The following is a 56,468-nucleotide window of genomic DNA, read 5'->3' on the forward strand; positions in this document are numbered from 1 at the left end:
GGGCTGTGAACAACCACAGCAACAAGACCGGCGGCGCCGACACCTCGAACACCGTCTCCGTGGCCAAGAAACCGGACCCGCAGCCGTCGATCGACCTCGCCAAGGGCGATCTCGAACCCGGATACGCGCACAGCTTCACCTACGACGTGACGCTCAATCACTTCAGCGGCAACACCACGTACACGATGAACTTCTACTGCAACGGCGGCAAGCTCACCAGCGAGTCGATCACGACCAACGGCAGCGGATACGCCCACTATCGCGGTGCACCGAACAGACTGCACGCATACTGCGGCTACCACGGCGCGTACGTGACCGCCGGCGGCGTGCAGAGCAGCGTGCAGGACTGGGCGCCGTGACGATGAGGACCCACGAGCGCACGCCGGGCACGGCAGCGACGAGCACGACGACGATCAGCACGACGACGATCAGCACAGAAATGGATGGAACACCGTGGCAGTAACCCAGGAACAGGCCGACTGGTTCTCCGGAGCCTTCTCGCAGCTGGTCGCGAACGTCGACAAGGCGATCCTCGGCAAGGAGCACAGCATCCGGCTGGTCATCACCGCGATGCTCTCCGGTGGCCACGTGCTGCTGGAGGACGTGCCCGGCACAGGGAAGACCGTGCTCGCGAAGGCGCTCGCCAACACGATCGAGGGCACGCAGTCGCGCATCCAGTTCACGCCGGACCTGCTGCCGTCCGACGTGACGGGCGTCACCATCTACGACCAGAGCAACGGGAGGTTCGAGTTCCATCCAGGACCGATCTTCGCCTCCGTCGTGCTCGCCGACGAGATCAACCGGGCGAGCCCGAAGACCCAGTCCGCTCTGCTGGAGGTGATGGAGGAGGGCGTGGTCACGGTCGACGGCGTCGGCCACCCCGTCGGGGCGCCGTTCGTGGTGATCGCCACGCAGAACCCGGTGGAGCAGGCAGGAACGTACTCGCTGCCGGAAGCGCAGCTCGACCGCTTCCTCATCAAGACCTCGCTCGGCTACCCCGACCACGAGACCACGGTGAACCTGCTGCTCGACTCCTCGAACCGTTCGCGCGCTGCAGGCGTGCGGCCGATCATTGCCTCCGACTCCGTGACGGCGCTCGCCCAGCTCGCCTCCGACGTGCACGCCGACGCGTCCGTCATGGGCTACCTCAGCGAGATCGTCTCCGCCACCCGTGCCGACAAGGACGCCGCTCTCGGCGTGAGTATCCGCGGCGCCCTGTCGCTGGCACGCGCGGCGAAGACCTGGGCCATCGCCTCCGGTCGCACCTTCGTGACGCCGGACGACATCCGTGAGCTCGCCATCCCCGTGCTCGCGCACCGCGTGATCGTGGACCCGGAGTCCGAGTTCGCCGGCGTGACGGCCGAGGAGATCGTCGCCCGCGCCATCGCGGAGGCGACCCCGCCCGCATACCGCGCAGCGTGACCTGGGACCGAACGGACGAACAGCCCCGCCGATGACCGCCGCTCCCGACACCGCCACCGCCTCCCAGCCCGGCGCCGCACCCACCGGACGCCGCCGTTCGGCGCGCCCGCGTACGTCCCAGGCACGTACTTCTCAGTCGCGCATCGCGTTCGGCCAACTGCTGGATGCACTGCGCGGGATGCTCGGAGCGCTCGGCCGCCGCATCCACCCGGCCTGGCGTGCCGTCACCGGGTGGCTGGCTCCCGTGCTCGGCGTGGTGAGCACGTTCGGCTGGATCGTGCTCGGGGGAGCTGCGGTGTCGTTCGCGCTGCTCGCCGTGTTCGGCTGGGCGGAGTTCGCCTTCCTCGGTGCGACGCTGTGCGCTGCGTTCCTGATCGCCGTCGGATTCGTGTTCGGCCGCTCGACATACGACGTGGCGATCGAGCTGAACCCGCGTCGGGTCGTCGCGGGCGACAGGGCGCTCGGCCGCATGGTGGTGCGGAACTCCGGCAGCCGCCCCGTGCTGCCCACCAGGATGGAGCTTCCGGTCGGCGCAGGGGTCGCGGAGTTCATGGTGCCCAGGCTCGCCGCAGGCGAGGAGAACGAGGAGCTGTTCGCCGTTCCGACCGCGCGGCGCGCCCTGATCCTCGCCGGGCCCGCGCTGTCCGTGCGCGGCGACCAGCTCGGGCTACTGCGCCGCACCACGGCCTGGACGGAGCAGGTCGAGCTGTTCGTGCACCCGAAGACCACCCGGCTGGCCGCGACCGCCCGCGGGCTGGTGCGCGACCTGGAGGGGCAGACCACCAAGGTCATCACCGACAGCGACCTCGCGTTTCACGCGCTGCGCACATACGAGCCTGGCGACGACATCCGCAACGTGCACTGGCGCACGTCTGCGCGCACGGGGCAGCTGATGGTGCGGCAGTACCAGGAGACCCGCCGCTCCCAGCTCCTGCTCGTCTTCGACGCCGAGCGGTCGCACTTCGCGGACGATGACGAGTTCGAGCTCGGCGTCTCCGTGCTCGCCTCTGTCGGCTGCCACGTGATCCGCGAGGAGACGGAGCTCGACGCGGTCTGGCAGCAGAAGACGATGCGCGTCGAGACGCCGACCGCGCTCCTCGACGACTCGTGCCGCATCCAGCCGGTGGACGGGATGCACCAGAGCCTGCGCGACTACGTGCGCAGGTCGACGGTGCGGCTGGCAGCGCCGAGTCTCGTGGTGATGATTGTCGGCTCGCAGCTCGACCCCGCAGAGATCCGGGCGGCGGCGAGCCTGTACGGCTCGGACACCGAGACCATCGGCGTGCGGGTGGATGTGCACGGCGAGCCCCGCCTGAGCAGGCTCGGCGGCATGATGCTCGCCACCGTGTCGACGCTGGGTGAGCTGCCGGCGCTCCTGAAGCGAGCGGCACGATGAGCGGCGCGACGACGGCACAGCAGTCCCGGCCGCGCCGCACTGCCGCAGCGCAGAAGCAGGGGAGCATCGACCGTCTGTCCGCAACGACCTGGATCGACGTGGCGGTGGTCGTCGTGCTCAGCGCCATCGCCGTGCTCGGCTTCCAGCCCGCGTTCGGGCACTTCTCCTTCTTCACTGCCGCCATCGGCGGTCTGGTGGTCGGGACGGGCTCCGCCGTCGTCTGCCGGCTGTTCCGGCTGTCCGTGCCGCTCACCGTCACGATCGCCGTCGCCGCATACTTCCTCTTCGGCACGCCGCTGGCGATGCCAGGCTCCGCCACGCTGGTCGTGCTCCCGTCGCTCGACAGCCTCGCCGGGCTCGTGATCGGCGCGGTGTTCGGCTGGAGCGACGCCGTCACGCTGCAAGCCCCGCTCGAAGCGCCGCCGTACGTCGCCGTCGTGCCGTACGTGGCCGGCTGGCTGGTGACCCTCGTCTCCGTCTCGCTCGCTGTGCGCTGGCTGCCGCGCGCGAAAGGCAGAGGAGCCGGCCGTGCCGCCGTGCTGGTGGCAGGTCCGCTTGCACTGTTCGTCGCGGGCATCCTGCTCGGCACCGTGGATGCGTACCTCGCCGCCGTCCGCGGCGTCGCGTTCGCCGCGATCGCGCTGCTCTGGCTCGCCTGGCGCCGCACGCGCTCTGCGTCCGTCGAGGTCGTCGCGGACCCCGGTCTGCTGCGTCGCAGGATCGTCGGCGTCGGCTCTGTCGTGCTCGGCGCGGTGGTGGTGGGCGCTCTCGCAGGCTCCGTGCTCGCGCCTCCGCCCGCATCCCGGTTCGTGCTGCGCCAGGAGGTGACTCCGCCGTTCGACCCGCTCGACTACCCGAGCCCGCTGGCCGGGTTCCGGCAATACACCAAGGATCTGGAGAAGACGGAGCTGTTCACGGTCGACGGGCTCAGCAGCGGCCAGGTCATCCGGCTGGCCACGATGGACAGCTACGACGGCGTGGTCTGGACGGTCACCGACCCGAAGGAGAGCAGCGACGCCTCCGGCAGCTTCGAGCTGCTCGGCAGCACCATCCCGTCGCCTCCGCTGTTCACGCCGGGTTCGACCACGAAGGCGCAGATCGACATCAAGGACTACTCGGACGTCTGGCTCCCGACCATCGGGTACCTGACGACGCTCGGCTTCGACGCGTACCAGGGAACGGACCCGTCGACCACCGTGCGCGTCAACACCGCCACCGGCACGACGGCGGTGACGAGCGGTGTGAAGGACGGTCTGCGATACACCGTGGATGCCACGGCCCAGAAGATCCCGAGCGACAAGGCCCTTGCGAAGGTCGCGCCGGCCAGGCTCGATCTGCCGCCCGTCACGAACGTCCCGGACATCGTGGCGGCGAAGGCCGAGGAGTACGCGGGCTCGGCGACCACCGCCATCCAGAAGCTCCGCAACCTCGAGCGCTCCCTCAAGACGCTCGGCTATCTGAGCCACGGCCGCGCGTCCGACCCCGTTCCGTCGCGGGCGGGAGAGGGCGCGGACAGGATGACCGACCTGTTCGCCAAGGCGCCGATGGTCGGAGACCAGGAGCAGTACGCGAGCGCGTTCGCGCTGATGGCCAGGCGCCTCGGCTACCCGACCAGGGTGGTGATGGGCTTCGCGCCCAAGGTGGTCAACGGCCAGGCCACGACGGTGACGGGCAATGACGTGACGGCGTGGGACGAGGTCGCGTTCGACGGGGTGGGCTGGGTGCCGTTCTTCCCGACGCCGACCAAGACCGATGCTCCGAAGAACCAGACGACCAAGCCCAAGCTCGAACCGCAGCCCCAGGTGCGGCAACCGCCGCCGGCCGACCCGAAGGCGCAGGACCTGCTCACGCCGGTCAAGACCAAGGACAACGAGCGCAAGGAGGCGAAGAGCGGCTTCGCCATCCCGGCGTGGGCGTGGGTGGTCGGCGGGATCGTCGTGATCCCGCTGCTGCTGTACTTCGTGCCGCTGCTGATCGTGGCCGCGCTCAAACGCCGCAGGCGCAAGCGCAGGCTCACGACCGGTCCGCCGGACAGACGTGCGGCCGGAGCGTGGGAGGAGCTGGCGGACGGCTACGACGAGCTCGGTCTGAGTGTTCCGCGCAACGCCACACGCCTGCAGGCCGCCGGTGCGCTGGAGAGGCAGAGCGCCGAGCAGAACCTGAGCGTGCCCACCGGAGGACTTGCCACGATCGCCAGGGACGTCGACGCCGCGGTGTTCGATGGCTCGGAGGTCGGATCCGACAGGGTGGATGCGGTCTGGCGTGCTTCGGACGCGGCCGTCGCGGACGCCCGCTCCTCCGCTGGGCGGCTGCGGGCCAGGCTGGCGGCGTTCCGCTACCGCCGCCGTGCCAAGCGGGCGGGGCGGTAGTCCCGCTCCCCGTATAGTGGCTGCGTGGAATCGCCCGACTTCATCGTGCCGCCGCCGCACCTCATCCCTCCCCGTCACGACACGGGGACGGAGACGGCGAAGGTTCCAGCGCGCGAGCGCTCGCTCCCGGTGTTCGCCCCGCCGAGCCCTCCGCCGGCAGCGGCATCCGCTGGTGCCGCTGCTCCGGCCCGCCAGTGGCGCATCGTCCTGCCGGGCGGAAGGGCCGTGCCGGTGACGGGCACCGTTCTGGTCGGCCGCAATCCCGTGACCTTCGGCGCCTGGACGGACGCCGAGCTGGTCGCCGTCGACGACCCGGCGGCGAGCGTGTCCAAGACGCACGCCGCTTTCGAGGCGGACGGCGGCGCGCTGTCCGTCACCGACGCGCACTCCACGAACGGCGTCGTCGTCGTCGTGGCAGAGGATGCGCGGGAACGGGAGCTCACGCCGGGGGAGCCGACGCCGCTCGCACACGGCGACGTCGTGCACCTCGGGCGCTTCTCCGTGCGCGTCGAGCTGAGCTGACAGGTTCACCCCCGAACCGGTGATAACCTGACAACGTGTTTCACGGTCTGCTCCTCCTTAGCTGCCGCGACGAGTCCTAGATCCTCCAGGCCTCCCTCGTCGCGGAGTTCGTCGTCGGCTGATCCGGAAGCAAGCTAAGGAGTTCTTGAGCATCATGAGTACCGATTCCCAGCACGAATCGTCGCAGCACGAATCGAGCGAGCGCGGCTTGACCCTCGCTGAGAAGGTGTGGCGCGACCACCTGGTCGTCAAGGGCGAAGACGGTTCGCCCGACCTGATCTACATCGACCTGCACCTCGTGCACGAGGTGACGAGCCCGCAGGCGTTCGACGGACTGCGCATGGCGGGCCGCCCCGTGCGCCGCCCAGACCTCACCATCGCCACCGAGGACCACAACACCCCGACCATCGGCATCGACAAGCCGATCGCCGACCTGACCAGCCGCACCCAGATCGAGACGCTGCGCAGGAACGCGGAGGAGTTCGGCGTCCGCCTGCACTCGCTCGGCGACGTCGAGCAGGGCATCGTTCACGTCGTCGGTCCCCAGCTCGGCCTGACGATGCCGGGCATAACGGTGGTCTGCGGAGACTCGCACACCTCGACGCACGGCGCGTTCGGCGCGATGGCGTTCGGCATCGGCACCAGCGAGGTCGAGCACGTCATGGCCACGCAGACGCTGCCGCTGAAGGCGTTCAAGACGATGGCGATCACGGTCGAGGGCGAGCTGCGTCCCGGCGTGACGGCGAAGGACATCATCCTGGCCGTCATCGCCAAGATCGGCACGGGCGGCGGGCAGGGCTACGTGCTCGAGTACCGCGGCAGCGCGATCCGCGCGCTCTCCATGGAGGGCCGCATGACGATCTGCAATATGTCGATCGAGGCGGGCGCCCGCGCAGGCATGGTCGCGCCGGACGAGACGACGTACGCATACCTCAAGGGCCGTCCGCACGCCCCGGAGGGGCAGGACTGGGACGACGCCGTGGCGTACTGGGACACGCTGGCGACCGACGACGACGCCGTGTTCGACGCCGAGGTCTACCTCGACGCCGCCGAGATCGAGCCGTTCGTCACCTGGGGCACGAACCCTGGCCAGGGTGTCTCGCTCAGCCAGGCCGTTCCAGACCCGGCCGCCATCGCAGACGCCAACCAGCGCGCGGCGGCAGAGCGGGCACTGGAGTACATGGACCTGGCAGCAGGCACGCCGATGAAGAGCATCCAGGTGGATGCGGTCTTCATGGGCTCGTGCACCAATAGCCGCATCGAAGACCTCCGTGCATTCGCCTCGGTGATCAAGGGGCGGAAGAAGGCGGACGGCGTCCGCGTCATGGTCGTGCCCGGCAGCGCCCGTGTGCGCATCGAGGCAGAAGCAGAGGGCATCGACAAGATCGTCGAGGAGTTCGGGGCGGAGTGGCGGTTCGCCGGCTGCTCGATGTGCCTCGGCATGAACCCGGACCAGCTCGCGCCTGGCGAGCGGTGCGCATCCACCTCGAACCGCAACTTCGAGGGCCGTCAGGGCAAGGGCGGACGCACCCACCTGGTGTCTCCGCTGGTGGCAGCGGCGACCGCGATCCGCGGCACGCTGTCCAGCCCGTGGGACCTGGAGCCGGACGGTGATGGCGACACGCCGGGCCATGACGGCTCGGATACCCGCGCAGGAGAGAAGGTGGGCGCCTGATGGAAAAGATCTCAACGATCGAGGGCGTCGCCGTCCCGTTCCGCCGCTCCAACGTCGACACCGACCAGATCATCCCCGCGGTGTTCCTCAAGCGCGTCACCAAGACGGGCTTCGACGACGCGCTCTTCCACGCGTGGCGTCAAGACCCTGACTTCATCCTCAACCAGCCGGAGTATCAGGGCGCCCGCGTGCTGATCGCCGGGGCGGACTTCGGAACGGGCTCGTCGCGCGAGCACGCCGTGTGGGCGCTGCGCGACTACGGCTTCGCCGCCGTGCTCAGCCCCCGTTTCGCCGACATCTTCCGTGGCAACGCAGGCAAGCAGGGACTGCTCGCCGGGCAGATCACGGAGGAGGACGCCGAGCGCCTCTGGCAGGCCATCGAGGCCCAGCCGGGAATAGCGGCGACGGTGGATCTGGTTGCCAAGACTGCGAGCGTCGGTGAGGTCCAGGTGTCTTTCGACATCGACGATTACACTAGGTGGCGTTTGCTCGAAGGGTTGGACGACATCGCTCTGACCCTGCGCGACGAGGCGCGCATCTCAGAATACGAAGCCCGCCGCGAGAGCTGGCGGCCCAAGACGTTACCGGTGAAACTTTGAACTCACTTCTTCAGGACGCCCAAGCAGCAGGAGCGCGTGTCGGCCTCAAAGGCGACCGCATCACGATCAACGGCGGGATCCCACTCCGCGGCCGGATCGAGCTGAAGGGCGCGAAGAACCTCGTCACCAAGGCGATGGTCGCCGCCCTGCTCGGCGAAGGCCCGAGCGTGCTGCGCGACGTCCCGGACATCAGCGATGTCCGGGTCGTCCGCGGCCTCCTCGAGATCCACGGCGTCAAGGTCACCGACGGCACGGACGAGGGAGAGCTGCTGCTCGACCCGAGCGCCGTCGAGTCGGCCCACATGGCCGACATCGATGCGCACGCCGGCTCCAGCCGCATCCCGATCCTGTTCTGCGGGCCGCTGCTTCACCGCCTCGGCGAGGCGTTCATCCCCGACCTCGGCGGCTGCCGCATCGGCGACCGCCCGATCGACTACCACCTCGAAGTGCTGCGCAAGTTCGGCGCCATCGTCGACAAGCTGCCCACCGGCATCCGGATGACGGCCCCGAACGGCCTGCACGGCGCCAAGCTCGACCTGCCGTACCCGAGCGTCGGTGCGACGGAGCAGGTGCTGCTCACCGCCGTCCGCGCGGAGGGCATCACCGAGCTCAAGGGTGCGGCCATCGAGCCGGAGATCATGGATCTCATCAACATCCTGCAGAAGATGGGCGCGATCATCACGGTCGACACCGACCGCGTCATCCGCATCGAGGGTGTCAAGAAGCTCGTCGGCTACAGCCACACCGCCCTGTTCGACCGCAACGAGGCCGCCAGCTGGGCCGCTGCCGCCCTCGCGACCGGCGGAGACATCTACGTCGGCGGAGCCCGCCAGCCGGAGATGCTCACCTTCCTCAACGTCTTCCGCAAGGTCGGCGGCGCGTTCGAGATCCACGACGACGGCATCCGCTTCTTCCACCCGGGCGGCGAGCTCAAGCCCGTCGTCATCGAGACGGATGTGCACCCCGGCTTCATGACCGACTGGCAGCAGCCGCTCGTGATCGCCCTCACCAAGGCGAAGGGCGTCTCGATCGTGCACGAGACCGTGTACGAGCAGCGTTTCGGCTTCGTCGACGCGCTGATCGACATGGGCGCCAAGATCCAGATCCACAAGGAGTGCCTCGGCGGACACCCGTGCCGTTTCGGTCAGCGCAACTTCAACCACTCGGCTGTCATCATGGGCCCGACCGATCTGAAGGGCGCCGACATCGAGGTTCCCGACCTGCGCGGCGGCTTCAGCCACCTGATCGCAGCGCTCACGGCGGAGGGACGTTCGACCGTCAGCAACGTCGGGATCATCAGCCGCGGCTACGAGAACTTCATCACCAAGCTGCAGCTTCTGGGAGCCGACTTCGTTCTCGAAGGATAATGGAGGGGTGTCCCGACCCTCTTCAGAGCAGAACCCGGTGTCCGATTCGAGCAAACCCGTGACAGGGCGCGCCGCAAAGCTTCCGCGCAAGGAGACGAGCACCCCGTCGATCTTCTGGGTGCTCGCCGGGATCGTGATCCCGATCATGAGCATCGCCGCGCGCTTCCGCATCGTGGACGGCGAAAAGCTGCCACGGCGCGGAGCGTATGTCGTCGCTCCCAACCACTACAGCGAGATCGACCCGGTGATGATCGGGATGGTGAGCTGGAAGCTCGGGAGGATGCCGCGGTTCCTCGCCAAGGGCAGCCTGTTCCGCATCCCGGTGGTCGGCTGGTTCCTGCGCAAGTCCGGTCAGGTGCCGGTCGAGCGCGCCGGCACGTCGCGCGGCTCAGCGCCGCTCACCGCGGCCAAGGAGATCGTGCGCGACGGGCGCATCGTCATCATCTACCCGGAGGGCTCGCTCACCCGGGACCCCGACATGTGGCCGATGCGCGGCAAGACCGGCGCCGCCCGCATGGCGCTGGAGAACGACCTGCCGGTGATCCCCGTCGCCCACTGGGGAACGCAGCAGGTCATGGCGCGCTACGGCAAGAAGATCAGCTTCTTCCCGCGCAAGACGATCGACGTGAAGATCGGCGATCCGGTCGACCTGTCCGCGTTCCGAGGCCGTAACCTCGACGCGGCGACGCTGAACGAAGCGACCGCCGTCATCATGGACGCCATCACCGCGCTGCTGGAAGACCTCCGCGGCGAGAAGGCGCCTGCCACCAGGTGGAACCCCGCCGAGCACGACCAGAAGGAGACCGGCCGTTTTGAAGGCTAGTTCTGCCAGACGCCCCGTCGTCGCCCCCCGCAAGATCGCCGTCCTCGGCGCAGGAAGCTGGGGAACGACGTTCGCGAAGATCCTCGCCGACGGCGGGGCGGACGTGACGCTGTGGGCGCGCAGGCCGGAACTGGCCCGCGAGATCAACGAGGTGAAGCGCAACAGCGACTACCTCGAGGGCATCAACCTCCCGCGCACCCTCAAGGCCACCTCCAAGCTGGCCGACGCGATGCGGGACGCAGAACTCGTCTTCGTCTCCATCCCGAGCCAGACCCTGCGCTCCAACCTGGAGGCCATCGCCCTGTACCTCGGCCCGTCCACGATCGTCGTCAGCCTGATGAAGGGCGTCGAGAAGGGCACGGGCCTCCGGATGAGCGAGGTGATCGCCCAGGGGCTGCCGATCGAGCTGGAGCGCATCGCCGTGGCGTCCGGCCCCAATCTGGCGCTGGAGATCGCCCGCGAGCAGCCGACGGCCGCCGTCGTCTCGTCGGTCAGCCTGGAGACCGCGCAGGCGGTGGCGATGGCCGCCACGAACCGGTACTTCCGCAGCTTCGTGAACACCGACGTGATCGGAACGGAGTTCGGCGGCGTGCTCAAGAACCTCATCGCCGTAGCCATCGGCATCGTCGACGGCGTCGGATACGGCGAGAACACCAAGGCGTCGATCATCACCCGCGGGCTGGTCGAGATGACCGACTTCGCCGTGGCATACGGCGCGGAGGCCGTAACGCTCTCCGGCCTCGCGGGGCTCGGCGACCTCATCGCCACCTGCGAATCGTCGCTCAGCCGCAACAACACGGCAGGACGGCTCCTCGGACAGGGCTACAGCTTCAACGACGTCGTGAAGCAGATGAACCAGACCGCAGAGGGCCTGGCGTCCGTCGCCCCCATCCTCACCCTCGCGGAGGCCCGCGGAGTGGACATGCCCATCGTGCGGCAGGTGAGCCAGGTGCTTGCCGGTACGCTCGATCCGAAAGACATCGCGCCGCATCTGACCACCGATTCGGACGAACCTCAGGGTGAAAGGACAACGGATGACGGACAGACTCGCGGTCGTGCTTCTCTTCGGGGGGCGTTCAAGCGAGCATTCGATCAGCTGCGCAACGGCGGCGGGGGTGCTGGGCGCAATTGACCGCGCCCGCTACGACGTCATCCCGGTCGGAATCACCCGCGACGGTGCCTTCACCCTGCAGCCGGACGACGCGGCGCTGTTCGCTCTGAACGCTGAGAAGCTGCCGGCCGTCGAGGACAACGGCACGCGCATCCACTGGCCGGAGTCGGCCGCGACGCGCGAGCTGACCGTCACCGAGAACGGCGAGACCCGCTCGCTCGGCGACGTCGACCTGGTGTTCCCGATCCTGCACGGACCGTGGGGAGAGGACGGCACCATCCAGGGGATGCTCGAACTCGTCGACCTGCCGTACGTCGGCAGCGGCGTGCTCGCCAGCTCGCTCGGGATGGACAAGCACTTCACCAAGACCGTGCTGCAGCAGGCGGGCATCCCCGTCGCCCCGTGGCGGACGGTCACGGCGTACGAGTGGCGCACCGACCAGGATGCGGTCCGCGCGACCGCGACGGAACTCGGCCTTCCGGCGTTCGTGAAGCCGGCACGCGCCGGCTCCAGCGTCGGCGTGAGCAAGGTGTCCGACTGGGCGCAGCTCGACGCGGCCATCGAGACGGCCTTCGCCGAGGACGACCGCGTGCTGATCGAGTCCGGGCTGGTCGGGCGCGAGGTGGAGATCGCGGTGCTCGGCGGCCGTCCAGGGCAGGCGACCCGCGCATCCGTCGCCGGGGAGATCGTGGTCACCGGCCGCGACTTCTACGACTTCGAGGCGAAATACCTGGATGCGCCAGGTATCGACCTGGTCTGCCCCGCCGACCTGACCGCGGAGGAGCTGGCCACGATGCAGGAGCTCGGCGCCCGGGCGTTCGACGCGATCGGGGGAGCGGGTCTCGCGCGCGTCGACTTCTTCCTCACGGCGGACGGTTTCGTCATCAATGAGATCAACACGATGCCCGGCTTCACGCCGATCTCGATGTTCCCGCGCTGCTGGCAGGAGTCAGGGCTCTCGTACCCTGCGCTCATCGACGAGCTCATCGACGTCGCCCTCACCCGCGCCGCCGCGTAACTGCGCTCCCGCCTGCTAGGGCGTGGGGGTGGGCGTGGGCGTCGGCGTGAGCGACGTGTCCAGAGTCGAGAGGCACTTGCTCGTCTGCGTGATGGTCTGGATGGCGCTGGCGAACTCGGGGAGGACCGCGGAGTCGGAGACGCCGGAGACGTGGTCGATGACGACCTCGGTCGCCGGCGTGCGGCCGAAGGTCTGGTAGACGATCGTCTTCGCATCCGGGTCGGTCATCAGCACCCAGTCGACGCCGTTCACCGAGACGCACGGCTTGGTGGTCGGGCCGATCGGCGGCACGCCGCAGCGGAGCAGCACGGACGTCGGGTCGCCCCACGCGCCCGTCGCCTGTGCGTCGGTCTGCCGCTCCGCCTTGCCGGCCACGCTGTCCGGCAGACGGACGCTGACCTCCGCGCATCCGGGGTCGTTGGCGTCGGCCGCCGGCTGGAGCGAGACGATCGGCGTGCACCCTGCGAGGGCGATGCCTGCGCCGAGGACGATCGTGAGGACGGCTGAGGTGCGACGCTGGGCGCGGTGACGGGTGGACATCGGTTTCAGGCTACCGTTTGATGCATGACGATGTCTGGGAGCGGAACCGCAGGAGCGACCATCGGGGAGGCGTCGGAGGTCGAAGCCCTGAAGCGGGTCTTCCCCCGGCTTCCCGCGTCCACTGCCACGATCGTCGGCCCTGGCGACGATGCCGCCGTGCTCGCTGCGCCGGACGGCCGCTACGTCGTCACCACGGACATGATGGTGCACGGCCCCGACTTCCGCCTCGCCTGGTCTGCGCCGTACGACCTCGGCTGGAAGGCGGCAGCGACCAACCTGTCTGATGTTGCGGCGATGGGCGCCGTGCCCACCGCCCTCGTCGTCGCCATCGCCGCCCCGGCGAGCACGCCGGTGGCCGACCTGGAGCGCATCGCGGACGGCCTCCGAGATGCCTGCGCCGCCCTCGCCCCCGGATGCGGCGTGGTCGGAGGTGACCTGTCTGCGTCGGACACGCTCACGATCGCGGTGACGGCGTTCGGCGACCTGGAAGGGCGCGCGCCCGTGCTGCGCAGCGGGGCGCGTGCCGGCGACACGGTGGCCGTGTCCGGTCCGCTCGGCCGGGCGGGAGCGGGGCTGCGCCTGCTGTTCGAGCGCGCGGTCGACGAGACGGGGGAGCCGGACCGCGCACGCTTCGTGGAGGTGCTGGCGGCGCATCCGGATGCGGTGACCGCCCAGCTGCGTCCCGAGCCGCCCATCCAGGACGGGCCGCTCGCCGCCATCGCGGGGGCGACGGCGATGCTGGACCTGAGCGACGGGCTCGCGCTCGACGCGCGCAGGGTCGCGCTGGCGAGTGGGGTGGCCATCGACATCGACCCCGCCGCGCTCGGCGATGACGCGCAGTCTGCGCTCACCGGGGGAGAAGACCACGGCCTGCTCGCCACGTTCCCTGCCGGGACGGTGCTGCCCGGCGGCTTCCGCGCGATCGGGACGGTGCGCGACGGAGACGGCGTGCTCGTCGCGGGGCGTGCGTTCGACGCGCGCGGAGGCTGGGACCCGTACGACGGGTGGGACGGCAACGCGGGCTGAGTGCGTCGCTGCACCCGTAGGCTCAGTCCGGTTCGACCCAGTAGAGCGCGGTGTCCCCGTAGTCCTTGCGCCGCTCGACGACGAGCCCGGCGGGCATCGTCGGCTCCGGGGTGCGGGTGCTGCGCTCCACGCACACCGTCGCGTGCGGAGCGAGCCGTGGCACGAGCGAGGTCAGCACCGCGAGCAGTTCGTCGTCGTCCACGTCGTACGGCGGGTCGATGAAGACCAGATCGTATGTGGAGCCTGTGCTGCCCAGATAGCTCTGCACGGCGGCGCCGCGCACCTCGATGACGGGCACGGCGTAGCGCGGAGCCGCCTTGGCGACCGCCTGCGCGTTGCGCCGGCAGACCTGGGCGGCGTCTGGGTTCTTCTCCACCAGGGTCACATGGGTCGCCCCGCGGCTCGCCGCCTCCAGCCCGAGCGCCCCTGACCCGGCGAACAGGTCGAGCACCCGCGCGCCGCGGATGGCGTCGCGCGCGTCGAGCGCGGAGAAGATCGCCTCGCGCACCCTGTCGCTCGTCGGGCGGGTCCCGGTCTTCGGAACCTGCAGGCTGAGCGAGCCGGCGAAACCGGCGACGATACGTGTCATGGCATTTCGAGCCTAGCGGCAGCGTGGCAGGGACGGCCAAGATGGTGGGATGGTAGATCGCCTGGAACAGGCCGAACTCGATGCCATCTGGAACTTCGACGACCCCGTCGCCTCCGCCGATCGCTTCGCGGCAGCTGCTGCGGAACCGCATCGACCGGAGCTGGTCAGAGCGGAGCTCGAGACGCAGCGGGCGCGGGCGCTCGGCCTGCAGCGACGCTACGACGAAGCCGACGCCCTGCTCGATCTCCTCGGTCCTGCGACGGACACCCTGGGCGTGCGCGTGCTGCTCGAACGCGGCCGGCTGCGCAACTCCGCCGGGCGCGCGGCAGAGGCGACGGCGCTGTTCGAGGACGCGCTCGACGCGGCCAGGCGCGAGGGGGAGACCTTCCTTGCCGTCGACGCGGCGCACATGCTGGCCATCTCCGACCCCGAGCGCTCCGAGCGGTGGACGGCCGAGGCGTTCGACCTCCTCTCCGGCGCGAGTGACCCTCGCACGCTGCGCTGGTCCGTCGCGCTGCACAACAATCGCGGCTGGCGGCTGTTCGAGGAGGGCACTCCGGTGTCGGCGCTCGCCGAGTTCGAGGCCGCCGTGGACGCCGCCCGCGCGTATGGAACGGACGAGCAGCGCTTCGCGTCCGAGTGGACCGTCGCGCGCTGTCTGCGCGAGCTCGGGCGCATCCACGAGGCCGAACGGATCGTGCGGGCGCTCGCCGACGAACGCCCGGAAGACGAGGCCGTCGCCGCCGAGCTCGCCGCACTGACGGATGCGACGCATACGATCGAACCATGAGTTCCGTTTCCGCACCGGCCGTCGATGGTGCGATCAGTCTCGACTCCCGGCTGAGCGGGGTCCTCGGCGGACGCACATCCTCGGCGTTCGAGAAGGCGTTCGGGATGCGCACGGTCGCCGATCTGCTCAGCCACTACCCGCGCCGGTACGCCAAGCGCGGCGAGCTGACCGCGCTGGCGAACCTGCCGCTCGACGAGAACGTGACCATCGTCGCCGAGGTCATCCGGGTGCAGGAGCGCCCGATGCGCGCTCGTCGCGGCTCCATCCTGGAGGTGAAGATCACGGACGGGGAGGGCATCCTGACCCTCACGTTCTTCAACCAGGCGTGGCGGTCCAAGGAGCTGGTTCCGGGCGTGCGCGGCATCTTCGCCGGCAAGGTGTCCGACTACCGGGGCGCACTCCAGCTCGCTCATCCCGACTACGAGCTGTTCGAGCCGGATGCGGAGAACGCCGTGGTGCCCGGCAGTGCGGCCGCCAAGAACTGGGCGCAGACCCCCATCCCGATCTACCCGGCCACCGGAACGGTGGCGAGCTGGCAGGTGCAGAAGGCTGTCGCCCTCGCCCTGGATGCGCTCACCGACGTCCCAGACCCCGTGCCGGCCAGGATCGTGGCAGAGCGCGGCCTGCTCGGGCTGCGCACGGCGTTCGAGTACATGCACCGCCCGGAGAAGGATTCGCAGTGGCAGCGGGCCCGCGACACGCTGCGCTTCCACGAGGCGTTCGTGCTGCAGGCGGCGCTGCTGCAGCAGCGGGCGGCGTCGAGGGCCGTCGCCGCGACCCCGCGCACGGCGAAGCAGGGCGGCTTCCTCGACCGGCTGGATGCGACCCTGCCGTTCGAGCTCACCGCCGACCAGGCGACGGTCGGCGCGGAGATCGCGCGCGACCTCGCGGACACCGCGCCCATGCACAGGCTGGTGCAGGGCGAGGTCGGATCGGGCAAGACCCTGGTGGCGCTGCGGGCGATGCTGGCCGTCGCGGACTCCGGTGGGCAGGCAGCCATGCTCGCACCCACAGAGGTGCTCGCTGCGCAGCACCTGCGCTCCATCGTGAAGATGCTGGGCCCCGACCTCGCCGCCCAGCTGATGCCCACCCTGCTCACCGGGCAGCTCTCGACCGCCGAGCGCAAGAAGGCCCTGCTGCGCACGGTGTCCGGTCAGTCCCGCATCGTGGTCGGCACGCACGCCCTGCTGGGCGACGCCGTGACGTTCTTCGACCTCGGGCTCGTCGTCGTGGACGAGCAGCACAGGTTCGGCGTCGAGCAGCGGGAGGCACTGCGAGCGAAGGGCGGAACGCCGCCGCACGTCCTCGTGCTCACGGCGACGCCCATCCCGCGCACGGTCGCGATGACTGTGTTCGGCGACCTGGACGTGTCGACCATCGCGCAATTGCCGGCCGGACGGCAGGGCATCGAGAGCTTCGTCGTGCCGCTGGCCGACCGCCCTGGCTGGGAGCGGCGGATCTGGGAACGCGCCGCCGAGGAGATCGGCAAGGGCAGGCAGGTCTTCGTGGTGTGCCCGGCGATCACCGCGAAGGACCGCGAGGACGACGGAGAGGACGCAGGGCAGGACGAGGACGGCGCACCGGCACGGCCCATCGCCAACGTCGAGTCGGTCACGGCCCAGGTGCGTGCTGACCCGCTGTTCAGGGATGCACGGATCGGGATGCTCCACGGCAAGCTCACGAGCGACGCCAAGGACGAGACGATGCGCGCGTTCGCCGCAGGCGACCTCGACCTGATCGTCGCCACCACCGTCATCGAAGTGGGGGTGGACGTGCCGAACGCGTCGGCGATGGTGATCCTCGACGCGGACCGGTTCGGCGTCTCCCAGCTGCATCAGCTCCGCGGCCGGGTCGGCCGAGGCGGCGTGCCAGGGCTCTGCCTGATGGTCACGTCGGCCGAGCAGGAGACGCTCGCCAGGGAGAGAGTGGAGGCGGTCGCGGCGACGCTCGACGGCTTCGAGCTCGCCAACATCGACCTGGAGCTGCGTCGCGAGGGCGACGTGCTCGGCAGCCGCCAGTCCGGCGGCAGGTCGTCGCTGCGCCTGCTGCGCGTCGTCTCCGACGGCGAGCTGATCCAGGAGGCGAGGACGGCGGCGCAGGAGACGCTCGACGACGACGGAGGGCTGGCCGCGCATCCCGCGCTGGCTGCTGCCCTGGCGAGGCGGCTGGACGAGAGCGAGCGCGCCTTCCTCGGCAAGTCCTGATCGCTGCCAGGCGCCCCGGCGTGACCCCCGGAAGGGGGCGACGACCACGCCGTACTTTGGTAACGGATTCACAACGAAATGCCGGGTACGGCGGGATAGTCTGAAGGTCTATGAACAGGATCGCCGTTGTCCCTGGATCGTTCGACCCGGTCACCCTCGGGCACCTCGACGTCATCGAACGCGCCGCGGGCCTGTTCGACGAGGTCCACGTGCTCGTCGTGCACAACCCGGACAAGAGCGCCCTCCTGCCCATCGCCCAGCGCGTCTCTCTCATCGAGCGCTCGATCGAGGACGCCGGGATCGTCGGGAACATCGTCGTCGCATCCTGGAGCGTCGGCCTGCTGGTCGACTACTGCACGGATGTGGGAGCCCACGTGCTCGTCAAGGGCATCCGTTCCCAGGTGGATGTGGCGTACGAGACGCCGATGGCGATCGTCAACAGGCACCTCGCGGCCGTCGAGACCGTCTTCATCCTGCCGAACCCCGCCAACGCCCACGTCTCCAGCTCTCTCGTGCGCCAGGTCTCCGCGCTCGGGGGTGACGTGAGTCCATACGTCCCCACCGCCGTCTACGAGTATTTGCAGGAGACATGAACAGTTACGCGACGCGCCAGCCGACCGAATCCTCTGTCGCCCCCGACGAGGCCGAGCAGACGACAGGGATGGACCTCGACGAGCTGAGGCGCGCCGCAGCGCAGATCACCGCCAATGTCGAATCCGTCATCGACGGGAAGCACGAAGCGGTGCAGACCGCACTGACCGTGCTGCTCGCCGAGGGACACCTGCTCATCGAGGACGTGCCTGGCGTGGGCAAGACGATGCTGGCGAAGTCGCTGGCCAAATCGGTCGACTGCACGGTCAGCCGCATCCAGTTCACGCCAGACCTGCTGCCGAGCGACGTCACAGGCGTCTCGGTGTACAACCAGGCAGAACGGCGCTTCGAGTTCAAGCCGGGCGCGGTGTTCGCGAACATCGTCATCGGCGACGAGATCAACCGGGCGAGCCCGAAGACGCAGTCGGCACTGCTGGAGTGCATGGAGGAGCGGCAGGTCACCGTCGACGGTTCGACATACCCGCTCAGCGCACCGTTCATCGTGGTCGCAACGCAGAACCCCGTCGAGATGGAGGGCACGTACGCGCTCCCGGAGGCGCAGCGCGACCGTTTCATGGCGCGGATCGCGATGGGCTACCCCGACGACGCCTCCGAGCTCGCGATGCTCACCACCAGGGACACCTCCAGCCCGCTGTCCAGGATCGGCCCCGTCGTCACTTCGGACGAGCTGAGGGCGATGATGGCGACGGCGCGCAGCGTGTTCGCCTCGACGCCGGTCAAGCAGTACGCGGTCGACATCGTGCGCGCGACCCGCGAGGACAGGGACCTGCGCCTCGGAGGGAGCCCGAGGGCCACCCTGCAGCTCGTGCGGGCGGCGAAGGCGATGGCGGCGCTCGACGGCCGCGACTTCGTGCTGCCGGACGACATCGACACCCTCGCCGTCCCCGTGCTCGGCCACCGGCTGCTGCCGACGAGCCGCGCGCTCGGCCACCACCACGAGAGCGCTCCTGTGATCGCCGACATCGTGCGCAGGATCGTCGCGGCGACCCCCGTGCCTGTGGGCTCCGGTGCGATCGGCGGGGCATCGGGCACCGCCGCCGGCGCGTCACGGCCCGCCAGGGCGGGACAGGCCGGCTGACCGATGCCGGGGCGCGTCCGATCCTCGTCGCCGGTCAGGAAGCCCAGACCGACCGCCAGAGGGTGGGCGCTGTTCTCGGTCGGCGTCGTCGCCCTCGTCGCGTCGGTGGCACTCGGCAGGACGGACGTGCTGTTCGTCGGGCTGTTCCTCACGGTGCTGCCCCTCGCGGCGATGATCTCGGTGACCATCGACAGGCCGCGACTGACGGTGACGCGCAGCTTCCACCCCGACATCGTGGCAGCAGGCGAGACCGCGACCGTCGTGACGACAGCACGCAACGAGTCGCCGCGGCCGAGCCCGGCGGCCGCCTGGCGCGAGTCGGCCCCCGCGGCGGTCGGCGTCCAGGGCCTCGCCCCGTTCCCGCGCCTCGGCGCCCACCAGGCGACGGTGAGCCACGGCAGGGACACGATCGTGTTGCGACAGGATGTGCGCGCCAGGCACAGGGGATCGCATCCCATCGGCCCGTTCATCGTCAGCAGGGCCGACCCGTTCGGGCTGGCGTACGCCGAGTACGCGCTCGGCCAGCCGAAGCAGTTCGTCGTCACCCCGCGCGTGACGGCGCTGCCAGGCGGCGACCTCGACGTCGCGCGCAGCGAGGGCACGGAGCACGAGCTGCTGCGCCACAGCATCCCGAGCGCCGACGAGCTGATCGCCAGGGAGTACCGGCCGGGCGATCCGCTCCGCCGCGTGCACTGGAGGGCGACGGCCAAGCACGACAAGCTCATGGTGCGCCAGGAGGAGAGGCGCAGCAATCCGGAGGCCTGGCTGATCGCAGACACCAGGGACACGGCCGCGCCGGATGCGGAGTTCGAGACGCTGGTGGAACTGGTCGCCTCCATCGGCGTGCACCTCCTCGACGAGGGATTCGTGGTGAGCGTCGTCGAGACAGGGCCTCGCCAGCTCTCCGGAAGGAGCGGAGCGGGCAGGACGGGCACCCTAGGTGCGGCGACGCCGACGTACGACGTCGGCAGCGCTGACAGGCTGCTGCTCTCGGACCTCGCCGCCGTCGAGCCGAGCGACGTGCCCCGCGACGACGCCGTCGCGGAGCTCGCCGCCGGGCTGCGGCGCTCCGGCCGAGCGGTGCCGGTCTTCGCGATCCTCATCGGAGGAGCGCTCAACGAGCTCGGCGCGCTCGCTGCCGTTCGGTCGATGTGCGACCCGGCCGTCGCGTTCATCGGTGCGTCTGCCCCTGCCGAGGTGGAGGAGGTCCTCACCGACGCGGGGTGGCTCTGCGTGCCATTCGCAGGGGGAGACGACCCTGCGGACAGCTGGCAGCGCGCCCTCGGACGCCGCAGAGCCGAGGTGAGCCGTGGCTAGCGAACAGGCCTTCGCGGGGTCGCTGCCCATCGCCAGAGCGCGTAAGCAGGGATACTGGCGCCTGACGGCCGCGCTGCTGCTGCAGGTGGTCGCCGTCAGCTTCGCGCTGGTCGGCCTGATCCAGGGTGCGGGCTGGTGGTTCGCGCTGGTGTCCTCCGCCGCGCTTCTGCTCGTCACCGGCGCCGGCCTCCGCAACCTCGGTGTCAGCAGACGCCTCGTCCCCGTGCTCCTGATCGTCGAGGGCGCGATGCTGATGACGGTCGCCTTCGGGCGCGGCACCGGATTGCTCGGCCTCATCCCGACACCGCGCACGTTCTCGGTGTGGGGCGATTACGCCAACCAGGCGATGCTCTCGATCTACCAGCAGGGCACTCCGGCCGACAGCCTCCCGGAGTTCATGTTCCTGGTGGTCGGCGGTGGATGCGTCCTCGCCGTCCTCCTCGACACCCTCGCCATCGCGCTGCGCGCCCCTGCGTTCACCGCGATCGGCGTCGGCATCGTGCTCGTCGTCCCCGGCGCGCTGCTCGGAGACGGCCTCGACCCGTTCGCGCTCGCCGCGTCCGCCGCCGCCTTCCTCTGGCTGCTGCGCTGCGATGTGCGGACCAGGCGGCCTGGCACGCCGCGGCCGACCGCATCCCTCGCCATCTCGGCGTCCGCGGTGATCGTCGCTCTCATCCTGGGCGGCACCGCTCCCGGCTTCGACAGGGGAGGGGCGACGTCGTTCACCGCAGGCGGCATCTCCATCGGCGGCACGGTCACCCCGCTGATCGACCTCGGCAAAGACCTGCGCAGACCGGCCGCGGTGCGTGCGCTCACCTACACGACAACCGCATCCACCGGGCAGTACCTCAAGCTCGCCTCGCTCGACCAGTTCACCGGGAGCGTCTGGAAGCACAGGGAGCGCGACACCAAGCGCCTGCCGAGCGGCAACACGATCGGCCCGGTGTTCGGGCTGTCCGACACCGTCGCGACGACGAAGATCACGACCAAGGTCGAGATCGACAACATGCAGAGCCGCTGGCTGCCCGTCCCGTACCCGGTGCAGGGCGTGAGCGGTCTCAACGGCACCTGGTCGTGGGACCCTGACGACCTCACGGTCGGCGCGATCAACACCACGACCCAGGGCCAGAAGTACACGGCGACCAGCCTCATCCTGCAGCCGACGGCGGACCAGCTCCAGGCCGCCGGCGGATTCGTGCCGGCCTCCGTCGAGCGCGACCTGTTCCTGCCGCCCGATCTGCCGGCGATCATCGCATCCACTGCTGTCACAGCGACGCAGGGGGCGGTCTCCGAGTACGACAAGGCCGTCGCGCTGCAGGACTATTTCCGCGACAACGGATTCACGTACTCGACGCAGACGCCGCTCAAGCAGGGGTACGACGGGGACGGCGGCCGGGTGATCGCCAAGTTCCTGCAGGTCAAGAGCGGGTACTGCGTGCACTTCGCGTCCGCGATGGCGCTGATGGCCCGCACGCTCGGCATCCCGTCCAGGGTCGCGGAGGGCTACCTGCCTGGCGCGACCAGCGGCGGAGCGGCGAACAACCCCGGCCAGTACACGGTGACGAGCGACGACCTGCACGCCTGGCCGGAGCTGTACTTCGCAGGCGTCGGCTGGGTGGCGTTCGAGCCGACGGTCGGCAGGGGGACCATCCCCAGCTACACCCGTCCGGACGCACCCCAGACCTCGGCAGCTCCCGGTTCGACCTCGACCTCGACCGCCGGCGTGAAGGCGCTCGTGCCCACCGACCCTGCGAACCTCGGCAGCCCGACCGGCGCCACGGCGCCGTCCACCCTGCAGCCGGTCATCTCCGGTGTCGGCGTCGCCCTCCTGATCGTCGCGCTCCTGCTCACCCCCGCCGTGCTGCGCAGGCTGAGACGCAGGAACAGGCTCAGAAAGCTGAGCGACGAGTGGGGTGGAGCATCCGTCGCCTGGGACGAACTGCGCGACACGGCCCGCGACCTGGGCTGGAGTGTGCCGACGACGGAGACGCCTCGCGTGTTCGCCTCGCGGGTCGCCGCCGCTGTGGCGGGAACGCCGGGGGAGGACGCCGTGCTGCGCCTGCTCACGGTGCGAGAACGGGATGCGTACGGGCCGCCGACCAGAGCGACCGCCGTCGGTCTCGGCGACGATCTGCAGCGCGTGCTGACCGCCCTCGAAGCGCAGGCGGGGGCCGCACTCAGGATCAAGGCGGCGCTCATTCCTGTGTCTCTCATCCCAGCCGGGTGGTCTCCGGCCCCGAACACAGGAAGACCCGCGTAAAATAGTCGCTCGTGACCAAGTTCAGAACGACGCCGTACACCGTCAATGTGTACGACATCATCCACCGCCCAGGGGAGATGCGCGAGCAGCGCATCCAGCTGCCGGTCGGCGAGAAGATGGGCGAAGGGCTGGTGAGCGTCCCTGCGGGCGCGACCATCGATCTCGACCTCAGGCTCGAGTCGATGCACGAGGGCATTCTGGTGACCGCTGAGGCCGAATCGACGGCCGTCGGCGTCTGCGGACGATGCCTCACCGACATCGAACAGCCTGTCAAAGTCGATATCCAGGAACTTTTCGCGTATTCTTCTGACGAAGCTTTTGATTTTGAGGTTCACGACGACCACGTGGATCTTGAACCTCTGATCAGGGACGCGGTAGTGCTGTCACTGCCGTTTCAGCCGGTGTGCCGGCCAGACTGCCCAGGACTCGACCCAGAGTCAGGGGAGCGGCTGGCGGATGTGCCGGACCGCGAAGCCACAGGGACCGTCGATCCTCGATGGTCTGCGCTCGCGGCCTTCCAGGCTTCCGACACCACTGAATCCACCAGCAGCAGTAACAGAGAAGAGAGATAACCATGGCTGTTCCGAAGCGGAAGAAGTCACGCGCCAACACGCACGCCCGTCGTTCGCAGTGGAAGGCCGAGGTCCCCACGCTCGTCAAGACCGTCGAGGGCGGCAAGGTCACGTACAGCCTGCCGCACCGCGCGAAGGTCGTCGAGGACTCCGCAGGCACCGCCCTGTTCATGGAGTACAAGGGCCGCAAGGTCGCCGACGTCTGATCGTCCGCGTGACGAACGGAGTCGTGCGATGACCGCAGAGTCGGTCGCGCGCACAGAACTCATCGAGAAGCTCGGAGTCGACATCGGCCCCGAGCTTCTCGAGCTTGCGCTGACCCATCGTTCGTACGCGTACGAGCACGGCGGCATCCCGAACAACGAGCGCCTGGAGTTCCTCGGCGACTCGATCCTCGGGCAGGCTGTGACCGTCAAGCTGTTCGTGGAGAACCCGCAGCTCGACGAGGGCGACCTCGCCAAGCGGCGCGCCAGCCTCGTCAGCTCCGTCGCTCTGGCGGAAGTCGCCCGCAGCATCGGACTCGGCGAGTACCTGCTGCTCGGCCGAGGCGAGAACCAGAGCGGTGGGCGCGAGAAGGCGTCCATCCTCGCCGACACGGTCGAGGCGATCATCGGCGCCGCGTACCTGCACGCGGGCGGCGAAGAGGCGACCGCCCTTGTGCTGCGTCTGATCGAGCCGCTGCTCGACGACCCTGAGAGGTTCGGCGCGGCGATGGATCCGAAGACCAGCCTCCAGGAGGCTGCGGCGCACAGGGGAGCGGGCGCGCCCGTCTACACGGTCACCAACAGCGGGCCAGACCACTCCAAGACGTTCCACGCCACCGTGTCGGTCGGAACGCTCGTCACGGCGAGCGGAGACGGCACGAGCAAGAAGCAGGCAGAGATGGCGGCGGCGCTCAGCGCCTGGACCACCCTGACGCAGCGACGTGCCAGAGCTTCCCGAGGTTGAGGTCGTCCGGGCGGGCCTCGCGCCTGCCGTCGCCGGTGCGACCATCCTCGGGGTCGAGGTCTTCGAACCGCGCTCTCTGAAACGCCACGACCCTGTCGCTGGAGCGTTCGATGTGCTCCTCTCCGGGCGGACGATGCAGACGCCCGCGCGGCGCGGAAAGTTCCTGTGGATTCCGCTCGCGCCAGAGGGCGCTGCTGGTGACGCTGGTGCTGCTGATGCTGCCGGTGCTGCCGCTGCCGGTGCGGGCTTCGAGCGGCGGTCAGCGATCGTCGCGCACCTGGGCATGAGCGGTCAGATCCTCCTCCGGGAGCCCGGCACCGTGGAGAACGGGCTGCTGCGCATCCGGTTGCACATCGAGCAGCCGGGCTACGGCGAGCTCTGGGTCAACTTCGTCGACCAGCGCATCTTCGGCTCGATGGCGGTGGATGCGCTCGTCCCGACCGCGGACGGCGCTCCGGGCGGCCTCGGAACGGACGAGCCGCTCGTGCCGTCGCAGGTCAGCCACATCGCCCGCGACCCGCTCGACCCCGCATTCGACGACGCCGCGTTCAGTGCGGCGCTGTCCCGCAAGAACACCGGCATCAAACGCGCACTCCTCGACCAGACCCTGATCAGCGGCATCGGCAACATCTACGCGGACGAGGCACTGTGGGCGGCCAAGCTGCACTACGCCCAGCCGGCGTCGTCCCTGTCGCGTCCGCGCATCCGGAGCCTGCTGGCCGAGGTGCGCCTGGTGCTGCAGAAGGCGCTGGCGGAGGGCGGTACGAGTTTCGACGCCCAGTACGTCAACGTGAACGGCGCCTCCGGGTACTTCTCGCACAGCCTCAACGCCTACGGTCAGCAGGGCAAGCCGTGCCCGCGCTGCGGCACCCCGATCGTGCGCGAGCAGTTCATGAACCGCTCCTCCCACTTCTGCCCGCGCTGCCAGCGCCTGCGCGCCTAGCACCCTCTGCTTACGCCGCCCACCCCACCCCCCCCGGAATCTCCTTCCGAACGGATAATCGGCCGCAGGTCACCCGATTCTCCTTCCGAACGGAGAGCCGGGCGGGCGTGTCGCGCGGAGACTCCTGTTGTACGCAACGCAGGACACCTCGCCCGACATGCCGTCCGAATCTCCTTCCGGACGGAGATGGTGGCCGAATGCGGCGCATTGTCCGTTCGGACGGAGAAGGCGGGCAGCAGCAGCAGCGCGCGTTCGTCAGGGGAGTGTCTTCTGCCAATTGCCGGTCAGGGCGTGCGGGCGGAAGCCGAAGGCGTCGTTGACCGCGAGCATCGGGGTGTTCTCGTCGGCGTTCCAGGTCAGCAGCCGGTGGATGCGCGGGGCCAGGCCGCCGAGGCGCCGCAGGTTCTCCAGCTTCACCAGCGTGCCGAGTCGCCTTCCGCGGTGGGCTGCGGCAACCAGCGTGTCGTACTGCTCCGCCTTGTCGCCGTCGTCCGGAACGGCGATCTCTGTGTACGCCGCCAGCTCGCCGCTCTGGATGTGCTGGGCGACCGTCACCAGCAGTGGCTCTCCCCGCCCCGACAGCTCGTCCTCGTGCTGCCGGACGCGCTCCGGCGTCCAGGCTTCGTCGTCGAGTGCGATGCCGGCCTGCGGCACGTCGGTCGTCATCCGCTCTTTGAGCGCGGCGAACGCCTCGGCGAACTCGTCGGGGGTGCGCCGCCACCAGCTGATGGTCCGGTAGCCCCCGGAGTGGGCGACCGCATCCGCGAGCAGCGCGTCGGCCGTAGCGGACGGCAGCGGCAGCGTGAGCTGGCTCGATCGCTCGATCTGGCCGAGCCGGTAGCCGTGGGAGAGCGCGAACCGTACCTCTGGCGCATCCGCAGGCAGTCCGCTCGGCCCTGCCGCCGCGCGCACGACGTCCCCACCGTCCGGTAGCGAACCCACGGGATGCTCGGTGTACGCCGACAGCGCCGTGCGCCCTCCGTCGGCCGCGAGCTCCTCGCCTTTCGCGAGCAGCGCCGCCCCGATGCCGCGTCCGCGGATCGCGGGAGCCACATCCACCAGCAGGGTCGCGGTGATCGCGTCCTCCTCCAGTGGGAAGTCGACGACGACACGCCCGACGATCGCACCGTCGAGCACCGCGGCGAAGATCAGCTTCTCGTGGAACTCCTGCGCGCGGAACGATGCCTGCTCCGCCTCCGCCGTGTAGACGAAGTCGTCGTTGCCCCAGAGCTCGTACGCGATCCCGTTCATCACGGAGACGAGCTCTTCGAAGGCGGCGGACTCCGGCGTTCCGAGGCGCTCCGGCAGCGGGACGCGCACGATCGAGACGTCCCCGTCGTCCACCATCCAGCCGCCTCCTCGTCGAGCGTGCTCGCGTCGTGCCCGCACTGTGCTCGCATCGTGATCGCATCGTGATCGCATCGCGTGCGCGCTGTCAGCGCGTCGTCGACGCCGACCGTTTTCGAGCCTAACCCGACAGCACCGGTGTGAACAGGGCGGGCCGATTTGGTTTCGATCGTGTAAATCTCCGTCAAAAAGAGCGTTGCGATTAGTTGCAATGCATGTACTCTCGACACACATATTCGTGGTGCGAAGAGGCAACCACGCCGCTTCGTTACGAATTTCACGTCGAGAGGCAAGAGATGCTACGAAAGAAAGTCATCATCGGTGCGGCTGTTGCAGCGTCAGCCGCGCTGTTCCTCGCGGGATGCGCCAACCAGGCGTCCACGGGTGGTTCCACGAACACGAGCGCGAAGGTCAACATTCCGGCCATCACCTCGATCGACACCCCGAAGGACGCCGTCCTCCCCGCGGGAGACGGGAAGGCGACCTGTCCCGCCGGCCTGACCATCGGCTACGTCGGAGCAGAGACCGGCCCGAACGCCCAGCTCGGAATCAACATCTACAACGGCATCCAGCTGGCCATCAACCAGCACAACGAGGCCAACAAGGGCTGCCAGGTCGGCTTCAAGAAGTTCGACACGGAAGGCGACCCGAACAAGGCGACCGGCCCGGTGACCCAGGCGGTCAACGAAGCCGACATCGTCGGTGTCGTCGGACTCCCGTTCTCCGGTGAGTCGAAGGCGACGGGCAACATCTTCGAGCAGCAGGGCCTGGTGCACATCACCCCGTCCGCGACCAACCCCGACCTGACGAAGAACGGCTGGACGACGTTCTTCCGCGGCCTCGGCAATGACGCCGTGCAGGGACCTGCAGCGGCGAAGTTCCTCACCGGCAAGCTCGAAGCCAAGAAGGTCTACCTGGTCCAGGACGACTCCGACTACGGAATCGGCCTCGCCACCACCACCTCCAAGGCTCTCGGCGATGCCCTCGTCGGCACCGACAAGGTGACCACCGGCCAGAAGGACTTCTCGGCGGTCGTCTCGAAGATCATCAACGCGAAGCCGGATGCGGTCTACTACTCGGGCTACTACGCCGAGGGTGCTCCGTTCGACCAGCAGCTCGTCGCGAAGGGCTTCGAGGGCACGTTCGTCGGGCCGGACGGTGTGAAGGACGACCAGTTCATCAAGCTGGCAGGCGACGCGTCCAGCAACGCGTACTTCACCTGCCCCTGCATCCCCGGTGAGCTGATCCCGGACTTCGAGAAGGCGTACAAGACGCTCGCCAGCGCGGAGCCAGGAACGTACTCCATCGAGGGTTACGACGCCGCGACCGTGCTCCTGTCCGGCATCGACCAGGGCAAGACCACCCGTGCCGACCTGAAGGACTTCGTCAAGTCCTACGACAAGGACGGCCTGAGCAAGCACTACAAGTGGGATTCCACCGGTGAGCTGCAGGCGCCGACCGTCTACGGGTACAAGGTCGAGGGCGGCAAGATCGTCCCGATCGGAACCATCGGATAGCGCGACACAGCACGTGGATGCGGCGGGCGGCCTTCCGCGCCGTCCGCCGCATCCCTCGTCCCACTTGTCCGCTTCCGACCGGATCACGTACGATCCCCTCCCGTTCGATCTGGATGCCTGAATGCTCGAATTGCTTGTCCTCCACCCGGTCATCGACAACTCCTGGATCAATTTCGATGTCCCTTCCCTCATACAGAACTTCTGGGGCGCGACCTTCGACGGCCTCACCTTCGGGGCCATCTACGGCCTGATCGCCGTCGGATACACGCTCGTCTACGGCGTGCTGAACCTGATCAACTTCGCCCACTCAGAGGTGTTCATCGTCGGCGCGTACGGCGTCGTCATCACCCTCACGTCGCTGGGCTTCGGCCCGTCCATCCCGAATCTGTCGCTGGCGGCGATCATCGGAGACATCCTCCTGGCGCTGCTCGTCGGCATGGTGGCCTCCGCCGTCACCGCGTTCCTGCTGGAACGCATCGCATACCGGCCGTTGCGAAGACGCAACGCGCCACGATTGGCGTTCCTCATCACCGCGATCGGCGCGTCGTTCGCCATCCAGTCGCTGATCTTCGTGATCCGCGGCGCGAACGCCGAGCCAGCGGTGACGATGTTCAAGCCGATCCCGGTGTTCGACGTGTTCGGCACCATCATCAACAGCCAGTCGATCATCATCGTCGTGGCCGCGGTCATCCTGATGATCGTGACCGACATGTTCATCAGGCGCACCCGCACCGGCCGCGGCATCCGTGCCGTCGCTCAGGACCCGGACACCGCGACCCTGATGGGCGTGAACAAGGAGCGGATCATCGTGATCACGTTCGTGCTCGGCGGCATCCTCGCCGGAGCGGCCGCCCTGTTCTACGTGATGCTCGTGCCGTCCGGCGTGATCTACACCGGAGGCTTCGTCCTCGGCATCAAGGCGTTCGCCGCCGCGGTGCTCGGCGGCATCGGCAACGTGCGCGGAGCGCTCCTGGGTGGACTTCTGCTCGGATTGATCGGAAACTACGGACAGATCCTGTTGGGCGACTCCCAGTGGACAGACGTCATCGCCTTCGTGGTGCTGGTGCTCGTCCTGCTGGTCAAGCCGACGGGCATCCTCGGTACCTCACTGGGGAGGAGCAGAGCATGAGCACGACAGACGGACCCAAGGTCCTCCCGGATGCGCGCAGCGAGCAGGCGGCGGATGCGGCGGAGGCCAGACGCAAGAGGAGCGGCCCACTGCAGGGCTTCCGCGACCGCTGGAACGGCCTGCCTCGCCAGGTGCAGTGGCTGTGGATGCTCATCGTGGTGGCGCTCGCCTTCGCCCTGCCGTACCTGAACTTCTTCCCGCTGACCACGGAACCAGGCAACGACTGGCCTCTGGCCTGCTTCGCGATGGCGGTGTACGCGCTGATCGCTGTCGGCCTGAACGTCGTGGTCGGCTACGCCGGGCTCCTCGACCTCGGCTACGTGGCGTTCTTCGCTGTCGGGTCGTACACGGCGGCCATGCTGACAAGCCCGGACTCGCCGTTCACCAAGATCCCGTACCTCTGGACGATTCCGGTGGCGATGGCGGTCGCGATGATCTTCGGCGTTGTGCTCGGCGTCCCGACGCTGCGCCTCCGCGGCGACTATCTGGCCATCGTGACGCTCGGCTTCGGCGAGATCGTGCGCATCCTGGCCACGATCATCCCGGCGCTGAAGGGTCAGGTCGGCTTCCAGAACGTCGGTCACCCTCCGGGGGAGACGGACAAGGGCATCCCGATCTTCTCGAACTCGAACGGCATCCCGTGGTACTGGCTGACGCTCACGATCATCATCATCGTGCTGCTGCTGGTCGGCAACATGGAGCGCAGCCGCGTCGGACGCGCCTGGATCGCCATCAGGGAGGACGAGGACGCCGCAGAGATCATGGGCGTCCCGACCTTCAAGTACAAGGTGTGGGCGTTCGCGATCGGCGCCGCCGTCGGCGGTCTCTCCGGGGCGCTGTTCGCCGGTCAGGTCGGCTTCGTGAACAACCAGAAGTTCGACGTGCAGACCTCCATCCTGTTCCTCGCGGCCGTGGTGCTGGGCGGCACGGGCAACAAGGTCGGTGCGCTGCTCGGTGGCGCGATCGTGGCGTACATCCCGCTGCGGTTCACCGCCATCGCCGACTACAAGTACCTGATCTTCGGCGTCGCCCTGGTGGTGCTGATGATCTTCCGCGCGAAGGGTCTGGTGCCGGCGAAGCAGCGTCTGCTCGCCTACGGCAGGAACGCATACAAGTACCTGGTGACGAAACCGTCGCCGCCGCCCGGCACGGGCAGCACGCCGACCTCGCCGTCGTCTCCGGCGCCCACGGCGCCGGTGACCCCACCAGCCACGCCGAACGGAGGCGCATCATGACCGACGCCCGCGACGCGAATGCAGAACGGCCGGCCAACGCCGACCTTCCGGATGGCGCAGACGCCGAAGCCCTGGCCGACCTGGATGTGGACCTCGAGGTCGCGGCTGCGGCGGCACCCGACAGGGAGATCGCCGTCGAGGTCGGGGACAAGCTCGTCGAGGTGAAGAACCTCACGGTCAAGTTCGGCGGGCTTCTCGCCCTCGACGACGTGAGCTTCGACATCAAGCGCGGGGAGATCCTCGGCCTGATCGGTCCGAACGGCGCCGGAAAGACCACCTGCTTCAACGCCATGACCGGTGTCTACAAGCCGACGAGCGGCGATGTGCTGCTCGAAGGCACGTCGATCAAGGGTAAGAAGCAGCACCAGATCACCCGGCTCGGTCTCGCCAGGACGTTCCAGAACATCCGCCTGTTCGGCGAGATGAGCGCGCTGGAGAACGTGGTGGTGGGGCTGGACGCACGGCACCGCACGAGTGTGCCCGGCGCGCTGGTGCGCTCGCCCAGGCACATCAGAGAGGAGAAGAGCGCGATCGAGCGCGGGATGGCGCTGCTCGAGTTCGTCGGCATCGCCGACCTGGCGAGCACCGCATCCCGTCAGCTGCCGTACGGCTACCAGCGGAGGCTCGAGATCGCCAGAGCGCTGGCGACCGACCCGAAGGTGCTGTGCCTGGACGAGCCGGCCGCCGGCTTCAACCCCGCGGAGAAAGAGGACCTGATGGACCTCATCCGCACGATCAGGGCAGACGGATACACCGTGCTGCTGATCGAGCACGACATGCGGCTGGTGATGGGCGTCACCGACCGGATCGTCGTGCTGGAGTTCGGGCGCAAGCTCGCCGACGACGTTCCGACCGCGATCCGCAACGACCAGCGCGTGATCGCCGCCTACCTGGGAGAGCCTGAAGATGACGTTGCTTGAGCTGAAGAACGTGAGCGTCTCGTACGGGCGCATCGAGGCCATCCACGACATGTCGTTCTCGGTGGAGGAGGGCGAGATCGTCAGCCTGATCGGGGCGAACGGTGCGGGCAAGTCGACCACGATGAAGACGATCTCCGGCATCCTGAACCCGACGCAGGGGTCGATCACCTTCGACGGCCAGGACATCACGAAGATGAAGGCGCACATCCGGGTGATCCGCGGCATCTCGCAGGCGCCGGAGGGCCGGGGCATCTTCCCCGGCATGACGGTGCTGGAGAACCTGGACATGGGTGCGTTCGGCCGCAAGGACCGGAGCGGGATGGATGCCGACTTCGAGCGCGTGTTCGCCCTGTTCCCCCGGCTCGCGGAGCGCAAGACCCAGGTCGGCGGCACGATGTCGGGGGGCGAGCAGCAGATGCTCGCCATCGGTCGCGCGCTGATGTCCGCCCCGCGGTTGCTGCTGCTGGATGAGCCGTCGATGGGGCTCGCCCCGCAGTTCATCAAGCAGATCTTCTCGATCATCACCGAGATCAACAACCAGGGCACGACGATCCTCCTGGTCGAGCAGAACGCCAACCAGGCGCTCGCCCGCGCCCACCGCGGCTTCGTCCTCGAGACCGGCTCGATCACCCACTCGGGCACCGGCAAAGAGCTCCTCGCCAACCCCGCCATCAAAGAGGCCTACCTCGGCGTCGGCTGACCCACCCCGTCCGTCCCTGCCCCATCCCCAGCCATCGAGTCGGGACTTATGCACACGACACGCCGTCGTTCGGTGTGCATAAGTCCCGACTCGATGGCTTCGGTGGCGGGATGTGCGGGTGCTGTCGGGTAAATTTGGGGCGACAGCGCGGCAAACGAGCAGAAAGCAGGGCGGCGGGTGTATCTGAAGAGCCTGACGCTCAAGGGGTTCAAGTCGTTCGCGCAGCCGACGACGTTCGCCTTCGAGCAGGGTGTCACCTGCGTGGTCGGGCCGAACGGCTCCGGCAAGTCCAACGTGGTGGATGCGCTCGCCTGGGTGATGGGGGAGCAGGGCGCCAAGACCCTCCGCGGCGGCAAGATGGAGGACGTCATCTTCGCCGGGACCTCCACCCGAGGTCCGCTCGGCCGCGCTGAGGTCACGCTCACCATCGACAACTCCGACGGCGCTCTGCCGATCGAGTACTCAGAGGTCACCATCTCGCGCACCCTGTTCCGGAACGGCGGCAGCGAGTATGCGATCAACGGCTCCGCCTGCCGCCTGCTCGACGTGCAGGAGCTCCTCAGCGACTCCGGCCTCGGCCGCGAGATGCACGTCATCGTCGGTCAGGGCCAGCTGGATGCCGTCCTGCACGCGAGCCCGGAGGACAGGCGCGGCTTCATCGAAGAGGCGGCAGGAATCCTCAAGCACCGCCGCCGCAAGGAGAAGACCCTCCGCAAGCTGGAGGCGATGCAGACAAACCTCACCCGCCTGAGCGACCTCGCCGGCGAGATCAGGCGGCAGCTCAAGCCGCTCGGCCACCAGGCCGAGATCGCGCGGGAGGCGCAGTCGATCGCGGCCGTCGTCCGCGACGCCCGCGCTCGCATCCTGGCCGACGACGTCGTGGCGCTGCGCACGGCGCTCGACGACCACGGCCGAACGGAGTCCGAGCGGCACAGCGAGCGGATCGTGCTGCAGGAGCAATTGGAGCAGAAGCAGCTCCGCGTCGCGCGCCTGGAGCAGGCGCAGGTCGGCGACGAGGTCGACCTCGCCAGGCGCACCGCGTTCGGGCTGGAGTCCGTACAGGAACGCCTGCGCAACCTCTACACGATGGCCAACCAGCGGCTCGCTCTGCTCGGCAGCCAGGCGGATGCACCGGATGCCGGCCCCAGCGTCAGCCAGCAGATGGTCCAGGATGCGCGCGACGAGGTCGACAGGCTCCGCTCTGTCGTGACGGACGCCGAGGCCGCATGGACCGCCGCGCAGGCCGCCACCCGTTCCGCGCGCGGCCGGCTCGACGCGGTCGACGACGAGATCGCCGCGCAGAGCGCCCTGGTCTCGCGCCATGATCTCGAGCTGTCCAAGCTGACCGGTCAGGCCGACGCCGCAGCCCAGCGGCTCGCGGCCGTGCGCGGCGAGGTGCTGCGCCAGCAGAACGCCCTGGATGCGGCGACCGACCGCAGGGAGAAGGCGCGCGCCGAGTTCGCCTCCCGCGAGGCGGAGGCGGCGACCGCCGACGTGGGAGAGGGCAACCTCGACGAGGCGTACGAGCTGGCGCAGGCCGACGTGTTCGAGGCCGAGGGAGAGATCGAGCGGCTGCGCGAGGAGCTGCACACGCTGGAGCGCGAACGCGACGCCCTCGCCGCCCGCACCAGCGCGCTCTCGATGGCGCTCGACCAGAAGGACGGCTCGGCCGCTCTCGTCGCCGCCAGGCTGCCGGGCGTGCGCGGGCTGGTCGCAGAGCACATCCGCGTGCATCCCGGGTTCGAGGCGTCGATCGCCGCCGCCCTCGGCTCGCTGGCGGATGCGGTGCTCGCAGAGGATCGCCGCGCAGCATTCGACGCTGTCGCGCAGGCATCCTCCGACGACCTCGGCCGGGTCGAGGTCATCATCGCGGACGCCGTGGCGTCCTCTGTCGATCTCGGCGGCGTCTCCGGTGTCGTCGCCGCTCGCTCGGTGGTGGAGGCGCCTGACGGCGTGCTCGGCATCCTGGCGTTCACGGCCATCGCCGACGATCTGGACGCGGCTCGCGCGGCAGCAACCGCGTTCGCGACGCGGAAACTCGGCGGGCCCGTCACGATCATCACGAAGTCCGGCGACGTGCTCACCGACTACGTGCTGCGCGGCGGCTCCGGCGCCAAGCAGAGCCGCATCGAGCTCATCGCCGACCGGGATGCCGCTGCCGACCGCCTGGGCGAGGTCACCTCCCTGATCGACCGTGCGAAGTTCGCTCTCGCCGAGCAGCGCGGCGTGCTGCAGGTGGCCAAGGAGCAGTCGCAGTCGGCGCTCTCCTCCCTCAGGGAGTTCGACGCCAAACTGGCGGCGCAGACCGAACAGCTCAACCGGCTGAAGGTGCAGCTCGAGGCGTCGCAGGCCGAGTTCGACCGGCTGAGCACGGCGCTGTCGCTCGCCGCCGAGCGCGTCGCGGACGCCGAAGCTGCCGCCGACAAGGCGAAGTCGGAGCTGGAGACGGCTCGCTCGCGACCGCGTCCCATCCTGGATGTGAGCGCTCGGGATGCGCTCTCCACCGAGCTCGAGGCCGCCAGGGAGGCGGAGGTCGAGTCCAGGCTCGCCGTCGAGACCGCCAAGGAGCGGGTCCGGGCGGAGCAGGCCAGGGGAGAAGCGCTCGCCAGGCAGCTCGACGCAGAGCGCGCCGCCGCGGAGGAGGCCGCGCGCCGCGCCGTGATCCGTCGCAGGCAGATCGACGCGGCCACCGGCGTCATCGATGCGCTGCCCGCCGTGCTCGACTCCGTCGACCGTTCCGTCGCGCAGGCGCGGCTCGAGCTCGCGGCAGCCGAGGCGAAGCGGTCGAGCCAGAACGAGGAGCTTGCGACGCTTCGTCGCGAGGAGAACGTGGTGCGCGACCGCCTGCAGGTCATCACCGAGAGTGTGCACGGGCTCGAACTGCAGATCTACGAGAAGAAGCTGCACCTGTCGAGCCTGCTGGAGCGTGCGGGAAGCGAGCTCGGCCTGGTGGAGGATGTGCTGGTCGCCGAGTACGGGCCTGAAGTCCCCATCCCGGTGGATGGGCCGGCGCCGGACCGTGCCGACGCGGCGGCAGACGACGCAGCCGACACCGGAGGCGATGACACCGGAGGCGATGACACCGGGTCCGACGACGGCGCGGCAGATGCCGCCGCCGAGCGCCCGACCGTCCCGTTCAACCGCGAGCAGCAGCAGAAGCGCCTCGCCTCCGCTGAACGCAAGCTGGCCCAGCTCGGCAGGGTGAACCCGCTCGCGCTCGAAGAGTTCGCCGCCCTGGAGCAGCGCCACAAGTTCCTCACCGAGCAGCTCACCGACCTCACGAACACCCGCAAAGACCTGCTGACGATCATCGAGGAGATCGACGAGAAGATGCAGACCATCTTCGAATCGGCGTTCGAGGACACCAGGGAGGCGTTCGGGTACGTCTTCCCGATCCTGTTCCCCGGCGGCACGGGCAGCATCTCGCTGACCGACCCGGAGAATCTGCTGACCACGGGCATCGAGGTGTCGGTGAAGCCCGCAGGCAAGAAGATCGAGCGCCTGTCGCTGCTGTCGGGCGGCGAGCGGTCCCTGGCGGCGGTCGCGCTGCTCATCGCGATCTTCAAGGCGCGCCCCAGCCCGTTCTACATCATGGACGAGGTCGAGGCCGCTCTCGACGACGCGAACCTCGGTCGTCTGCTGACCATCTTCGAGGACCTGCGCGAGTCCAGCCAGCTCATCGTGATCACGCACCAGAAGCGCACGATGGAGATCGCCGATGCCCTGTACGGCGTCTCGATGCGCCAGGACGGCGTGTCGGCGGTGGTCGGCCAGCGCGTCGCGCAGGAGCAGGCGTCCTAGCAGGAGCTCCGCTCAGCGGTCCCGGTCGTGATCATGGTCGCGCGTCGCCTCCTCGATCCTGTCGGGGTACCCGCGGGACGTGAGCTGGTAGCGGATGCTCGACGCCAGCTTCGTGGTCATCGTCGCCTCACCGCGCGTGCTGCTGTAGTCGTAGATCTGGAACACTCCGCAGTCCACGACGCGGTCTGGCGTGCCGAGTTCGGTGAGCGCCTGGGAGCGGCGGGCTGGTGCATCCACGATGAAGTAGCTCGGGATGCGGTCGTCGAACGACGCCAGGTCGGTCATCCAGGCCCGTGCGCCCAGGGTGCTGTCGACCTGGAGCACGTCGACGCGTCTGGTCCCGAAGAGGTCGAGGGCGCGCACCGCCCAGTACGAACCCTCTCCGGTGAGCGAGCGGTTGCCGATCCAGTTCTCCAGGCAGGAGAGTCCTGGGCTGCCCGGCGAAGCGGTCACCGCGCGCAAGCTCGCCGCCGCCGGTGCGGTGACCACGAGCGCAGTCACGGCCACCGCGATCGCCGCGCCGGCCCCCACCGCACGCACCTGCCGGCGGACGTGGACGACCGCCGCCGCCCTGCGCCAGAGCAGCGGATGCACCAGGATCAACAGCGGGAACACGAACACCGGCCCGAGATACCGCGTCGCCGTGCTGCCGACGAGCACCGTCCCGACGAGCGTGACCGCTACGGCGCAGAGCACGAACAGGGGGAGGACCCCGTCGCCCGTGCCCCTCGCCGCCCGCAGCACGGCCACGCACGCGCCGAGCAGCAGCACCACCACGGCCGCCTCCGCGATCCCGCCCGGCGTGCTCACGAACGACACCGCGACGCCGGAGAAGAAGCGGATGCTCTCCGGGATCTGGTTCAGGTGCACGTAGCTCGTCGCGCCGGGCAGCAGGTAGCGGCCGAGCGCGAATCGCGCGGCGTAGCCGACGACCGCGGCTGCGACCGGCGGCGCGAGCACCAGCGCTGCCGACCGCCACGGCACGGCGCGCAGCAGGACGGCGATGCAGAGTGCGAGTCCGAGTGGGACGGCGAACTGGAACACCACCAGCGGGTTCGACAGCGTCTCGACCCCCAGGAGCAGCCCGGCCGCGACGGCGTAGCAGGCGTAGCCGGCCGACCGGATGCGCGGCTGTGTCCGAAAACCGCCTGTCACGTGCAGCGCGAGTGCGAGCACGGTGAGTGCGACGAACGTCGCGCCGTAGTAGTACGTGGTGAGCACGGTGAACGTCGCGATCGACTCGTTGGTCTGCGCACCACGCACATCCAGCAGCAGGAACGCCACGAACAGCAGGGAGGCCGCGAACGGGGCGCCGAGCCTCGCCCAGGCGCTGCTCCAGCGCATCCGACCGGACACGCTCCGCAGCAGCAGCGAGAGGACGACCGCGTTGAGGATCGCGTTCAGGACGAGCGCCGCCTTCACCGCTCCGCCGGCGACCAGCGAGCAGAGCAGGTAGAACGGCAGTTCAGGAAGCAGGAAGAGCTGCGAGGACATAACCCACTGCGACGGCTCGCCGCGCGCGAGCGATTGCTGGAACAGCGGAAGAACCAGCGAGTCGCCGTCGTAGAAGAACTGGTGCTGGCCGTGTGCGTCGAGCGCGACCGAGAGCGCTCCCGCTGCGAGCAGGGCGATGACGATCGGCGCGGCGACCTCGGCCGCGAGGCGCAGGGCGACAGTGCGGCGGTCCACGGCTCAGACGCTAGCCCTGGATGCGGTGGGCGCCCTGGGATGCGGATGCGGAGTCGTTCAGAGTGCTCGCGCCACCGCGTCGGCCAGGTCGTCCAGCCCGGCCAGGTGCTCCTCTGCGCGCTCGTCGCATCGGTCGGCGATCCTCGCGATCCCCGCCTCGGCCTCCGGGGCGATGGCGGCGTCCTCCGCTTTCTGCCGCAGGTGCGTCGCGAGCAGTACGAGGTCGCGGTGGTCGCCGAGCGCGTTCTGCAACGCCTCTGCTGCGGCGGCGACGCGCACAGCGTCGCGGCCGAAGGTGTCGGTGACCGCCTCCGCTGCATAGCGCAGCCGTCTGGCGGCCTTCCTGGCGGCGTGCCGCTCCTCGAGCGTGTCTCCGTCCTGCTCCAGTACGCGCACGCCCGCCTTCGCCAGCGCCTTCCTTGCCGTCCGCCTCGGATGCTCGGCACCGCGCGCGCTGAGCGGCGGGTTCGCGGCGAACGCGACCACGTCGGCGAGGAGCTGGCGGTGCGCCCGGCCGTGCAGCTCGCCGACGAGCGCGGTGACCGCCGCCGCGTGTGCAGCGCGGGCATCGGCCGAGAAGGTGGCGACCGCATCCACGGTGGCCTGGTCGAGGGGATCGGCGTCGGCGCCTGTTTCCGCGTCGGCGATCAGAGCGGCGAGAGCGTCGGCGCGCACTTCCAGGTCGCGGGCGGTCCCGAGCTGGGAGCCGAGCACGCCGAGGCGCCGCCTGAGCCGCTTCGCCTCGTTCTTCTCGAACGCACGCCGGTCGACGCTCAGGATGCTCCGCAGCCGCCGCACCCTGATGCGCGCTTGATGCACGGCGTCGGCGCCGCCGGACTCGATCGCGACGAGCCACTCGGCGAGCTCCGCCGACACTGCCACCAGAGAGAACATGCTCACACGGTAACAACTAGTCTGAGAGCTATGGCAGAACGCACCCCCTGGTCTTTGTCCGGCGCGCTCCGCGGCATGTTCGCGAAGAAGACGATCGACGACACCACCTGGGACGACCTGGAGACGGCGCTGATCACCGCCGACTTCGGCCCCGATGTGACGGAAGCGATCGTGGACGACCTGCGTGCCAAGGTCGACAGGTACCACACCACGGACCCCGCCGACCTGCAGCGGATGCTGAGGGAGAGCCTCGAAGAGCGCCTGTCCAAGCTCGACACCACGCTCAAGCTGAGCGAGCGTCCCGCGATCGTGCTCGTCGTCGGCGTCAACGGCGTCGGCAAGACCACCACGATCGGCAAGTTCGCGAAGTTCCTCCGCACATACGACCGCACCGTCGTCGTCGGCGCGGCCGACACGTTCAGGGCGGCGGCCGTGGAACAGCTCGCCACCTGGGCGGAGCGCGCAGGCGCGGACATCGTGCGGCCGCAGCAGCAGGGCCAGGACCCGGCCTCCGTCGCGTTCCAGACCGTCGAGAAGGCGAAGGCGGACGGCACGGAGATCGTCATCATCGACACGGCAGGGCGCCTGCAGACCAAGGGCGGCCTGATGGACGAGCTCTCCAAGATCAAGAGGGTGGTCGAGAAGCAGGCGCCGATCTCCGAGGTGCTGCTCGTCCTCGACGCCACCACGGGGCAGAACGGGCTCGCGCAGGCCGAAGCGTTCATCGAGCACGCCGGGGTGACCGGCCTGGTGCTCACCAAGCTCGACGGCTCCGCCAGGGGCGGCTTCGTGCTCGCCGTTCAGGAGAAGACGGGCATCCCGATCAAACTGGTCGGCCAGGGCGAGGGCATCAACGACATCACCGGCTTCACGCCGCACGTCTTCGCCCAGCAGCTGGTCGGCTAGGGTCGCGTACATGGCCATCGAACACGACTACTTCGGCGTCATCGACGAGACCGCATCCGGCGGCCTGGCGTGGAACGACACCGCCGATCTCTCCGAACAGGTGGTCGAGGTCGACCTGCTGGCGGACGACGAGTCCGCCGTGCCGGAGTTCGCGCTGGATGCCGCCGCTGCGATGATCCAGGCGATCGACGGCTTCGACGCCAGGGCACGGGATGCGCTGATCGCCGAGCTCAGCTCGCGCCAGTCCGCGACCGTCGCGTACATCGACGAGCACGTCGACAAGCTGGGGGACAGCCTGATCGACCTGCTGGTGCACAACTCGGGCGACATCGCCGTCGACGTGCTGCGCTCCCTGCAGCTGCTGCGCATCCTGCTGCAGCCGGACCACTCGGACGAGGACGAAGTCTTCGCCACGTTCGACTACTCGATCAGCCCGGACGAGTCGGATGCACTGCTCACCGTTTCGTTCGACATCCGGGGCGATGTGGTCGCCGTCGACACGCAATCCTGACGCACAGCATCCGCCCGGTAAACTGGGACGATCATGGCTACTTTCGGATCGCTGTCTGACCGCCTGGCAGATACCTTCAAGAACCTTCGCACCAAGGGCAAGCTCTCTCCGGCCGACGTCGACGGCACGGTGCGCGAGATCCGTCGCGCGCTGCTCGACGCGGACGTCGCACTCGACGTCGTCAAGGAGTTCACCGGAAAAGTGCGCGAGCGCGCGCTGAGCGACGAGGTCAACAAAGCCCTCAACCCGGCGCAGCAGGTCGTGCAGATCGTCAACGAGGAGCTCGTCGCGATCCTCGGCGGGCAGCAGCGCCGCCTGCAGTTCGCGAAGAAGCCGCCGACAGTCATCATGCTCGCCGGTCTCCAGGGCGCCGGTAAGACGACCCTCGCAGGCAAGCTCGCCAAGTGGCTCGTCAAGGACGGGCACACGCCCGTGCTCGTGGCCGCCGACCTCCAGCGTCCGAACGCCGTCACACAGCTCCAGATCGTCGGCGAGCAGGCCGGAGTGCCCGTCTACGCTCCCGAGCCCGGCAACGGGGTCGGCAACCCGGTGCGCGTCGCGAAGGACGCGCTCAAGTTCGCCGAGACCAAGCAGTACGACACGGTCATCGTCGACACCGCTGGTCGTCTCGGCGTCGACGCCGAGCTCATGAAGCAGGCTTCGGACATCCGCAAAGCCGTCGACCCGGACGAAGTGCTGTTCGTGATCGACGCGATGATCGGCCAGGACGCCGTCGCGACCGCCAAGGCGTTCCAGGACGGCGTCGACTTCACCGGCGTCGTGCTCTCCAAGCTCGACGGCGACGCGCGCGGTGGTGCTGCCCTCTCCGTCGCATCCGTCACCGGCCGCCCGATCATCTTCGCCTCCACGGGTGAGGGACTGGACGATTTCGAACCGTTCCACCCCGACCGCATGGCCAGCCGCATCCTCGACCTCGGTGACATCCTCACCCTCATCGAGCAGGCCCAGGAAGCGTTCGACGAAGACGAGGCGCGCAAGGTCGCCGAGAAGTTCGCGACGGACAGCTTCACGCTCGACGACTTCCTCAAGCAGATGCAGCAGCTGCGCAACATGGGCTCCATCAAGAAGATGATGGGCATGCTGCCAGGCGCAGGCGCCATGAAGCAGCAGCTCGACAACTTCGACGAGAAGGAGATCGTGCGCACCGAGGCGATCATCCAGTCGATGACCAAGGCGGAGCGCACGACGCCGAAGCTGCTCAACGGTTCGCGTCGCCTCCGCATCGCGAAGGGCTCCGGCTCCACCGTGACCGAGGTCAATCAGCTCGTCAACCGCTTCGAGCAGGCCGCGAAGATGATGAAGACCGTCGCCAAGGGCGGCGTGCCGAACGTGCCAGGCATGGGTCCGATCCCGGGCGCCAGCTACGGCGGCAAGGCCAAGCAGCAGCCCAAGAAGAAGGGCTCGCGGTCCGGCAACCCGGCCAAGCGTGCGGCGGAGAACGCCGCGATCACGTCAGGCGCGAAGCCGTCGACCGGCGCGCAGGGCGGCTCCGGCTTCGGCCTCGGCGGCGGCGCAGGCAAGCCGGGCGGGCCGTCTGAGGAAGAGCTGGCGTCGCTGCAGAAGTTCCTCGGCCGCTAGGCCGGGGGCGGCGGGCTAGAGCGCGAGGGCGTTCGGGGCGAGCTTGGCCTCGATCGTCTTGGCGACGATCTCCTGGCCCGTCGGATTCGGGTGGATGCCGTCCGGCTGCACCCACTCGGCGTGGCCCACGAGTGGGAAACCGATGTCGACGAGTGTGCCGTCCACGTCGTGGATGGCCGCTGTGAACGCGTCGTCGACCATCGTGATGGTCTGCGGCGGCTGGTCAGCTCCCCAGACGGCCGTCACGCCGATGATGTGCGCGTGCGGGAACGTCGAGCGCAGCGTGCCCAGGAGCTCTGTGCTCTTCTGAGCAAGCGCCGCCGGGTCCTCCAGCCGGTCGTTCCTGGTCGCGGCGATCAGGATGTAGTCGGGCTTCAGCTTCACGGCCTGGTCGACCTGCTGCTGGAAGGTCGTGCCGTTCCAACCGGGGTGCAGGAAGCCGGAGCCGGAGACGGCGAGGTCGGTGAGCTGCCACTTGTGGGTCTTCGCCACCAGCGACGGCCACGCCTGATCCTGCCGGATTCCCTTGCCGAAGGCGATGGAATCGCCGATCGCGACGGCCACGGGCCGCTCAGCGACCTGGGGTGCGGGGGCGGCGGAGCGCAGCCCGGCGACGGGTTCCTGCGGGGCGCCGGCCGAGCATCCGGTGAGGACGACGACGGCGGCCGTGGCAGCGGCGAAAAGGGCCACTCGAAGGCCACGGGTAGACAGACGCACGGAGCGAGAGTAAATGCACGAACCTGCGTGGAAGCTGTGTGTTTTGGAAGGTGCGGTTCTCAGCGCGAGACGGCGGTGTCCGTCTTGGTCGTGATGCGCGCTGCGGCGATCTTGTCGGCGATCAGACCGGCGAGCAGATGCTGGCCGTCCGCGGTGGGATGCACGTTGTCCTTCTGCACCAGATCGGCGCGGTTCTGGAACGGCTGGCCCACATCCACCCAGGTGCCGTCCACGGCCAGGACGGCGCTGCGGACGATGCTCGCGACCACCGGAGTGGCCGGCGTCGGCGTGCCGGCTCCCCAGATCGGCCCGACGCCGATGATGACCGCATCCGGAAGGGCCGTGCGGAGCCGCTGGAGCTGAGCCGTCGCAGTGTTCTTGAGCTCGATCGTCGAGCCGAGGGTGTCGTTGCGGGTCGCGGCGATGATGACCACCTGCGGGCGAAGCGCGATGGCCTGGCTGACCTGCGCCTCGTATGTGTGCGTGTTGAGCCCCGGGGCGATGAAGCCGGAGGCGCTGTCGGCGAAGTCGTTGAGCGTCCAGCCGAACTGGTCGGCGACCAGGAACGGCCAGGCGTCGTCGTACGGCACGCCGTTGCCGATGGCGATGGAGTCGCCGATGGCCGCAGCGCGCACGGGCGCGCTGGACGTCGCCTGCGGGGTCGGGGTCGCTTCCGGCGCTCCTGTGAAGGTGGTTCCGCCCGCGAGGGAGGTGCACCCTGCGGTCACAGCGATGACGATGGTGGCGACGGTGACGGCGGCGATTCGGGTTATCGGTCGGGCGAACACAGTTAGACAGCATACGGTGCCGCCTCCCCGGGGAAGCTGAGGGGGACGGGCTCGCCGCAGATCAGCTCCTGTCGAGCCCGTCGCGCAGCTCGTGGGTGAGGGAGCTGACGACGGCCTGCAGACTGCCGCCGTTCGCCTCGGCCACCCTGAGCTGTCGCTGATAGCTGGCGCCCTTCGACAGGATCACATCGACCGTCTCCAGTTCGGCGAGGCAGCCGAGGCGTTCCGCCGTGGGGGAGAGGTCGACGATCAGATCGCGCAGCGAGTCGGACACCAGCCGTTCGCTGCCGTCCGGCGCCGTGATGATCTCGGCGTCGAGCCCGTAGCGGGCCGCCCGCCACTTGTTCTCCCGCACGAACCACGGCTGGAGGGTCACCGGCTCCACGCCGTCGTCGAGCTGGCCGGACATCCGGTCGGTGAGGCAGTGGATGAGGGCCGCGACCGCTCCGACCTCGTCGGCCGTCGACAGACCGTCGCAGGCGCGCATCTCGACCGTGCCCCACTTCGGCGACGGCCGGATGTCCCAGCGCACCTCGCTGTGGTCGGTCACGACGCCCGTCGTCACCAGGTCCTGGACGTATTCCTCGTAGTTGGCCCAGCTGCCGAACTGCCAGGGCAGACCCGCGGTCGGGAGCTGCTGGAACATCAGCGCCCTGTTCGACGCGTATCCCGTGTTCGCGCCCGCCCAGAACGGGCTCGACGCGCTCAGCGCCTGCAGGTGCGGGTAGTAGGTGAGCAGGCCGTTGACGATGGGGAGCGCCTTGTCCCTGTCGTCGATGCCGACGTGCACGTGGATGCCCCAGATCATCATCTGCCTGCCCCACCACTGCGTGCGGTCGAGCAGGCGGTCGTAGCGCTCGTTCGGCGTGACCTTCTGGTCGAACCACTGCGCGAACGGGTGCGTTCCTGCGCACATCAACTCGACGCCGAGCGGGTCGATCACCTCGCGGACGAGGCCGATCAGCCCCTGGAGGTCCTCGATCGCATCCGGCACGGTGCGGTGCACCTTACTCACCAGCTCGACGGTGTTGAGGAGCAGCTCGTGGGTGATCTGCGGATGCTCCTCGCCGTCTGTCGAGAGCGCGTCCAGCACCTCCTGAGCGATCTGGACGAGGTCTCCCGTGGATGCGTCGACCAGCGCGAGCTCCCATTCGACTCCGACGGTGGAACGCTCGGATTCCGAGAATTCGATCTGCATAGTGGTCGTCCCAATCATCCGATTGTTCAAAGGGCGGCGTTGTCTGACAGAATAGCTAGTTGAGTTCCCTCGTACCCGACCCTCTAATCAGGTGCGATGGAACACCATAGACCTCCTGCCGAGTGTGCCCCCACGCTCACGGCAGACAGTTCGTCACGTCACTCATACACACAGGAGAATTTGTGTCTGTCAAGATCCGTCTGAAGCGCCTCGGCAAGATCCGCGCACCGTACTACCGCATCGTCGTCGCCGACTCGCGCACCAAGCGCGACGGCCGCGTGATCGAGGAGATCGGTCTGTACCACCCGACCGAGGAGCCCTCGGTCATCCAGGTCGACTCCGAGCGCGCGCAGTACTGGCTCAGCGTCGGCGCACAGCCGACCGAGCAGGTCCTCGCCCTCCTCAAGCTCACCGGCGACTGGGGCCAGTTCAAGGGCGACAAGAGCGCCACGAGCACGGTCAAGGTCAAGGAAGCCAAGGTCGAGTTCCAGGCCGACGAGAAGAAGAAGCCCGTCCTGAAGCCGAAGGCCGAGAAGCCGGTCGTCGCCGAGGCAGAGGCCGTCGTCGAGGCCGAGGTCGAGGCCGAGGAGGCCGCTGAGGCCGAGGTCGTCGCCGAGGCTGAGGAAATCACCGACGCTGCCGCCGACGGCGAGAAGGCGTAACACCTTGCTCGCACCCGCACTCGCGCACCTCGTCAAGGGGATCGTGGATCACCCGGACGACGTGCACGTCGTTGCAAAGAGTTCGCCCCGTGGCGAGGTCCTCGAGGTTCGTGTGAACCCCGAGGACCTCGGCAGGGTCATCGGCCGCTCCGGCCGCACCGCCAAGGCGCTGCGGACGCTGGTCGGTGCGCTGGCCGACGGCCGACGCGTCCGCGTCGACGTCGTCGACGACTGAGGTGGCCGACCACAAGCTGCCCCGCAAGGACGCCGCTCCACGACCGGATGAGACCCAGCTGCGCGTCGGCAGGCTCACCAAGGCCCACGGCCTGAAGGGCGCGATCAAGGTCGAGCTCTACACGGACGAGCCGGAGAAGCGGTTCGTCCCCGGCGCGGTCTTCACCCTGCAGGTGCCGACCGCATCCAAGTGGCACGGCAAGACCCTCGAGCTGAACGAGCTGCGCTGGTACAACGGCCACGCCGTGGCCTTCTTCGCCGGCATCGACGACCGCTCGGAGGCGGAGACCCTCATCAAGGCCATCCTCTGGGTGAGCCAGGATGTGAAGGAACTGCCGGACGAGGACGACGCCTGGTACGACCACCAGTTGGTCGGACTGGACGCGATCCGCGACGGCGTGAAGGTGGGAACGGTCGCGCGTGTCGACCACCTGCCTGCGCAGGACCTGCTCGCGATCAAGACCGCGAACGGCGAAGTGCTCGTGCCGTTCGTCAAGGCGATCGTTCCCGAGGTCGACGTGACGGCGGGAACGGTCACGCTCACGCCGCCGGCCGGACTGTTCGAAGAACTGCCGGACGACGACGAGCCGGAGGACGACGAGCCGGAGACGGACGCACCAGCCGCCGAGTGACGCACTCAGACAGAAGAGCCCCGACCAGGAGTCGGGGCTCTTTCGGCGTCTGTGCTCGTTTGCGTCTGTGCCTTCTGCGTCTGTGCCTTTTGCGTCTGTGCTCTTCTCGTCAGCGGACGATCGCGAGGCCGCGGGCGCGCAGGGAGCGGGTGTCCGCATCCAGTGCCGCCATCAGGCGCTCGTGGGTGCTGATGATGTGCCGGTGGATGCTGTCCGCCGCCGCGTCGGCATCCCGCGCCGCCAGCAGGGTCAGGATGTCGCGGTGCTCCTCCCAGGCGGTGCGTCTGGCGTCCTCGGTGCGCACCTCCAGCCAGCGGGTGCGGGCGAGGCGCGTCATGGCGGCGTCGACGCTGTCGGCGAAGAAATGGTTGCCGGACAGGCTCGCCAGCTCGACGTGGAAGCGCGTGCCTGCGCGCATCGCGTCGTCGCTCGGGCGCTGCAGGTCGAACTCGCCGAGCCTGCTCGTGAGGGAGGCGATGGCGTCGTCGGCGGCGCGGGCGCAGCTGTGGCGCACGGCGGCCGACTCGACCGCGTCCCTCAGCTCGCTGAGCCTGGCGATCTCGCCGAGGTCGATCGGCGTGATCTGCCAGGCGCGTCCGTCGCGCTCCACCAGGCCGTCTGCCTCCAGGCGCATGAGGGCCGCGCGCAGGGGAGTGCGGGAGGCGCCCAGGTCGGTCTCGAGGCCGCGCTCGGTGAGGCGGGCGCCCGGCATGCGCTCCAGATCGAGGATCTGCGCGCGCAGACGATCGTAGACGGTCGATTGCTCTGGCACGCGTACTCCCTTTGGTATACCGGGTTGGTATACCGCTAGGGTATACCTCGTGACCTCCACCGTACAACGCACACCGCGGCCGTGGCTCATGCTTTCCTTCGGCGTCATCGCCCAGGCCAGCTCCACCGTGTTCGTGTCCACGCCCGCGTTCCTCATCCCGCTGCTGCACACCGAGCGCGGACTCAGCCTCGCGCAGGCCGGCCTGCTCGCCTCCGCGCCGACGCTCGGGCTCGTCATCACCCTGATCGGCTGGGGTGCGCTCAGCGATCGGATCGGCGAGCGCTGGGTGATCGCCTCGGGTCTTGCCCTCACGGCGGCCGTCGCCTTCGCAGCGATGTTCGCGAGCGACTATCTCAGTCTCGGCGCGCTGTTCCTGATCGGCGGCATGGCCTCCGCGAGCCCCAACGCCGCCAGCGGGCGCGTGGTCATCGGCTGGTTCCCGAAAGAGCGGCGCGGACTCGCGATGGGCATCCGGCAGATGTGCCAGCCGCTCGGCGTCGCCGTGGCGGCGCTCACGATCCCGCAGCTGGCCGCCGCGGGAGGAATCGCTACGGCGCTGGCGGTGCCCGCCGTGCTCTGCGCCGTCTCTGCTGTGCTCTGCGTTGTCGGCATCGTGGACCCGCCGCGGCCTCCGCGGGCGACGGGAGGGGAGGCGCATCCGCAGGCCGTGTGGAAGCCGTACCGCGAGACATCGCTGCTCTGGCGCATCCACGGGGTGTCGATGCTGCTGGTGATCCCGCAGTTCACCGTGTCGACGTTCGGGCTGGTCTGGCTGGTGACCCAACTGCACTTCTCCGCGCTCGCGGCCGGGATCGTGATCGGCGTGAGCCAGTTCGCAGGAGCGCTCGGCCGCATCGGGATCGGCGTGCTGAGCGACAGGGTCGGCAGCCACCTGCTCCCGCTGCGCTGGGTGTCGGTCGCCGCCGCTGTGGTGATGCTGCTGATGGCCGCCGCATCGGCGCTCGGCGCAGGCTGGGCGGCGGTGATCCTGATCGTCGCGGCCATCGTGACCGTGGCGGACAACGGGTTGGCGTACACCTCCGTGGCGGAGATCGCTGGTCCGTTCTGGTCCGGCAGAGCGCTCGGGACGCAGAACACCGGGCAGTTCCTCGCGGCATCGGTTGTGGGGCCGGCGGTCGGCGGGTTGATCACCGTGCTCGGCTTTCCGCTGGCGTTCGCGGCGGTCGCGCTGTGCCCGGTGATCGCTGCGCCGCTCGTCCCGCGCGACAGGGAGCTCGCCGTCGTGCCGCAGTAGCAGCCCTCGAATAGGCTGGGGGGATGCGCATCGACATCGTCACGATCTTCCCCGAGTTCTTCGATGTGCTCGACATCTCGCTCCTCGGCAAGGCCCGTCAGACCGGCCTGATCGACCTCGGCGTGCACAATCTCCGCGACCACGCCCACGACAGGCACCGCACGGTCGACGATACCCCGTACGGCGGCGGGGCAGGCATGGTGATGAAGCCGGAGCCGTGGGGAGAGGCGCTCGACGGCATCCTGGAAGCCTCGCCAGGCGACCCGCTGGTGATCTTCCCGTCACCGGCAGGCGAGGTGTTCACCCAGCGGATCGCGCGCGAGCTCGCGGAGGAGAAGCACCTGGTCTTCGGATGCGGCAGGTACGAGGGCATCGACCAGCGCGTCTTCGACGACACCGCATCGCGTGCCAGGGTGCGACTGATGAGCATCGGCGACTACGTGCTCAATGGGGGAGAGGTGGCGACGATGGCGATGATCGAGGCGATCGGCCGGCTCATCCCCGGCGTGGTCGGCAACCCGGAGAGCCTCGTGCAGGAGTCGCACGAGGACGGCCTGCTCGAATACCCCAGCTACACCAAGCCGGCCGCCTGGCGGGGTCACGATGTGCCGCCGGTCCTGCTCTCCGGCAACCACGGCGCCATCGCCGCCTGGCGCCGCGAGCAGCAGCTGGCGCGCACCCGCGCCGTCCGCCCCGACCTCCTCCCCGAATAATCGACTCCGAGGTTGTTCAGGCGACACGCCGGGTGTGGCCTGAACAACGTCGGACTCGATTGCGTGGGTGCTGGGGATGTGGGCGCGGCCGTCAGTCGCGGGCGGTGAGGACGAGCGGGCCGGACTCTGTGATGGCGACGGTGTGCTCGGAGTGGGCTCCGCGGGAGCCGTCGGCACTGCGCAGCGTCCAGCCGTCGCGGTCGGTGTAGATCTCGTCCGTCGACTCCAGGAACCACGGTTCGATCGCGATGACCAGGCCAGGGCGCAGGGGATAGCCGCGACCGGCGCGGCCCTCGTTGGCGATGTGCGGATCGCCGTGCATCGTGCGGCCGACGCCGTGGCCGCCGAACTGCAGATTCACCGTGTAGCCCTCGGCGTGCGCGACGGCGCCGATCGCGGAGGAGATGTCTCCGACGCGGCCGCCTGGCTGCGCGGCCTGGATCCCGGCCGCGAGCGCGCGGCGCGTGGTGTCGATGAGGTGCAGGTCCGCATCCCGTGGCTGCCCGACCACCAGGCTGATCGCGGAGTCCGCCACCCAGCCGTCGACGGATGCGGCGAAGTCGAGGGTGAGCAGATCGCCGTCCTCGAGGCGATAGTCATGCGGCAGACCGTGCAGCACGGCGTCGTTCACGGACGTGCAGATCACCTTGCCGAACGGGCTCGCCCCGAACGACGGGTGGTAGTCGATGTAGCACGACTCCGCCCCGGCCTTCCGGATGAGGTCGTGTGCGATCCGGTCGAGCTCCAGCAGGTTCACGCCCACCTTCGCCGCCGCGGCCGTCTGCTGCAGCACGTCGGCCACGAATCGGCCGGCCGGCCGCATCTGGTCGATCTCGGCAGGGGTCCTCAACTCGATCACGCTGTCTCCTTCATATCGCCACCAGTGTTCCACAGTAGTTGCACGCGCGGCGCATTCGGTGTGCGACGGGCGCGCATCCACTGGGATTCGGCCATCGGCGAACCCGCAGCCGCTGCACAGGCGCGCGCCGTTACGCTGGTGCCGTGATCCTGCGCAAGGCGTTCTACTGGTGGTTGTTCCCCTCCGCCGTGATCCTGCCTGTCTGGCTGCTCATCGGCTGGGCGATCTTCGGCTCGGGCGGATGGAGCTTCATCGGGCTTCTGATCCTCTGCCCGGTCCTGTTCATCGCGATGCTCGCCATCGGCGGCATCATCATGGCCCGCAAGACCGTGCGCGACACCCGCGCCGTCTCCTGGTGGGACGTCGGGCTGATCGGCGCGTGGCACGCATCCATCGTCGTGTTCGGCTGCTTCATCCCCGACGTGATGAGCTGGCTCGCCGTGCTCGGCATCCTGCTCGGCCTCGCCGCGTTCTGGGTCTCGCTCTGGCAGCTGGTCACCGAGGCCAGGATGCGCGTGCAGCAGACCTTCGAGGCATACGAACGCGCGGCGCAGCCGCAGCAGGTGCGTCGTCCTGAGGCTCTGTTCGAGGAGGGCTCGGAGGTCATCGTGATCGAGGAGAGGCGCGACGAGCGCTGACGCCCGTGCGTTCCTGCACGGTCCGGGGCGTCGTCGCTTTGGCAAACGCATCCCGTTCATGGCAGAATTGATCTTTGTGTCGCGGCCAGGCTCTGCCACAGGGGAGCCAGCACTTCTCGCGCACACCCCATACCGTTGATTCCCGGTCGTCGCCTGCGCTGAGCAGGGGAAGGCCCCAAGTCCGTCCTCGACCTGTGGCGGGTACAGAGAGCGAACACGCAATGCATATCCTCGACCACGTCGATGCCGCTTCCCTGAAGCAGGACATCCCCGACTTCCGCGCGGGCGACACCGTCAAGGTTCACGTCAACATCATCGAGGGCAGCCGCTCCCGTATCCAGGTCTTCCAGGGCGTCGTCATCGGCCGCTCCAACGAGGGCGTGCGCGAGACCTTCACGGTCCGCAAGGTCAGCTTCCAGGTCGGCGTCGAGCGTACGTTCCCCGTGCACTCCCCGGTCATCGACAAGATCGAGGTCGTCACCCGCGGTGACGTCCGTCGCGCCAAGCTCTACTACCTGCGCGAACTGCGCGGCAAGAAGGCGAAGATCAAGGAGAAGCGCGACAACTAGGCTTCGCCGAAGTCGTCGGATTCTCGACGCGCGCGGCCGCCGCGTGCGTCTGTCCTGAGCTCCCTGTCCCATACACTTGGGCAGGGAGCTCAGGCGGTTAAATGACGGATGAAGCAGTGCCCACCCGGTCGGACCGCGTGGCGAAGGAACGGCGCGGGAAGACCCGGCGCAGACGGCGCAGCACGAAGCTGTTCTTCCGCGACCTGCTGGTCATCGTGGTCGTCGCCGTCCTGGTGTCGTTCCTGGTCAAGACGTTCGTCGTCCGCTCGTTCTACATCCCCTCCGCTTCGATGGAGAACACGCTCCAGATCAACGACAGGATCATCGTCAACGAGCTGGAGCCAGGGCTCGTCCCGATCAGCCACGGCGATGTCGTCGTGTTCCGCGACCCTGGCGGCTGGCTCCCCCCGCAGCCGCCGACCAGGCAGAGCCCGCTCGCGCAGGCCGTCGACTCCGCGCTGACCTTCGTCGGCCTGTCCGCCTCCGACAGCGATGACCACCTGGTGAAACGCGTGATCGGGCTGCCGGGCGACCACGTCGCCTGCTGCAACGCGGACGGCAGGATCACGGTCAACGGAACGCCCATCGACGAGCCGTACATCCTGCTCCAGCCCGGCAACGTGAACGCCGCGACACTCGCCTTCGACGTCACGGTTCCGAAGGGCGAACTGTGGGTGATGGGAGATAATCGTTACAACTCTCAGGACTCCTCCCGCAATCAGAGCCTTCCAGGTCACGGGTTCGTCCCGATCGACCACGTCGTCGGTCGCGCGTTCGTGATCAGCTGGCCTGCCGGCAGGTGGACCTGGCTCGACAACTACCCGGATGTGTTCCGCGGCGTGGAGGAGGACAAGCGATGATGGCGCCGGTGACTCCCACCCTCCGCTTCGAGAAGTCCCTCTACCGTTCAGGGGTGACCTCGATCGTCGCCGTCGACGAGGTCGGCCGGGGAGCACTCGCCGGGCCGGTGGCGGTCGGAATGGTCGTGATCGACACCGCGGTCAAGCGCATCCCGGTCGGGCTCCGCGACTCGAAGCTGCTGGCAGAGCCGGCACGCGAGGCGATCGAGCCGTTCTGCCGCAAGTGGGTGCTGCACCACGCGGTCGGAATGGCGTCCGCCGCCGAGGTGGACTCGCTCGGCATCATGCGCTGCCTCGGGCTCGCGGGAGCCCGCGCGCTCGCGCTGCTGGAGGAGGGCGGCGCCGAGATCCGGGAGAGCACCCTCATCCTGGACGGCAACTACGACTACCTCAACCCGGCGCTGATGCGTCCGGCGAACGTCGTCACCAGGATCAAGGCGGACAGGGACTGCGCATCCGTCGCCGCCGCCAGCGTGATCGCGAAAGTGGCGAGGGACAGGCTGATGATCCAGCACGACACGGAGTTCCCCGGCTACGGCTGGGCATCCAACAAGGGCTACTCGAGCCGCGAGCACTTCGACGCGATCTCCGAACTCGGGCCGAGCGCCCTGCACCGGCTGACCTGGCTGCGGGATGCGGCGACGCTGCCCATTCCGACATGACCCCCTTCGCGGCATAGACTTGTCGAACAATGGATGAAGACGAGTTCGACGACTACGACCGCGAGGTCGAGTTGGCTTTGTACCGCGAATACCGGGACGTCGTCTCGCAGTTCAAGTACGTGATCGAGACCGAGCGCCGGTTCTACCTCGCGAACGAGGTGGAATTCGTGCGCAGGGACACCGAGCACGACTTCTACTTCGAGCTGACGATGAACGATGTGTGGGTGTGGGACGTGTACCGTTCCGACCGCTTCGTGAAGTCGGTGCGCGTGCTCACGTTCAAGGATGTGAACATCGAGGAGCTCTCGAGCAAGGAGTTCGAGCTCCCGAAGGAACTCGCGCTCGACGAGTAGTTCTCCCCAACCAGGGTCTTCCGGGCTGTTCTCCACAGATTCGCTCCCGCTGTTCTCCCACGACGACCGCCACGTGAGGCTGTCTTCAGGAGGCAGCAATGGCAGCGAAAGACGAGTTGGGGCGCCGCGGCGAAGACGTGGCGGCAGAATGGTTCGCGCGGCGAGGGTTCGTCGTGCTCGAACGCAATTGGCGATGCGCGGCGGGTGAGCTCGACCTGATCGTCCGTGGCGACGGGGTGACCGTCGTCGCGGAGGTGAAGACCAGGACGTCGGTGGCGTACGGCCATCCGTTCGAGGCGATCACAGCGGCGAAGGCCGCCCGCTTGAGACGTCTGGCGGCCGAGTGGTGCCGGGTGCGAGGGCCCATTCCCGGCCCGATCCGGATCGACGCGGTCGCAGTCATCGACGCGTGGAGCGCTGCGCCATCGGTCGAGCACCTCGCAGGCGTCGCCTGATGTCCATCGCGCGCACATACGCCGTCGCGCTGAACGGCGTCGACGGCGACATCGTGGAGGTCGAGGCCGACATCGCCGCCGGGCTTCCGGCGTTCTCCCTGATCGGTCTGCCGGACACGGCGCTCGGCGAGTCGCGCAAGCGCGTGGTCTCCGCTGCGATGAACGCCGGCTGCCCGCTCACCACGCGCAAGCTCACGGTCAACCTGTCACCGGCGTCCCTCCGCAAGCAGGGCTCCGCCTTCGACCTCGCCATCGCCGTCGCGGCTCTCGCGGCGGCAGGCGATCTCAGCCCGGAGTCGGCGGCGACCACCGTGCACCTCGGCGAGCTGGGCCTCGACGGCAGGCTGCGTCCCGTTCCCGGAATCCTGCCGGCGGTCATCGCCGCACGCGCGGCCGGCTTCTCTCGGGTCGTCGTCCCCACCGCGAACGCGGAGGAGGCCGAGCTGGTCGACGGGATGGAGGTGGTCCCGGTCGCGAGCCTGAGGCACGTCGCCATCCACCACGGCAGCTCCCTCGACCCTGTCGATGTCGAGTCTGTCACCCTCGGGCCGGGTCCCGGCGCGGCCTCCGCGACCGCTGCGAGCTCCGCGACCTCCGCTCCTGGCGCTGCTGCGCCTCCCGAGCCCGACCTCGCCGACGTCGCGGGCAACGAAGACGCGGTGGAGGCTCTCGTGGTCGCGGCGGCGGGTGGCCACCACCTGTCGATGGTCGGTCCGCCAGGGGCAGGCAAGACGATGCTCGCGTCCCGGCTGCCCGGGCTGCTGCCCGACCTCACCCCGGAGCAGGCGCTGGAGGTCACCTGCATCCGTTCGCTCGGCGATGGGCGTGGGGTCGGTGCGGTCGGCTCCGGGGGCGCTCTGATCCGGCGCCCGCCGTTCGAGGCGCCGCACCACACCGCCTCCGCAGCCGCGATCGTCGGAGGAGGCACGATGAGGATCGTGCCTGGCGCGATCGTGCGCGCCTCGAACGGCGTCCTCTTCCTCGACGAGGCGGCCGAGTTCCCGCCGTCCGTCCTGGACGCCCTCCGGCAGCCGCTGGAGTCCGGCACCATCACCATCCACCGGGCGAACGGCATCGCTAAGTTACATTTATGCACATGGTTACTTGTGCGATCTACGTCCGGCAATCGAAGGCCGACGACGAAGGTATCGACCGGCAGATTGAGCGTTGCACCGCTCTGGCTCAGAAGCGTGGTTGGGGCGTGCACGCCGTTTACGCGGATAACGATATCTCCGCTTCAAAGGCGCGTGGCCCGAAGACGGCATGGGGCCGAATGCTTGCAGAGGCGAACGCCTTTGAATACGTGGTGGGCGTCGATGTTGACCGGCTCGTTCGATCGAATCGAGACCTCATCGCGCTAGATGATGCGAGCCTCAAGCTCGTCACGGTCGATGGTGAGATTGACCTCAGCACAGCAGACGGTGAGTTTCGAGCGGCCATGCTTGCGTCCATTGCCCGCTTCGAAGTCCGGCGCAAGGGTGAGCGCCAGCAGCGCGCGAATGCGGCACGGGCGGACAAGGGCGTGCCGCTTATGGGCCGCAGACCATTCGGCTGGGAGGTCGATCAAGTTACGGTCCGCGAGTCGGAGGCAGAGGCGATTCGATGGGCCTATTCGCAAGTCCTCGCTGGCGCGTCTCTTTACTCAGTCGTGAAGGCGTGGAATGACCAAAGCATCACCAGCGCACAGGGCAATGCGTGGAGCACGGCTCAACTCCGGAAGATGTTCAAGCGGGAGCGCAACTACGGCGCGCTGCTCTATAAGGGCACGGTCTCCGAAGATTCGGCCATTGAGCCCATCGTTACAAAGGATCAGTGGCAAGCAGTCGTCGCAATCCTGGAAGGCAGGTCCACCGCTGGCAAGGGGCGCAAGCCGGTTCACTCATTCCTCACCAACGTTGTCACCTGCGGTGTCTGTGGCTCTCGGATGCGAGCCAACTGGGTCACATTCAAAGGCAAGCGCACGCGCAACTACCTCTGCGAGACCAAGCTTGACCGCCGACTATCTGACGGGCGCACTCACGTTGGGATCGCAGCTCACATCATCGAGCCCGAAGTGGTCACCGCGCTTTGGATGACGCTGGTTGTCCAAGGTGGCCGTGCCGAACAAGCCGACGATGCCGAAGTGCTGCGTCTGCGCATTGCTCTAAGTGACATCGAGCGCCGCCGTCGCGCTGTGCAAGAGCTGTGGCTAGAGGATGGCGCAGACCACACCCACCTTCGAAAGCTGCTCGCTGGCCTAGGGTCCGAGTGGGACAAGACCAACCAAGCGCTGACCGCGATCCTGTCGGAGAACGTAGGCAAAGGGCTATCCGATGCGCTCCGTGAAGCGTTCATCCCCAGCGGCGATGAACAAGAGCACGCCACCGCCCTGGGAGGCTCCAAAGAGGCATTTGTGGCGGCGTTTGAGTCCATGTCCACCGACGCCCAGCGCGAGCTTGTGCGTGCGAATCTAAGCGTGCAGGTGAACCCAGGCTACGGAGGCAAGCGCGTAGAAATTGCTCCGCGCTAAGGTCACGCTATGGACGACGAACTCGATAGGGCGGACACGCTGATAGCCCAGGCACGCAAGACAATCAACAGCATGCAAACGCACTGGCCGCACAACCTGGAAGTGACCCTGGACCAGCTAGCTGAAGCGCTCGCAATCCTCGCAAGCCGTCTGCGACAGGACGACTAGGTACTGCTAGCGTCGCCGTCACTCTCGCCCTTGGTGTCGATCAACCACGGCAAGCCGATTTTCGTGCCTGCCCGATACTTGATCACGCCGTCAATCGAGTCGCGCAATGTTAGCTGCAACGAATAGTGTTTGCCGACTTCGCTCACGCCCGTCGAAATGACAACGGTCGCCCCTTTTAGAGCGAAGGATGTCCCGTCCAGGGCGTCTGCGATCCCAGCGGCCATAACCTGCCTAGTTGCGATGTCGTCCGGGTCGAGCTTGACGGCCAACCCCAAGTCACGGAGTACAAGGTTTAGCTCCCGTATGACATCTTCCACGGGATAGGCCAGCGGAACGTGCAGCCTTCCGCCGTGCGTGAAAACGATTCGCACGCGCCGGGCATAGCGTTCCAGGTACTCGAAAGTCTGGCCCTTGTTGCGTTCGTCGTGTGCCACGCTGTGGCCCAAGTCGAGCAACATCGACCCTTTTGGGGCATATCCCCGAGTCAATATCAGAAGAGACACCATATCCGAGCGGTTCACCGGCTCATTGGAAGCGAGCCGCGCAACGATCCACTGAAGATGGTTTAGGTCACTTTCACGCACGGTTGGAACGTAGCGCATTGCCCCGACTAGGCAAGGGTCAACACGGCGTCCTTTTGCGTCCGACGCGTGAATCTTGCCTTCGCCAATCAATCCTGTGATCTTTCCCTGAGAACGTCACGGTGACAGTGCCTGTCACGGTGTCTGTGGCGTAAGGCGCTCGTGCGGTCCAGGCAGATTGACTATGTGCACGACACGCTAACGCTCACCCTGGCGTCTGCTGAGGCCAAGCTTGACGATTACGCGCTAGCGGACCTCAACGACTACGCACCTGGCACCATCAACGCGGATACCCTCGTCAACAACGTACTAGCGCGCCTAGGCGAAGGTCCCACGGTCGCATCCACTCTTAGCGGCAACATCGTTGACCCTGCCAGTAAGTGGCTTCGCGGGGACACCGCCCGTAAGTTCCTG

At 68.5% G+C, this 56,468-nt stretch carries 56 protein-coding genes and 1 pseudogene (2 of these 57 only partly in view); 46 read left to right on the top strand and 11 right to left on the bottom strand.

Going from position 1 to position 56,468, the window contains the following annotated elements; genetic code table 11:
- The 11 genes from ASE16_RS07320 to ASE16_RS07370 all read left to right on the top strand — a co-directional run.
- A protein-coding gene (locus ASE16_RS07320) for an Ig-like domain-containing protein (protein WP_055892964.1) crosses the window boundary here: on the top strand, positions 1-359 show its 3' portion. The gene continues 4,921 nt to the left of window position 1, outside the view; 359 of the gene's 5,280 nt are visible here — the last part of the coding sequence; its start codon lies off the left edge, out of view; the stop codon is at positions 357-359.
- 94 nt (positions 360-453) lie between these two features.
- Positions 454-1,422 (top strand): AAA family ATPase, encoded by a 969-nt coding sequence (locus ASE16_RS07325; RefSeq protein ID WP_055892967.1) that lies wholly within the window; start codon positions 454-456, stop codon positions 1,420-1,422.
- A 31-nt stretch (positions 1,423-1,453) separates the two neighbouring features.
- A complete protein-coding gene (locus tag ASE16_RS07330) occupies positions 1,454-2,818 on the top strand; it encodes a DUF58 domain-containing protein (RefSeq protein WP_082581296.1) in 1,365 nt (454 codons plus the stop codon).
- Positions 2,815-5,187 carry a transglutaminase domain-containing protein gene (locus ASE16_RS07335; RefSeq protein ID WP_082581297.1) on the top strand — a complete coding sequence of 791 codons (2,373 nt, stop codon included), beginning with the start codon at positions 2,815-2,817 and terminating at the stop codon, positions 5,185-5,187. The genes ASE16_RS07330 and ASE16_RS07335 overlap by 4 nt, the downstream gene beginning before the upstream one ends.
- Before the next feature lie 24 nt (positions 5,188-5,211).
- Positions 5,212-5,709, top strand: coding sequence for an FHA domain-containing protein (locus ASE16_RS07340; RefSeq protein WP_055892970.1), 498 nt, complete (start codon positions 5,212-5,214; stop codon positions 5,707-5,709).
- A 154-nt stretch (positions 5,710-5,863) separates the two neighbouring features.
- Positions 5,864-7,384 (top strand): 3-isopropylmalate dehydratase large subunit, encoded by a 1,521-nt coding sequence (gene leuC / locus ASE16_RS07345; RefSeq protein WP_055892972.1) that lies wholly within the window; start codon positions 5,864-5,866, stop codon positions 7,382-7,384.
- Positions 7,384-7,983: a 3-isopropylmalate dehydratase small subunit gene (leuD, locus tag ASE16_RS07350; RefSeq protein WP_055892975.1), complete on the top strand. Its 600-nt coding sequence runs from the start codon at positions 7,384-7,386 to the stop codon at positions 7,981-7,983. The genes leuC and leuD overlap by 1 nt, the downstream gene beginning before the upstream one ends.
- Positions 7,980-9,350 (top strand): UDP-N-acetylglucosamine 1-carboxyvinyltransferase, encoded by a 1,371-nt coding sequence (gene murA, locus ASE16_RS07355; protein ID WP_055892977.1) that lies wholly within the window; start codon positions 7,980-7,982, stop codon positions 9,348-9,350. Before leuD ends, murA begins: the two co-directional genes overlap by 4 nt.
- A 37-nt stretch (positions 9,351-9,387) precedes the next feature.
- Positions 9,388-10,173: a lysophospholipid acyltransferase family protein gene (locus tag ASE16_RS07360; protein WP_402851617.1), complete on the top strand. Its 786-nt coding sequence runs from the start codon at positions 9,388-9,390 to the stop codon at positions 10,171-10,173.
- A complete protein-coding gene (locus ASE16_RS07365) occupies positions 10,163-11,305 on the top strand; it encodes an NAD(P)H-dependent glycerol-3-phosphate dehydrogenase (RefSeq protein ID WP_055892981.1) in 1,143 nt (380 codons plus the stop codon). Before ASE16_RS07360 ends, ASE16_RS07365 begins: the two co-directional genes overlap by 11 nt.
- Positions 11,208-12,302, top strand: a complete 1,095-nt coding sequence (locus ASE16_RS07370) for a D-alanine--D-alanine ligase family protein (RefSeq protein WP_055892983.1) — start codon at positions 11,208-11,210, stop codon at positions 12,300-12,302. The genes ASE16_RS07365 and ASE16_RS07370 overlap by 98 nt, the downstream gene beginning before the upstream one ends.
- Before the next feature lie 15 nt (positions 12,303-12,317).
- On the opposite strand, the gene ASE16_RS07375 is transcribed toward ASE16_RS07370, so the two are convergent.
- Complete coding sequence (locus ASE16_RS07375) at positions 12,318-12,842, bottom strand: DUF3515 family protein (RefSeq protein WP_055892986.1); 525 nt, start codon at positions 12,840-12,842, stop codon at positions 12,318-12,320.
- 24 nt (positions 12,843-12,866) lie between these two features.
- Between ASE16_RS07375 and thiL the strand changes: the two genes are divergently transcribed.
- On the top strand, positions 12,867-13,868 hold the full coding sequence (gene thiL / locus ASE16_RS07380) for a thiamine-phosphate kinase (protein ID WP_055892989.1): 1,002 nt from the start codon (positions 12,867-12,869) through the stop codon (positions 13,866-13,868).
- Positions 13,869-13,890: 22 nt separating this feature from the next.
- Here the strand turns inward: thiL and rsmD are convergent, their stop codons facing one another.
- Positions 13,891-14,457, bottom strand: a complete 567-nt coding sequence (gene rsmD / locus ASE16_RS07385) for a 16S rRNA (guanine(966)-N(2))-methyltransferase RsmD (RefSeq protein ID WP_055892992.1) — start codon at positions 14,455-14,457, stop codon at positions 13,891-13,893.
- Between the two features lie 49 nt (positions 14,458-14,506).
- On the opposite strand from rsmD, the gene ASE16_RS07390 reads away from it, so the two are divergent.
- From ASE16_RS07390 to mutM, 10 genes are all read left to right on the top strand, one after another.
- Positions 14,507-15,247: a hypothetical protein gene (locus tag ASE16_RS07390; RefSeq protein WP_200949588.1), complete on the top strand. Its 741-nt coding sequence runs from the start codon at positions 14,507-14,509 to the stop codon at positions 15,245-15,247.
- A complete protein-coding gene (locus ASE16_RS07395; RefSeq protein WP_055892994.1) occupies positions 15,244-17,451 on the top strand; it encodes an ATP-dependent DNA helicase RecG in 2,208 nt (735 codons plus the stop codon). Before ASE16_RS07390 ends, ASE16_RS07395 begins: the two co-directional genes overlap by 4 nt.
- 110 nt (positions 17,452-17,561) lie before the next feature.
- Complete coding sequence (coaD, locus tag ASE16_RS07400) at positions 17,562-18,044, top strand: pantetheine-phosphate adenylyltransferase (protein WP_055892998.1); 483 nt, start codon at positions 17,562-17,564, stop codon at positions 18,042-18,044.
- Entirely contained in the window at positions 18,041-19,141 is a 1,101-nt protein-coding gene (locus ASE16_RS07405) for an AAA family ATPase (protein WP_055893001.1), read from the top strand. Before coaD ends, ASE16_RS07405 begins: the two co-directional genes overlap by 4 nt.
- A 3-nt stretch (positions 19,142-19,144) precedes the next feature.
- Positions 19,145-20,458: a DUF58 domain-containing protein gene (locus tag ASE16_RS07410; RefSeq protein ID WP_055893004.1), complete on the top strand. Its 1,314-nt coding sequence runs from the start codon at positions 19,145-19,147 to the stop codon at positions 20,456-20,458.
- A complete protein-coding gene (locus ASE16_RS07415; RefSeq protein WP_055893006.1) occupies positions 20,451-22,718 on the top strand; it encodes a transglutaminaseTgpA domain-containing protein in 2,268 nt (755 codons plus the stop codon). The genes ASE16_RS07410 and ASE16_RS07415 overlap by 8 nt, the downstream gene beginning before the upstream one ends.
- An 11-nt stretch (positions 22,719-22,729) precedes the next feature.
- A complete protein-coding gene (locus ASE16_RS07420) occupies positions 22,730-23,290 on the top strand; it encodes a YceD family protein (protein WP_055893009.1) in 561 nt (186 codons plus the stop codon).
- A gap of 2 nt (positions 23,291-23,292) precedes the next feature.
- Positions 23,293-23,496, top strand: coding sequence for a 50S ribosomal protein L32 (gene rpmF / locus ASE16_RS07425; protein WP_055893012.1), 204 nt, complete (start codon positions 23,293-23,295; stop codon positions 23,494-23,496).
- Between the two features lie 28 nt (positions 23,497-23,524).
- Positions 23,525-24,238, top strand: coding sequence for a ribonuclease III (gene rnc / locus ASE16_RS07430; protein ID WP_055893015.1), 714 nt, complete (start codon positions 23,525-23,527; stop codon positions 24,236-24,238).
- A complete protein-coding gene (mutM, locus tag ASE16_RS07435; RefSeq protein WP_055893019.1) occupies positions 24,216-25,181 on the top strand; it encodes a bifunctional DNA-formamidopyrimidine glycosylase/DNA-(apurinic or apyrimidinic site) lyase in 966 nt (321 codons plus the stop codon). Before rnc ends, mutM begins: the two co-directional genes overlap by 23 nt.
- A gap of 255 nt (positions 25,182-25,436) precedes the next feature.
- Here the strand turns inward: mutM and ASE16_RS07440 are convergent, their stop codons facing one another.
- Positions 25,437-26,528, bottom strand: a complete 1,092-nt coding sequence (locus ASE16_RS07440; protein ID WP_055893022.1) for a GNAT family N-acetyltransferase — start codon at positions 26,526-26,528, stop codon at positions 25,437-25,439.
- 296 nt (positions 26,529-26,824) lie between these two features.
- Between ASE16_RS07440 and ASE16_RS07445 the strand changes: the two genes are divergently transcribed.
- The 6 genes from ASE16_RS07445 to smc all read left to right on the top strand — a co-directional run bounded on the left by ASE16_RS07445 (position 26,825) and on the right by smc (position 35,830).
- Positions 26,825-28,045, top strand: coding sequence for a branched-chain amino acid ABC transporter substrate-binding protein (locus ASE16_RS07445; RefSeq protein WP_055893026.1), 1,221 nt, complete (start codon positions 26,825-26,827; stop codon positions 28,043-28,045).
- A 121-nt stretch (positions 28,046-28,166) separates the two neighbouring features.
- The gene (locus tag ASE16_RS07450) at positions 28,167-29,174 is read left to right on the top strand and encodes a branched-chain amino acid ABC transporter permease (protein WP_055893030.1); all 1,008 of its coding nucleotides are present in this window, start codon (positions 28,167-28,169) and stop codon (positions 29,172-29,174) included.
- On the top strand, positions 29,171-30,409 hold the full coding sequence (locus ASE16_RS07455) for a branched-chain amino acid ABC transporter permease (RefSeq protein ID WP_055893034.1): 1,239 nt from the start codon (positions 29,171-29,173) through the stop codon (positions 30,407-30,409). Before ASE16_RS07450 ends, ASE16_RS07455 begins: the two co-directional genes overlap by 4 nt.
- Positions 30,406-31,329, top strand: a complete 924-nt coding sequence (locus tag ASE16_RS07460) for an ABC transporter ATP-binding protein (RefSeq protein ID WP_055893035.1) — start codon at positions 30,406-30,408, stop codon at positions 31,327-31,329. Before ASE16_RS07455 ends, ASE16_RS07460 begins: the two co-directional genes overlap by 4 nt.
- Positions 31,322-32,029: an ABC transporter ATP-binding protein gene (locus ASE16_RS07465; protein ID WP_402851620.1), complete on the top strand. Its 708-nt coding sequence runs from the start codon at positions 31,322-31,324 to the stop codon at positions 32,027-32,029. The genes ASE16_RS07460 and ASE16_RS07465 overlap by 8 nt, the downstream gene beginning before the upstream one ends.
- Before the next feature lie 177 nt (positions 32,030-32,206).
- Entirely contained in the window at positions 32,207-35,830 is a 3,624-nt protein-coding gene (gene smc, locus ASE16_RS07470) for a chromosome segregation protein SMC (RefSeq protein ID WP_055893045.1), read from the top strand.
- A 12-nt stretch (positions 35,831-35,842) separates the two neighbouring features.
- On the opposite strand, the gene ASE16_RS07475 is transcribed toward smc, so the two are convergent.
- Positions 35,843-37,519: a hypothetical protein gene (locus ASE16_RS07475; RefSeq protein WP_055893049.1), complete on the bottom strand. Its 1,677-nt coding sequence runs from the start codon at positions 37,517-37,519 to the stop codon at positions 35,843-35,845.
- Between the two features lie 57 nt (positions 37,520-37,576).
- On the bottom strand, positions 37,577-38,413 hold the full coding sequence (locus tag ASE16_RS07480) for a CHAD domain-containing protein (protein ID WP_235500408.1): 837 nt from the start codon (positions 38,411-38,413) through the stop codon (positions 37,577-37,579).
- A gap of 30 nt (positions 38,414-38,443) precedes the next feature.
- Between ASE16_RS07480 and ftsY the strand changes: the two genes are divergently transcribed.
- From ftsY to ffh, 3 genes are read left to right on the top strand one after another with little or no spacing between them, the layout of a single operon-like run.
- Positions 38,444-39,319 (top strand): signal recognition particle-docking protein FtsY, encoded by an 876-nt coding sequence (gene ftsY, locus ASE16_RS07485; RefSeq protein WP_055893058.1) that lies wholly within the window; start codon positions 38,444-38,446, stop codon positions 39,317-39,319.
- Positions 39,320-39,329: 10 nt separating this feature from the next.
- Positions 39,330-39,830 (top strand): DUF2004 domain-containing protein, encoded by a 501-nt coding sequence (locus ASE16_RS07490; RefSeq protein ID WP_055893061.1) that lies wholly within the window; start codon positions 39,330-39,332, stop codon positions 39,828-39,830.
- Positions 39,831-39,863: 33 nt separating this feature from the next.
- Positions 39,864-41,429 (top strand): signal recognition particle protein, encoded by a 1,566-nt coding sequence (gene ffh / locus ASE16_RS07495; RefSeq protein WP_055893064.1) that lies wholly within the window; start codon positions 39,864-39,866, stop codon positions 41,427-41,429.
- Between the two features lie 15 nt (positions 41,430-41,444).
- On the opposite strand, the gene ASE16_RS07500 is transcribed toward ffh, so the two are convergent.
- From ASE16_RS07500 to ASE16_RS07510, 3 genes are all read right to left on the bottom strand, one after another.
- Positions 41,445-42,146, bottom strand: a complete 702-nt coding sequence (locus tag ASE16_RS07500) for an SGNH/GDSL hydrolase family protein (RefSeq protein WP_235500409.1) — start codon at positions 42,144-42,146, stop codon at positions 41,445-41,447.
- 59 nt (positions 42,147-42,205) lie between these two features.
- Positions 42,206-42,934 carry an SGNH/GDSL hydrolase family protein gene (locus tag ASE16_RS07505; protein ID WP_235500410.1) on the bottom strand — a complete coding sequence of 243 codons (729 nt, stop codon included), beginning with the start codon at positions 42,932-42,934 and terminating at the stop codon, positions 42,206-42,208.
- A gap of 61 nt (positions 42,935-42,995) precedes the next feature.
- Entirely contained in the window at positions 42,996-44,132 is a 1,137-nt protein-coding gene (locus tag ASE16_RS07510) for a glutamate--cysteine ligase (protein ID WP_055893068.1), read from the bottom strand.
- A gap of 182 nt (positions 44,133-44,314) precedes the next feature.
- Here ASE16_RS07510 and rpsP point away from each other — a divergent pair, with 182 nt between their 5' ends.
- From rpsP to rimM, 3 genes are read left to right on the top strand one after another with little or no spacing between them, the layout of a single operon-like run.
- Positions 44,315-44,794: a 30S ribosomal protein S16 gene (rpsP, locus tag ASE16_RS07515; RefSeq protein ID WP_055893070.1), complete on the top strand. Its 480-nt coding sequence runs from the start codon at positions 44,315-44,317 to the stop codon at positions 44,792-44,794.
- Positions 44,795-44,798: 4 nt separating this feature from the next.
- Positions 44,799-45,029, top strand: a complete 231-nt coding sequence (locus ASE16_RS07520) for an RNA-binding protein (protein WP_055893072.1) — start codon at positions 44,799-44,801, stop codon at positions 45,027-45,029.
- Position 45,030: 1 nt separating this feature from the next.
- Positions 45,031-45,660: a ribosome maturation factor RimM gene (gene rimM, locus ASE16_RS07525; protein ID WP_082581298.1), complete on the top strand. Its 630-nt coding sequence runs from the start codon at positions 45,031-45,033 to the stop codon at positions 45,658-45,660.
- 109 nt (positions 45,661-45,769) lie between these two features.
- Here rimM and ASE16_RS07530 read toward each other — a convergent pair whose 3' ends face one another.
- Entirely contained in the window at positions 45,770-46,432 is a 663-nt protein-coding gene (locus ASE16_RS07530; RefSeq protein ID WP_235500411.1) for a GntR family transcriptional regulator, read from the bottom strand.
- An 88-nt stretch (positions 46,433-46,520) separates the two neighbouring features.
- Between ASE16_RS07530 and ASE16_RS07535 the strand changes: the two genes are divergently transcribed.
- Positions 46,521-47,687, top strand: coding sequence for an MFS transporter (locus ASE16_RS07535; protein ID WP_055893076.1), 1,167 nt, complete (start codon positions 46,521-46,523; stop codon positions 47,685-47,687).
- Between the two features lie 23 nt (positions 47,688-47,710).
- Positions 47,711-48,400, top strand: coding sequence for a tRNA (guanosine(37)-N1)-methyltransferase TrmD (gene trmD / locus ASE16_RS07540; RefSeq protein ID WP_055893079.1), 690 nt, complete (start codon positions 47,711-47,713; stop codon positions 48,398-48,400).
- A gap of 91 nt (positions 48,401-48,491) precedes the next feature.
- Here the strand turns inward: trmD and map are convergent, their stop codons facing one another.
- On the bottom strand, positions 48,492-49,259 hold the full coding sequence (gene map, locus ASE16_RS07545) for a type I methionyl aminopeptidase (protein WP_055893083.1): 768 nt from the start codon (positions 49,257-49,259) through the stop codon (positions 48,492-48,494).
- A gap of 143 nt (positions 49,260-49,402) precedes the next feature.
- On the opposite strand from map, the gene ASE16_RS07550 reads away from it, so the two are divergent.
- From ASE16_RS07550 to ASE16_RS19735, 9 genes and pseudogenes are all read left to right on the top strand, one after another.
- A complete protein-coding gene (locus ASE16_RS07550; RefSeq protein WP_055893086.1) occupies positions 49,403-49,897 on the top strand; it encodes a hypothetical protein in 495 nt (164 codons plus the stop codon).
- Between the two features lie 221 nt (positions 49,898-50,118).
- Positions 50,119-50,466 carry a 50S ribosomal protein L19 gene (gene rplS, locus ASE16_RS07555; RefSeq protein ID WP_055893091.1) on the top strand — a complete coding sequence of 116 codons (348 nt, stop codon included), beginning with the start codon at positions 50,119-50,121 and terminating at the stop codon, positions 50,464-50,466.
- A 101-nt stretch (positions 50,467-50,567) separates the two neighbouring features.
- Complete coding sequence (gene lepB / locus ASE16_RS07560) at positions 50,568-51,326, top strand: signal peptidase I (RefSeq protein ID WP_055893094.1); 759 nt, start codon at positions 50,568-50,570, stop codon at positions 51,324-51,326.
- The gene (locus ASE16_RS07565) at positions 51,326-51,988 is read left to right on the top strand and encodes a ribonuclease HII (RefSeq protein WP_055893097.1); all 663 of its coding nucleotides are present in this window, start codon (positions 51,326-51,328) and stop codon (positions 51,986-51,988) included. The genes lepB and ASE16_RS07565 overlap by 1 nt, the downstream gene beginning before the upstream one ends.
- Before the next feature lie 29 nt (positions 51,989-52,017).
- Complete coding sequence (locus ASE16_RS07570; RefSeq protein ID WP_055893100.1) at positions 52,018-52,341, top strand: DUF2469 domain-containing protein; 324 nt, start codon at positions 52,018-52,020, stop codon at positions 52,339-52,341.
- A 98-nt stretch (positions 52,342-52,439) separates the two neighbouring features.
- Positions 52,440-52,796: a YraN family protein gene (locus ASE16_RS07575; RefSeq protein WP_055893104.1), complete on the top strand. Its 357-nt coding sequence runs from the start codon at positions 52,440-52,442 to the stop codon at positions 52,794-52,796.
- Positions 52,796-53,875 (top strand): annotated as a pseudogene (locus tag ASE16_RS07580) (YifB family Mg chelatase-like AAA ATPase); the annotation flags it as partial. The gene ASE16_RS07575 and the pseudogene ASE16_RS07580, both read left to right, overlap by 1 nt.
- A 17-nt stretch (positions 53,876-53,892) precedes the next feature.
- Positions 53,893-55,305: a recombinase family protein gene (locus tag ASE16_RS07585; protein ID WP_235500412.1), complete on the top strand. Its 1,413-nt coding sequence runs from the start codon at positions 53,893-53,895 to the stop codon at positions 55,303-55,305.
- Positions 55,306-55,314: 9 nt separating this feature from the next.
- Positions 55,315-55,473, top strand: coding sequence for a hypothetical protein (locus ASE16_RS19735; RefSeq protein WP_157480191.1), 159 nt, complete (start codon positions 55,315-55,317; stop codon positions 55,471-55,473).
- On the opposite strand, the gene ASE16_RS07590 is transcribed toward ASE16_RS19735, so the two are convergent.
- Entirely contained in the window at positions 55,470-56,057 is a 588-nt protein-coding gene (locus ASE16_RS07590) for a hypothetical protein (protein WP_157480193.1), read from the bottom strand. The two genes, ASE16_RS19735 and ASE16_RS07590, sit on opposite strands and share 4 nt — an antisense overlap.
- Before the next feature lie 183 nt (positions 56,058-56,240).
- Between ASE16_RS07590 and ASE16_RS07595 the strand changes: the two genes are divergently transcribed.
- Positions 56,241-56,468 carry the 5' end (the start) of a hypothetical protein gene (locus ASE16_RS07595; RefSeq protein WP_157480195.1) on the top strand. The gene runs 513 nt beyond the window's last position, so the window shows 228 of its 741 coding nt (coding positions 1-228); it begins with the start codon at positions 56,241-56,243; its stop codon lies off the right edge, out of view.

It is taken from the genome of Leifsonia sp. Root227, assembly GCF_001428745.1.
Classification (GTDB): domain Bacteria; phylum Actinomycetota; class Actinomycetes; order Actinomycetales; family Microbacteriaceae; genus Leifsonia.

Bases quoted from the DNA above. Each gene is read 5' to 3' on its own strand.
- ASE16_RS07330 (WP_082581296.1), top strand. From the start codon at position 1,454: ATGACCGCCGCTCCCGACACCGCCACCGCCTCCCAGCCCGGCGCCGCA.
- ASE16_RS07335 (WP_082581297.1), top strand. From the start codon at position 2,815: ATGAGCGGCGCGACGACGGCACAGCAGTCCCGGCCGCGCCGCACTGCC.
- leuC (WP_055892972.1), top strand. From the start codon at position 5,864: ATGAGTACCGATTCCCAGCACGAATCGTCGCAGCACGAATCGAGCGAG.
- leuD (WP_055892975.1), top strand. From the start codon at position 7,384: ATGGAAAAGATCTCAACGATCGAGGGCGTCGCCGTCCCGTTCCGCCGC.
- ASE16_RS07370 (WP_055892983.1), top strand. From the start codon at position 11,208: ATGACGGACAGACTCGCGGTCGTGCTTCTCTTCGGGGGGCGTTCAAGC.
- ASE16_RS07375 (WP_055892986.1), bottom strand. From the start codon at position 12,842: ATGTCCACCCGTCACCGCGCCCAGCGTCGCACCTCAGCCGTCCTCACG.
- thiL (WP_055892989.1), top strand. From the start codon at position 12,867: ATGACGATGTCTGGGAGCGGAACCGCAGGAGCGACCATCGGGGAGGCG.
- rsmD (WP_055892992.1), bottom strand. From the start codon at position 14,457: ATGACACGTATCGTCGCCGGTTTCGCCGGCTCGCTCAGCCTGCAGGTT.
- ASE16_RS07390 (WP_200949588.1), top strand. From the start codon at position 14,507: ATGGTAGATCGCCTGGAACAGGCCGAACTCGATGCCATCTGGAACTTC.
- ASE16_RS07395 (WP_055892994.1), top strand. From the start codon at position 15,244: ATGAGTTCCGTTTCCGCACCGGCCGTCGATGGTGCGATCAGTCTCGAC.
- coaD (WP_055892998.1), top strand. From the start codon at position 17,562: ATGAACAGGATCGCCGTTGTCCCTGGATCGTTCGACCCGGTCACCCTC.
- ASE16_RS07405 (WP_055893001.1), top strand. From the start codon at position 18,041: ATGAACAGTTACGCGACGCGCCAGCCGACCGAATCCTCTGTCGCCCCC.
- ASE16_RS07410 (WP_055893004.1), top strand. From the start codon at position 19,145: ATGCCGGGGCGCGTCCGATCCTCGTCGCCGGTCAGGAAGCCCAGACCG.
- rpmF (WP_055893012.1), top strand. From the start codon at position 23,293: ATGGCTGTTCCGAAGCGGAAGAAGTCACGCGCCAACACGCACGCCCGT.
- rnc (WP_055893015.1), top strand. From the start codon at position 23,525: ATGACCGCAGAGTCGGTCGCGCGCACAGAACTCATCGAGAAGCTCGGA.
- ASE16_RS07440 (WP_055893022.1), bottom strand. From the start codon at position 26,528: ATGGTGGACGACGGGGACGTCTCGATCGTGCGCGTCCCGCTGCCGGAG.
- ASE16_RS07445 (WP_055893026.1), top strand. From the start codon at position 26,825: ATGCTACGAAAGAAAGTCATCATCGGTGCGGCTGTTGCAGCGTCAGCC.
- ASE16_RS07450 (WP_055893030.1), top strand. From the start codon at position 28,167: ATGCTCGAATTGCTTGTCCTCCACCCGGTCATCGACAACTCCTGGATC.
- ASE16_RS07455 (WP_055893034.1), top strand. From the start codon at position 29,171: ATGAGCACGACAGACGGACCCAAGGTCCTCCCGGATGCGCGCAGCGAG.
- ASE16_RS07460 (WP_055893035.1), top strand. From the start codon at position 30,406: ATGACCGACGCCCGCGACGCGAATGCAGAACGGCCGGCCAACGCCGAC.
- ASE16_RS07480 (WP_235500408.1), bottom strand. From the start codon at position 38,413: ATGTTCTCTCTGGTGGCAGTGTCGGCGGAGCTCGCCGAGTGGCTCGTC.
- ftsY (WP_055893058.1), top strand. From the start codon at position 38,444: ATGGCAGAACGCACCCCCTGGTCTTTGTCCGGCGCGCTCCGCGGCATG.
- ASE16_RS07490 (WP_055893061.1), top strand. From the start codon at position 39,330: ATGGCCATCGAACACGACTACTTCGGCGTCATCGACGAGACCGCATCC.
- ffh (WP_055893064.1), top strand. From the start codon at position 39,864: ATGGCTACTTTCGGATCGCTGTCTGACCGCCTGGCAGATACCTTCAAG.
- ASE16_RS07510 (WP_055893068.1), bottom strand. From the start codon at position 44,132: ATGCAGATCGAATTCTCGGAATCCGAGCGTTCCACCGTCGGAGTCGAA.
- ASE16_RS07535 (WP_055893076.1), top strand. From the start codon at position 46,521: ATGCTTTCCTTCGGCGTCATCGCCCAGGCCAGCTCCACCGTGTTCGTG.
- trmD (WP_055893079.1), top strand. From the start codon at position 47,711: ATGCGCATCGACATCGTCACGATCTTCCCCGAGTTCTTCGATGTGCTC.
- rplS (WP_055893091.1), top strand. From the start codon at position 50,119: ATGCATATCCTCGACCACGTCGATGCCGCTTCCCTGAAGCAGGACATC.
- lepB (WP_055893094.1), top strand. From the start codon at position 50,568: ATGACGGATGAAGCAGTGCCCACCCGGTCGGACCGCGTGGCGAAGGAA.
- ASE16_RS07565 (WP_055893097.1), top strand. From the start codon at position 51,326: ATGGCGCCGGTGACTCCCACCCTCCGCTTCGAGAAGTCCCTCTACCGT.
- ASE16_RS07570 (WP_055893100.1), top strand. From the start codon at position 52,018: ATGGATGAAGACGAGTTCGACGACTACGACCGCGAGGTCGAGTTGGCT.
- ASE16_RS07575 (WP_055893104.1), top strand. From the start codon at position 52,440: ATGGCAGCGAAAGACGAGTTGGGGCGCCGCGGCGAAGACGTGGCGGCA.
- ASE16_RS07585 (WP_235500412.1), top strand. From the start codon at position 53,893: ATGGTTACTTGTGCGATCTACGTCCGGCAATCGAAGGCCGACGACGAA.
- ASE16_RS19735 (WP_157480191.1), top strand. From the start codon at position 55,315: ATGGACGACGAACTCGATAGGGCGGACACGCTGATAGCCCAGGCACGC.